Raw genomic sequence first — 51,870 nt, forward strand, 5'->3', positions numbered from 1 at the left:
AGCGCGCTGCGCAGGCCGCTTCCGACGCCGTCCGGACGACGTCCGACCAGATCACCGCGGTTGGGACGACGTCGGTCGCGGTCGCACCCGGGATGCCGGCGTCGGCGTACCGGCTGATCTCCGCGACGACGGCCTCGGTGCCGACCTCGCGTGCAGCACGGCTCGCCACGTCCGGCACGGCCGTCCGCAGCTCCGCGACCACGCGGTCGCGCGGAGCGTCCTCCAGCTGCGCGAGCGCGCCGATGCCCTTCCACGCGGCGTCCAGTTCGGCGCGCAGGCGCACGATGGCCGGGTGGTCGATCGAGTCGTTCATGATCCCCCAGTGCGGGCGGCGCATCGGGTCGCGCTGTCCGCTGCCGGAGCCTAGCAACGAAGCAAGCGGCGCTCACGTCCCTAGAACGTGGGACAGACCGTTCTGCTCTGTCCTGTGACGAGATTCAGCGAGTCGGACCCGGAGAACGGCCCTCCGCGCCGGTTCGATGCCACGATGGGTCCGAGGAGGTCCACTATGCGGCTGTTGGTGGTCGAGGACGACGACGAGATGCGTGCCCTGATGGAACGCGGACTCGCGGCCGAGGGGTACCGGGTCACGGCCGTCGAGAACGGTGTCGAGGCGCTCATCGCCCTCGGCGAGCAGGCGTTCGATCTGGCGGTCGTGGACGTGATGATGCCCGGCATGTCCGGCTTCGAGCTCGCGCGGCGGATCCGTGAGCGCGAGGACCCCGTGCGGATCCTGCTCGTGACCGCGCGTGACGCCGTCGACGACCGCGTGTTCGGGCTCGACGCCGGCGCGGACGACTACCTCACCAAGCCCTTCGCCTTCGCCGAGCTCACCGCCCGGCTGCGTGCGCTCGGCCGTCGCGAGTCCGCCGGGGCTCCCCGCACGATCGAGGTCGGGGACGTGTCGATCGACTCCGAGGCCCGCCGCATCTCGATCAAGGGGCAGCGCGTCGCCGTGAGCCCCACCGAGTTCGCCCTGCTCCGACTGCTCGCCCGCTCCGCCGGCAGTGTCGTCGACCGCCCGAAGATCCTCGAAGAGGTCTGGGACGGTTCGCAGCACGTCGACCCGAACGTGGTCGAGCAGTACATCTCGTACCTCCGCAAGAAGCTCACCGCGCACGAGGCCACCGTCGCCATCGCCACGGTCCGCGGTCGCGGGTACCGCCTGGATCTGCTCGGGGCGTGAACGGGGCCGACGACGCCCCACGATCGGGCCGCCGACGCGGCGGTCCAATCCGGCCGCTGCGTCTGCTGTCGCTGCGTGCCCGGATCACGATCGGCTCGACGGCGATCGCCGCGATCGTCATCCTGTTGCTCGTCCTGGTGATGCGGTTCCAGGTGGTGAGCGTCGTCGCGAGTGCGACGCGCACGCTGCTCGACGCCGACGCCGACCCCTACGTCGCCACGCTCGAGGTCGACAGCGACCCCGACCTGTCGCCGCCGGGCAACGCGCAGCTCGTCGCCGTCGTGTCCCCGTCCGGCGAGATCGTGCTGTCGACGATGCCCGACCGTGTCGAGCAGGCGCTCGGCAGTCTGCGGTCCACCCCTGCCGGTACCTCGATCATCACCGTCTCCGGCTCGGAGTACCGCGTCGTGGTGGAGCACCCCGTCAACGAGGCCGGCCGATGGACGGTCGTGGCCGCCCGCAACTCGCAGGCCGAGGCCATCGTCGTCGACGACCTCACGACGACCCTGTCGTTGACCGGCCTGGCGATCCTGCTCGCCTTCGGCGTGGCGTCCTGGGTGCTCGCGACCACCGCACTGAGGCCGGTGAACCGGATGCGCCGCGAGGCCGAACGGCTCTCCGTCGCCCCGGAGCGTGCCGAGCTGCCGGTAGGCCCCGCGCAGGACGAGCTGGCGTCCCTGGCGACCACGCTCAACGCCTTCCTCGCCCGGACCCGGCAGGCGACCGAGCGCGAACGCCAGATGGTGTCGGACGCCAGCCACGAGCTCCGGACACCCCTGGCGATCCTGACGACCCAGCTCGACCTCGCCTCGCTCGACGGGAACGACGCCGCCGCCCTCGCCGCCCACATCGAACGCGCCAAGCACAGCGTCGCGCGGTTGTCGCGGCTGGCGAACGACCTGCTCGCGCTGTCGCGGATCGAGGAGTCCGAGCGGCGTGAACAGGACGGCGACCGGCGACCCGAGACCGCGTGGTCGGACCTCGGCGACGAGGTGATGGCCGCGGTCGACCGTGTCCGGCTCATCGCCTCGGCGAAGGACGTCACGGTCGACTTCGACCTCGAGCCGCCCGTCGCCGTCGGCGGTTCCGGCCCGGGCATCGGCGGCGGCACCGTCGAACCGCGGTACCGGATCGACACCGGCGGGATGGCCCAGCTCGTCACGAACATCGCTGGCAACGCCGTGGCCGCACTCCCCCGTGGCGGCGGCATCTTCGTGTCCTGGCGGAGCACCGGCGGCGAAGGCGTCCTGCAGATCACCGACGACGGCCCCGGCGTGCCCGAGTCCTTCATCCCCGTGGCGTTCGACCGCTTCACGCGTCCGGACGAGGCCCGGACGTCCCGCCCGAACCCGGACCCGTCGACCGGGGTCGGCGCCCTGCCCGGCGGCTCCGGGCTGGGACTCGCGATCGTGCGTGCGGTGGCGGAACGGGCGGGAGGCACGGCGTCCCTCCGCAACGTGCCCGCCGGTGGACTCGAGGTCACGATCCGCCTGCCCGAGGTGCGCTGAGCACGACCGCTCACTGGAAGTCCCGCGAGCGGGTGCGGACGGACAGCGACAGGTGCTCGATGCGGTCCGCCACCAGGTTGACGACCCCGTCGGGTGAGCGCTCGAGGATGCCCCGGACGATCACCGCCGGGGACTCCCGCGCCACCCGGCGGAAGCGCCCCCAGACCCCGACGCTGCAGATGACGTTGACCAGCCCGGTCTCGTCCTCGACGTTCAGGAAGGTGATGCCGGAGGCCGTCGCCGGACGCTGCCGGTGCGTCACGATCCCGCCGACCTCGACCCGTCGTCCGGTCTCGGCGGTCGCGGTGTCCTGCACGCTGAGCACCCGGCGGGCGGCGAGGCGGTCGCGCACGTGCCGGACGGGGTGGTCGTCGGTCGTCATGCCCGTCGACCACATGTCGGCGATGAGCACGTCCCCGCTCGTCATCTGCCCGAAGAGCGGCGGCTGCACGAACACCTGCGTGTCCGGCAACTGGTCCGGGCGCTCGGCGGCCGCCTGGGCAGCCGACCACATCGCACCGCGGCGGTCGATGTCGAAGGGGGCGAAGGCATCGGCAGCGGCGAGTGCCTCGAGCTGCGGCGTGGTGAGCCCGACCCGTCGGGCCAGGTCCGACATGTCGCGGAAGGGGCCGTTCGCGTCCCGCTCCGCGACGATCTTCTCGGCGCTCTTCCGGCTGAGCGACGCGACCTCGGCGAGCCCGAGCCGCACGGCGAAGGCACCGTCGCGTCGGTGGCTCGCGGTGTCGTCGGGGAGCGCCTTGTCGAAGGGCAGCACCGGGGGCTGCTCGGTGGCCAGGCACGCGTCGTCACCGGCAGGGGCGTCCCCGTCCGGCAGCGGTTCGAGCGTGGCGTCGACCCCGGACCGCAGGATGTCCGGTCGCAGCACGCGGACGCCGTGCCGTCGGGCGTCGGCGACCAGGGTCTGCGGTGAGTAGAACCCCATCGGCTGCGCCCGGAGCAGGGCAGCCAGGAACGCCCCCGGGTAGTGCAGCCGCATCCACGCGCTCGCGTAGACGATGAGCGCGAAGCTGATCGAGTGGCTCTCCGCGAAGCCGAAGTTCGCGAAGGCCTGGATCTTCGCGTAGATGGCGTCGGCGTCCGCACCGTGGATGCCGTTGTCCGCCATCCCCGTGTAGAGCTTGTCGCGCAGCCGGTCGATCTTCTCGTGCCCGCGCTTCGACCCCATCGCCCGTCGCAGCAGGTCGGCGTCGTCACCGGAGCAGTTGCCGACCGCGATCGCCATCTGCATGAGCTGCTCCTGGAACAGCGGGACCCCGAGGGTGCGTTCGAGCACGGGTTCGAGCGCCGGGTGCATGTACGTGATCGGTTCCTCGCCCGTGCGCCGGCGGATGTAGGGGTGCACCGCGCCGCCCTGGATCGGCCCGGGTCGGACGAGTGCGACCTCGATCACCAGGTCGTAGAACCGCCGCGGGAGCAGTCGGGGCAGGGTGCCCATCTGCGCGCGGGACTCCACCTGGAACACCCCGATCGTGTCCGCGCGGCACAGCTGGTCGTAGACCCCCTGTTCTTCCTTCGGGATGGAGTGCATCTCCCAGCGCTCCCCGCAGTGCTCTGCCGCCAGGTCGAACGAGTACTGCAGGGCCGCGAGCATGCCGAGCCCGAGCATGTCGAACTTCACGAGCCCCATGTAGGCGCAGTCGTCCTTGTCCCACTGCAGCACGGTGCGGCCGTCCATCCGGGCGTGCTCGATCGGCACGACCTCGCCCACCGGGCGGTCGGTCAGCACCATGCCGCCGGAGTGGATGCCGAGGTGCCGCGGGAACCCGAGGACGTCGCTCGCGAGCCCGACGACCGCCGGCGGGATGTCGTGGTCCTGGCTCTCGGTCACCGAGCCCCACCGCTCGACCTGCTTCGACCAGGCGTCCTGCTGCCCGGGGCTGTGGCCGAGCGCCTTCGCCATGTCACGCACCGCACCCTTGGGCCGGTAGGTGATGACGTTCGCGACCTGGGCGGCGTTGTGCCGGCCGTACTTGGCGTACACGTACTGGATCACCTCTTCGCGGCGGTCCGAGTCGAAGTCGACGTCGATGTCGGGTTCCTCGTCGCGCATCGCCGACAGGAACCGCTCGAACGGCAATCCGTACCGGATCGAGTCCACCGCGGTGATCTCGAGCAGGTAGCAGACCGCCGAGTTCGCCGCCGAGCCACGCCCCTGGCAGAGGATGCCCCGACCGCGGGCGTACTGCACCATGTCGCGCACGATCAGGAAGTACCCCGGGAAGTTCTTCTCCTCGATCACGGACAGCTCCCGCTCGATGCGCTCCCGCTTGCGGGGGTCGACGCCGTCGGCGCTGCCGGGGTAGAACCGCCGGGCACCCGTCCACGTGAGCTCGCGGAGCCACGACATCGCGGTGTGTCCGTCCGGGACGTCGAGGTCGGGCAACCCGGGCTGCACGGTCTTCAGCCGGAACCCGAGCTCGTCGGCGAGTTCCACGGTCCGCTCGATCGCGCCGGGGTAGCGCCCGAACCGTCTGGCCATCTCGGCGCCGGAGCGCAGGTGGGCGGTGTCGGCGGCCGGCAGCCAGCCGTCGATCTCGTCGAGGCTGCGACGGGCACGCACCGCCGCGAGTGCGGTCGCCACCGGGAACCGGTCGGGGGTGGCGTAGTGCACGTTGCCGGTGGCGACCAGGGGCAGCGCGTGCTTCGCGGCGAGGGCGGCCAGGGCGTCGTTGCGGGCGCTGTCGAGCGGGTCGCCGTGGTCGAGCAGCTCCACGACGACGTTGCGGCTGCCGAACCGGTCGAGCAGCACCCGGAGCGCGGTCTCGGCGGCGGGCTCGCCACCCTGCTCGAGGGCCTGCCGAACGGAGCCCTTCCGGCACCCGGTGAGGACGCGCCAGTGCCCGTCCGCCCGCGCGGCGAGGTCGTCGAGGTCGTACTGCGGGCTGCCCTTCTCGGACCCGGCTGCCAGGTGTGCGCTCGTCACCGCGCCGGCGAGCCGGTGGTAGCCGTCCTGGCCGTCGGCGAGCAGGAGCAGGTGCGAGCCCTCGGGGTCGGGCACACCGTTCTGCGGTTCGGTCAGCCCCAGGGACAGCTCGGTGCCGAACACGGTGCCGACCTGCGGGTACGACTCGGCGACCTCGGCCATCCGGGCGGCCCCGTAGAAGCCGTCGTGGTCGGTGAGCGCGAGGGCGTGCAGTCGGAGCCGAGCAGCTTCTTCGAACAGGTGCTCGGGCTGACTGGCGCCGTCGAGGAAGCTGAAGGCCGAATGTGCGTGCAGTTCGGCGTACGGCACCACGGGCCCGCCGTCGGTGTCGAGCGGTGACGGGACGTACGGCTCGCGCTTCCGCGACCACGCGGGGCTGTCGCCGCCGTCGCCGTCGTGCGCCGTGCCCGGGCTCCGCTTGTCGGACAGCGCGCGCTCGAACTGCGACCACGGGATGGGTGGGTTGCTGTAGCCCATCAGGTCACGCTCCTGTCGGTGGTGGTCGGGGTCACGTCGCGATCGCCTCGGCCCACCAGCGGTGGTCCGCCAGCACCAGGTACCAGGCACGCCCCTCGGCGTCGACGAGCTGCAGCCGGTGCAGGCGTCGACCGCCGGACTCCCACCACCGGACGACGAGCGGCCACGGGCCCGCCCAGGCCGTCACGGCCGAGAAGCCGCCGCCCCGGTCGCCCTCGGCACGGAACCGTTCGGGTGCGCCGGACAGCACGCCGCGCTCGTCGACGTCGACGCTCGCACCACCGACGGCGACGACGTCGACCGGTCGGGGGCGCTCGAGCACGGTGGCAGGGGGCGGGCCGGGCAGCTTGCCGGGCCACGGACGGTCGCGCACGGTCGCCAGGGCTCGCTCACCGCCGGCGGGCGCGTCGCCCCACGGCACGAGCACCACGCGCTCGGACAGGGTGCGGCCCCCACCGATGCGCGGACTCACCACGCCGTCGTGGCCGACCATGCCCTGGATCCGGGCGAGGCCGTGGTGCACGCGCTCGTCCGGGCCGGAGCCCCACAGCCCGCGCTCGTGGTTCGCCATGTCGTCGACGGCGACCGGCTCGAGCACGACCGAGGTGACCGGCGCCTCGAGCCCGCTGGGGTCCACCCCGCCGGCGAGCTGCCACCGCACCCGGTCGACCACGTCGGCAGCGTCGAACCAGCGCGGGTGCGCCCAGGTCCGTTCGAGCAGGATGTCGCGCTCGTCGACGATCCCCACACGGATGGTCGTCGCCACGAGTCCCGCGGCCCGGAGTCGGTCGGCGAAGTCGTCGGCGGAACGCCGGAACGCGAACGCGATCTGGTCGGCACGGTCCAGCGGGGGTTCGAACGACGCCTCGACCCGGAGTTCCGGCGGGATCTCCCGCGCCGCGATCTCGCGGGGGTCGCGGCCCCCGGCCAATCGGTGCAGGAACGCCCCGGCCACGCCGAAGCGGTCCCGCACCTGTTCGTCGCCGAGTGCCGCGAAGTCGCCGAGCGTGGTGATGCCGAGCCGGTCGAGCACCGTCGTGAGGTCGGGGTCGCCGAGCACACCGAGCGGCAGGTGCGCGAGGAAGTCCGCCGATCCCCCGACGGGCACGAGCCGCACCCGTTCACCGGGGCGCACCGGACGGGCCCGGGCGGCCTGGTCCGCCGCGAACGGGGTGTCGGCCACCCCGGCCCGCACCGCGGGGGCGCCGTGGTCGGCCGCGATGCCGGCAAGGGTCGCCGCCGCCGCGCGCTCACCGCCGTAGTACCGGGCCGGGCCGCGGGCGCGGAGCGCGAGGGTGCCCGGCCGCAGCACCTCGACCCCGGGGACCGCAGCCTCGACCGCACGGATGACGGGCTCGAAGGCGCGGTGGTCGAGGGCGTCGTCGTAGGGCTGCACGAGGAGCTCGGGGCACCGTGCCTGGGCCTCACGCACGCGGAGCCCCCGCACGACACCCTGCTCACGCGCGGACGCGGAGCTCGCGAACACGAGCCCCTTGGCGGTCAGGGCGAGGGGCTGCTCCGGCGGGGTGCCACCGGCCCGAGCCGCCGCGATGACCGGCCAGTCCGGGCACCAGAGCACGATCGTCCGGGTCGGGAGTGGTTCGGGCAGTGCCGCCCCACGCGTGATCGCGTCGGTCCGGACGCGCCCGGCGGCGATCACGACGCCACCGCCACGGGCCGCAGCACGCGGGTGTCCCCGGAGCCCACCGTCGGCACCGGTGTGGCGGCCCGGACCGCACCGTCGGCCGCGGGCAGGAGCAGCTCGGCGGTCGCCGGACGCACCGCGCCGGCACGCCCGGTCGCGGTCACGGTGGCCCGGCGCTCCGTCAGGTGGCCGTGGCCCTGACCGATGCCGCTCCACGTCGAGGACGTGACCCGCAGCGTGACGTCCGCCCCGGGCCAGGAGCCGAGCGCGACGAGTGCGCCACCGCGCTGTCGCAGCCGAGCCGACAGCCGTGCCACGTCGCCCGGCACGACCCGGCCGAGCGGTCGGGTGAGGACGATCTGGGCGACGTCGGCCATCGCCGCCGTCACGGCGAGCCACTGGTCACCGGGATCGGGGACGAGCACGAGCCGTTCGAGGTCGATCCCCGCGGCGGCGGCGGCTTCGATCCCGAAGGACGGCACCCCGACGACCGCACACCACGCCCCGGCAGCCGAGGCCGCCTGCAGCATCGTGATCGCGAGCAGCACCGACTCGGGGACGGCGTAGGTGCCACCGACCCGGATCGCGCCGCCGGGCAGCAGGGGTTCGAGCGCCGGGGCCGTGGGGAGCCCGGCGGTGTCGACCCGGGTGGACTCCATGTCGGCCACCCGGGACCGCAGGGACGTGATGCGGTCGAGCGCAGCCCGGGCATCGCTCAGGTGGTCCGGTCCACGGCGCGCACCGCCACCGCCCGCACCGCTGCCACCGCGTGCAGCACCGCTCCGCCCGCCCCGGTCCGGGGTGGGCGACCGGAGTGTCGCCGCCGTCTGCATGCCCTCATATTCGAACATGTGTTCGATGATGTCAATCGCGTCCGACATCCGTGGACAGTCCTGATCGAACACGTGTTCGGATCAAGGCGTCAGCTCACCAGCTGGCGACCGACCCGACTCCGCCGAGCACCGACCGCGTCTTGGTCTCGACCTCGTCCGCCTCGTCCGCGGGCACCGACGACCAGGTCACCGCTCCCCCGGCTCCGAGGGTCCGGGAACGCACCGCACCCGACTCGTCGAGCACGGTCACGAGGCTACGGATCGCCACCGACAGGTCGACCGCCCCGCTCGCCGAGAAGTACCCGATCGCGCCCGAGTACACCCCGCGCGGCGCCCCCTCGAGCCGGTCCGCGATCGCCGTGGCACTGCTCTTCGGCGCCCCGGTCATCGACCCCGGCGGGAACGCCACGTGCACCACGTCGGCCCGCGACGTCCCCGGCGGCAGCACCGCCCCGATCGTCGAGACCAGCTGGTGCACGCTGGCGTACGTCTCGACGGCGCACAGCCGCTCGACGTGCACCGACCCCGGCACCGCGGTCCGCAGCAGGTCGTTCCGCAGCAGGTCGACGATCATCACGTTCTCGGCGCGATCCTTCGGGCTCGCCGCCAGGTCGTCCCGCGCGGCCGCGTCCGCCACCGCGTCGGCGAGCCGCCGCCGGGTGCCCTTGATCGGCTCCGCGAGCACCGCTCCGGCCGCGTCGATCCGCAGGAACCGCTCCGGTGACCGGCTCGCCACGCGCAGCGGGCCGAGCCGCAGGAACGCACCGAACGGGACGGGGTCGGACGCCCGCATCCGCAGGTACTCGCCCAGGTGCGGGTCCGCACCGGGGCCGCCACGGGCCTCCTGACCGACCGCGAAGGCGGTGGTGAGGCAGACCTGGAACGCGTTCCCCTCGCGGATCTCCGCGCGGCACACGTCGACCGCCCGCTCGTAGGCGGCACGCGTCACGCGTCCGGTCGCCGTGGACACCCCGGCCGGGAGGCCCGTGGCCGCGTCCACGACGCCGACCGACGTCGCGGGGGTGCGCATCTCTTCGAGCCACGAGCGGTTCCGCGCGCTGGCCGCCGGTTCCGCGTCGGCGACGAGCGCGAGCGCCCAGGCGCCACCGGTGTGGTCGACGACGACGGCTCGGTCGACGAACCGCAGGTCGGCGTCGGCGTGCCCGTCGGCGGTGCGGTCCGGGCCGCCGGACTCGCGGCCGAGCTCGTAGCCGAGGAACCCGACCCAGCCCAGCGCGAACCCGCACCCGACGACCGGCTCGGGCAGGCTGGGCGTGCGTCGGAGCAGGTCAGCCAGCACCGCGAAGGCCGGACGCTCCTCGGATCGGGCGGGCCCGAACCACTCCTGGGCGGGCGGGGCGACCGTCAGGTGCGCGCGACGGTCCTGGTGCCGGAACCGGGCGGCGAACGGCCCGTCCGTCCACGCCAGCACGGACCAGCGGGCCCGGGGCCGAGCCGTGGCGGGAGCACCGTCGGGCAGGCCGGAGTCGAGCCACACCAGGTCCCCGGCGACCTGCGCCGCCAGGGCCGCGAGGTCGGGGACCGGGTCGAGTCGGCGGACCTCGACGCGGACGCCGGGGTCGGGGGTGCTCAGATCGCGGCGATCGTCCATGCGGCGGCGTGCGAGGCACCGGGCGCGAGCACCACGAGGCCGCGGTCCTCGCCGTCGTTGAAGGCGTCCGGGGCGCACGTCATCGGCTCGACGGCGAGACCTGCGCGGTGGTACTCGGGGACCACGTGGTCGGCGGTGTGCACCTGGGCCCAGCCGCACTCCGGCCCGAAGGTCGCACGGACCCCGTGGCCGTCCGCCGCCGTGACCGCGATGGTGGCGAGGCCGGCGGCGTCACGGTCGAAGCCGGTGAAGGCGTGGTCGATGAACCGGTCGCCGATCAGCGTGGGCGTGCGCAGGTCGAACTCGTCGTGCACGGGGACCAGGTCGGTCGGGACGAGCCGGTCCGGCGTCACCTCGAGCACCTGGGCGGCGGGGAGCGTCAGGGTCCAGTCGTCGACGGTGCCGGCACCCGCGTCGAGGTAGGGGTGCGGGCCGGTCCCCCACGGCGCGTCCTCGGCGCCGGTGTTCGTCCCGGTGATCGTGGTGTGCAGCCCCTCGGCGTCGAGCCGGTATTCCACGGTGACCTCGACGCGGTACGGGTAGCCCTGCTGCGCCTGCACGGTCGTGGCGAGCACCACGCGGTCGTCCGCCTGCTCCTGCACGCGGAAGTCCGTCCACGCGACGAGTCCGTGCAGGGCGTGGTGCCGTGCGGGCTCGTTGAGGGCGAGCTCGTGGTCGACGCCGCCGAAGGAGTACTCGCCGTCGACGATCCGGTTCGGCCACGGGGCCAGGACGGCACCGCGGAAGACCGGGCGGACCTCGTCGGCGTCGAACGGGACGACCAGGTCTCGGCCCTCGTGCCGCAGGGTCCGCAGTGTCGCTCCGACGGTGGCGATGTCGGCCGTGTACCCGGCGGAGGCGATCGTCAGCGGGGACCCGGACAGCGGCGCGTCGTTGCTCATGCGCTCAGCGTATCGGGCCGCCGAGGCCTGACGGGCGCACGAAAAACCCCGCCGTTCCGAGGAACGACGGGGTTGAGGGTGGATCTGAGGGGACTCGAACCCCTGACCCCCTGCATGCCATGCAGGTGCGCTACCAGCTGCGCCACAGACCCAGATCGTGCTGCTTTCGTACCAACCGGTTCCCCGGAGGCACCATAGAAGCGTACACCATGCGAACGCCGGGCGACGAAATCGAAGCCGTCACCCGGGCGCGTCGCTGATCAGGCGGTGTGGTCCACCGGGAGCTCGAGCGGGATCGTCGGGCAGTCGGCCCAGAGACGCTCGAGCGAGTAGTACTGGCGGTCTTCGTCGTGGAAGACGTGCACGATGATCTCGCCGAAGTCGATGAGGACCCAGCGGCCCTCGGTACGGCCTTCGCGGCGGAGCGTCTTGGCACCGAGCTCGAGGAGGCGTTCTTCAACGGCATCGGCGATGGACTGCACGTTGCGCTCGTTCCGACCGGTTGCGAGCAGGAACACGTCCGTGAGCTGCAACGGCCCGGTCACGTCGAGAGCGACGAGGTCCTCGGCCTGCTTGGCGTCGGCCGCGAGTGCTGCGGCCTGCACGAGTTCCAGTGCGCGAGTGGAGGCGGTCACGGATTCCTTCCGGTCGTCGAACCGACGGACAGCCGGTTCGCTTGATGGGTCACGATCATAAGCCACCCCGCCGACAGCGGCCAGGCCAGGGTCGGCGGGGTGGTGGAGAACGGACGTCGGGGACGGCAGCGGTCAGCCGCCGAACGCGTGGGTGGTGAGCAGTGCGGTGATGATGACACCGGCCGCAGCCAGTCCGACCGCGCCGACCGTGACACCGAGGATCAGCGGCGTGCGCGACTCCTTCGGCTTGGCGGCGGCGAGCACGACCTGGCGGGTCGAGGTGTGGCTGGACACCGCGCGGCTGGCCCGGACCGGGCTGGCGTCGGTGTCGGGCTGCTCGTCCTGCTGCTCGAGCAGGCGGTCGACCTCGGCGCCGTCGATCGGCCGGTGCGACCCCGTCGACGACAGCGATGCCGGCAGGTCGATCGACCCCGTCAGGATCACCTCGCCCGTCGCGTTCAGGGCGCCGGTGGGGTCTGCCAGGGCCGAGTTCGGCAGGATGATCGCGTTCGTGTTCGTCACCGCGACGCGACGGGTGCCGGTCTCGGCGTCGTGCACCTCGGAGTCGTTCGAGTCGTGCGCCTGCTGGGACCAGTGGCCGGCGGGCGGCGCGAAGGCCGTGGTCACCGGCTTCGGCTCGGTCGGGCGCTGGAACGCGGCGGGGACCTTCGGAGCTTCGGTGGCGGGCTCGGGCAGCGGCACCTCGTTGGTGTCGTCGTCCTCGGCGTCGAGCGAGAGCGGGAACACCGCGGGGGTCGCTGCGGCGGTGTTCGTCGGGATCGGCACCGGCGTGACGGCGGGCTGCGACCCGGCAGCGGGAGCGGGTGCATCCTCGGACGGCTCGTCCGCCGGGGCGACGTCGGTCGTCTCGTCCGCAGGGGCGTCGTCCACCGGCGCATCCGACTCGGGGACGTCGGTCGCCGGCGTGTCGGAGTCGGTGACGTCGGCGGGCGGCGACCACGTCGACCGGTGGCGGCGGGGCTCCTCGGCGTGCGCGGCGGCTTCGTCGAGGGGCTCGAGCGCGTCCGGGGAGCCGTCGGCCTCGGTGGCCTGGGCGACCGCGGCCTGGTCGAGGACCGTCGGGGCAGCGGGCTGCTCGTCGTGCGTGGCCTCGGCGTCCGGAGCACTCTGCGGCCCGGCGGTGGGGTCGATCGTGTCCACCGACCCGAGGACGTCCTCGACGGTGCGGTCGGACGACTGGGGCGTGGGGTCCTGCAGCGGGACCGGCTGCACCGCCTGGCGCTCGGCGGCGCGGAGCTGCCGGATCTGCCGACGGGTGAGTCCACCGCTGCCGGGGACGATCTCGGTCGCGGAGGCAGGCGGGAACGGCGGCACACCGGCCGCGGGCGCCGACGCCGGGACGGACGAGGCAGACGCCGGAGCGGTCTGCGCCGACGCCGGCGCGGACGACTGGGCGGGGCCACCGGGGGCCGGGGCGACGTGCGACCCGGGACGGCGGGACTCAGGGGTCTCGGCGGCGGGTGCGGCGACGGTCGGGGGCGGCGTCGCGGGCTGCGAACCGGCCGCGGCGGCACGCTCCCGCTCGCGCGCCTGGCGCCGCGACAGGGGCGGCTGCGCGTCGGACGAACTCATGCAACGCTCCGATACAGATGGTGCTTGGAGATGTACTGGACGACACCGTCGGGAACCAAGTACCAGACGGGGAACCCCCGTCGAACCCGGTCACGGCAATCCGTCGAGGATATGGCCAGTGCAGGGACTTCGAGCAAGCTTACGTCCCGCTCGGGCAATCCGGTGAGGCTCAAGGCGTGTCCCGGACGCGTCACGGCCACGAAGTGCGCGAGGTCCCAGAGACCATCATGGTCTTTCCAGTCGACGATCTGCTGAACGGCATCTGCGCCCGAGATGAAGACGAGCTGGGCATCTGGTCGCTGTTCGTGCAGATCCCGCAGGGTGTCGACGGTGTACGTCGGCCCCGGGCGGTCGATGTCCACGCGGCTGACGGTGAACATCGGGTTCGACGCGGTGGCGATCACGGTCATCAGGTACCGGTGCTCGGCGTCGGTGACGTCGGACTTCATGTACGGCTGTCCGGTGGGGACGAAGACGACCTCGTCGAGGTCGAACGCCCGCGCCACCTCGGACGCCGCGACCAGGTGCCCGTGGTGGATGGGGTCGAACGTGCCACCCATCACGCCGATGCGTGGCCGTCCGGTGGTCTCGAGCATCGAGTGGTCGGTCAGATCTTGGTGTGGCCGAACTCGTCGACACCCGTCTCGTGGTGGCGGGTGGCCTCGAACTTCTGGGAGTGACGGTAGGCCACGTCACGGAAGCTCCAGGTCACGAAGCCGAGGAAGATGAAGAAGAGGGCGCCGACCATGGGGAACACGAACGCGGGCGCCCCGGAGGCGTGCTCAGCAGCTTCTGCGAGGAGGGTCATCGTTCGTGCTCCGTTCGGTCGGGGAAAGACGCCGTTCAGTCTAGCCGCGGATCTGCCCGGAGCCGCGCACGATCCACTTCGTGCTCGTCAGCTCCGGCAGGCCCATCGGACCGCGCGCGTGCAGCTTCTGCGTGGAGATGCCGACCTCGGCCCCGAAACCGAACTCGCCGCCGTCGGTGAACCGGGTCGACGCGTTCACCATCACGACCGCCGAGTCGACGGTCGCCAGGAACCGTTCGGCGGTGTCGACGTCGTTCGTGACGATCGACTCCGTGTGGTGCGTCGACCACCGTGCGATGTGCGCCATCGCCGCGTCGACGTCGGGCACGACGCGGATCGACAGGTCGAGGTCCATCGACTCGGTCGCCCAGTCGTCGTCGGTGGCACGGAGCACCCCGGGCACGATCGCCCGCGTGGCGTCGTCACCGCGCAGCGTCACACCGGACGCCCGCAACCGGTCGGCCAGCACCGGCAGGAGTCGTTCGGCCGCGGCCTCGTGCACCAGGAGGGTCTCGAGGGCGTTGCACACGCTCGGCCGCTGCACCTTGCTGTTCAGGACGATGTCGACCGCACGCTGCTCCGGCGCGGAGGCGTCGAGGAACACGTGCACGACGCCCGCACCGGTCTCGATGACGGGCACCTGCGACTCGGTGACGACGGTCTGGATGAGTGCGGCGCTCCCCCGCGGGATCAGCACGTCGACCAGGCCACGTGCGCGCATGAGCTCGGTGGCACCGGCGCGGCCGAACTCGTCGATGGTCTGCACCAGGTCGCGGGGCAGGCCGACCGACTCGACCGCGTCCTGGATCCGGGCGACGAGCACGGCGTTCGTGTGCCGGGCCGCCGATCCGCCACGGAGCACTACGGCGTTGCCCGACTTGAGCGCGAGCGAGGCGATGTCGACGGTGACGTTCGGGCGTGCCTCGTAGATCGCCCCGACGACACCGAACGGCACGCGCACCTGGGTGAGCTGGAGTCCGTTCGGCAGCTGCGACCCGCGCAGGTGCTCCCCCACGGGGTCGGTCAGCCCGACGACGTGCTCGACCGCGGCGGCGAGGGCTTCGATCCGGACGGGGTCGAGTCGCAGCCGGTCGAGCAGCCCGGACGAGAGTCCGCCGTCCTCGCCGGCGACGAGGTCGTCGTGGTTCGCGGCGACGATCTCGTCGGTCGCGGCACGCACCGCCGAGGCGATCGCACCGAGGGCCGCGTCCTTGACGGCGGTCGTCGCGGTCGCGAGCGCCGACGAGGCGGCCCGAGCGGCCACGAGCTTGTCGGTCAGGGTCGGGGCGGGCGCGATCGACGACATGGACCGATTGTAGGTCCGTCCCTCGGTTCGTGACGGGCGTTCCGGACACTCGCCGTGCCTCCGGGCCCGGTCCGCCCGACCACCGGTCACGACGCGTCGTCCCCGCCCGCCGAGCGGTCATAGATCGTCGCTCCGCGCCGACCGTATCGACGGTTCCCGACCACACGACCGCGCCCCGACGGTGAGTCGTGACCGCCTGGAGGCCCGCCACCGGCCTCCGGGACCCGCACCGGACCTCCAGGCGGTCGCGTCCACCCCGGCGGGTGGCCGCGTCGACCGGTCACGACACGTCGTCCCGCACCACGTGAGCGGTCGCAGACCGTCGCTCCGCGACGCCCGCACCGACGGTTCCCGACCACACGACCGCGCCCGACGGGGAGTCGTGACCGCCTGGAGGCCCGCCACCGGTCCCGGGACCCGCACCGGGCCTCCAGGCGGTCGCGTCCACCCCGTGGGTCGGTCACGACACGTCGTCCCGCACCACGCGAACGGTCGCAGGCCGTCGCTCCGCGCCGACCGCACCGACGGTTCCCGACCACACGACCGCGCCCCGACGGGGAGTCGTGACCGCCTGGAGGCCCGCCACCGGCCCCCGGGACCCGCACCGGACCTCCAGATGGTCGCGTCCACCCCGGCGGCTGGCCGCGTCGACCGGTCACGACACGTCGTCCCCCGCCCGCCGAGCGGTCACAGATCGTCGCTCCGCGACGCCCGCGCCGACGGTTCCCGACCACACGACCGCGCCCCGACGGGGAGTCGTGACCGCCTGGAGGCCCGCCACCGGCCCTCGGGAGCCGCACCGGACCTCCAGACGGTCGCGTCCACCCCGTCGGTCGGTCACGACACGTCGTCCCGCACCACGCGAGCGGTCACAGGCCGTCGCTCCGCGACGCCCGCGCCGACGGTTCCCGACCACACGACCGCGCCCCGACGGTGAGTCGTGACCACTCCGGGCGCAACCCGTCTCAGGGACGCGGCGCGGCGTGGAACCAGGTGCCGAGGTGTTCGCCCGCCAACGCGCGGTCGACCAGCGCCGTGTCGGTCACGAGCACCGCGGTGCCCGCCTCGGCCGCGAGCCGCGCGGCGGCGACCTTGGTCCCCGCTCCCCCGGTGCCGACGCCGGCGGTGCCGATCGAGCCGAAGGTGACCCCGGTCAGCTCGTCGCCGAACGGCACCTCGTCGATGCGGGTCGCGCCGGGCTGCTCCGGGGGCGCCGTGTAGAGCGCCTCGACGTCGGAGAGCAGCACGAGGGCGTCGGCCCCGAGCAGCCGGGCCACCAGGGCCGCGAGCCGGTCGTTGTCGCCGAAGCGGATCTCGTGCGTGGCGACGGTGTCGTTCTCGTTCACGATCGGGAGCACGCGCAGGGCGAGCAAGCGGTCGATGGCGCGCTGGGCGTTCACCCGGTGTGTGGGGTTCTGCAGGTCACCGGCAGTGAGCAGGATCTGCGCCGCGACGACGCCGTGCCGATCGAGTTCCTTCTGGTACCGGAACATCAGGACGTTCTGCCCGGTGGCCGCCGCAGCCTGCTGCGTGGCGAGGTCGTCCGGTCGGCCCTCGAGTCCGAGGAACGGGAAACCGGTCGCGATCGCGCCGGACGACACGAGCACGACCTCGGTCCCCCGACCGTAGGCGGCGGCCAGGGCGTCCACCAGGGGGCCGATCTGGCCGGCGGCGTCACCGCTGACCGAGGACGAGCCGACCTTGACCACGATCCGCCGCGCACGCGGGATGTCCTCGCGCCGGGTGACGGGTCCGAGGTCGGTGCGGGCGGTCGTGTCGGTCATGCCGTGGTCAGTCCTTCTGGTCGCTGGTCTCGACCTGCTCGCTGGTGCCGAGCTGGTCGCTGGTCACCACGTCGTCGTCCACCCAGAGCCCGGAGACGCGCTCCTGCTCGAGCTCGGCCCGGGCGGCCGCCTTGGCGTCCATCCGCTCGAAGTACTCCTCGCGCCGCTCGTTGCGGGTCGGACGCGAGGTCGCACCGATGCGGGCGTCGGTGCCACGGGCGCTCGTGATGAGCTCCGCGGTCGACGTGAGCGTGGGCTCCCAGTCGAACACCATGCCGCCGTCGCCACCGATGACGACGGTCGAGCCGGCGACGGCTCCGGCCTTGAACAGGCCGTCCTCGACGCCGAGCTTCGCGAGCCGGTCGGCCAGGTAGCCGATCGCCTCTTCGTTGGTGAAGTCGGTCTGCTGCACCCAGCGCTCCGGCTTGGCGCCGCGGACGCGGTAGAAGCGGTGCTCCTCGCCGCCCTCGGCGCGCACGGTGAACGGCTTCTCGTTGACCGAGCGGGGGCGGAGCACGATGCGCTCCGGCACGGGCTCGGCCGCACGGGCGGCGCGGGCCTGCTCGACGATGTCGGCCAGGGCGAAGGTCAGCTCACGGAGCCCCTTGCGGGACGCCGTGGAGATCGGGAAGACGCGGTAGCCGCGGCCCTCGAGCTCGGCGGTGACGAACTCGGCGAGCTCCTGCGCCTCGGGCACGTCGATCTTGTTCAGGGCGATGAGCTGCGGGCGCTCGAGCAGCGGCACCTGGCCCTCGGGGACCGGGTAGCGCTCGAGCTCGCCGAGGATGACGTCGAGGTCGCTGATCGGGTCGCGGCCCGGGTCGAGCGTGGCGCAGTCGATGACGTGGAGCAGCGCCTCGCACCGCTCGACGTGGCGCAGGAACTCGAGGCCCAGGCCCTTGCCCTCGGACGCGCCCTCGATCAGACCGGGGACGTCGGCGACGGTGAACCGGGTGTCACCGGACTCGACGACACCGAGGTTCGGGGTGAGGGTCGTGAACGGGTAGTCCGCGATCTTCGGCTTGGCGGCGGAGACGGCGGCGATGAGCGAGGACTTGCCGGCGCTCGGGAACCCGACGAGGGCGACGTCGGCGATGGTCTTCAGCTCGAGGCTGATGTCCCCCGCCCAGCCCTCGGTGCCGAGCAGCGCGAAGCCGGGGGCCTTGCGCTTCGTGGTGGAGAGCGCCGCGTTGCCGAGGCCGCCCTGTCCACCGGGGGCCACGACGACGCGCATGCCGGGCTCGGTGAGGTCGGCGATGACGTCGCCGGACTCGTCGTACACCACGGTGCCGACGGGCATCGGGAGCTCGAGGACCTCGCCGCTGACACCGCTGCGGTGGTCGCCCATGCCGGGCTGCCCGTTCTTCGACGAGCGGTGCGGGGAACGGTGGTAGCCGAGCAGCGTCGTCACCTGCGGGTCGGCCACGAGCACGATGTCGCCGCCGTCACCGCCGTTGCCGCCGTCGGGCCCGGCGAGGGGCTTGAACTTCTCACGGCGGACCGACACGCAGCCGTTGCCGCCGTGCCCCGCGCTGAGGTGCAGGGTCACGCGGTCGACGAAGGTCGCCATGGGTCCACTCCTGGTGTTTCGTTGTGCCGACGGGATCGTCGGCGGGAAAAGCGAAGGAGGGGCGGGCACTCGGCCCGCCCCTCCAGCTGCAGTCGTTCGAACGACTACGCGTTGACGATGTTGATGACCTTGCGGCCACCCTTGGTGCCGAACTCGACCGAACCGGACGAGAGGGCGAACAGCGTGTCGTCGCCACCGCGGCCGACGTTGGCGCCCGGGTGGAAGTGGGTCCCACGCTGACGGACGATGATCTCGCCGGCGTTGACGACCTCGCCACCGAAGCGCTTCACGCCGAGGCGCTGTGCGTTCGAGTCACGACCGTTGCGAGTGGAACTCGCACCCTTCTTGTGTGCCATGAGTTGACTCCCTTACGCGATCTTGGTGATCTTGACGCGGGTCAGCTCAGCGCGGAAACCCTGGCGCTTCTTGTACCCGGTCTTGTTCTTGAACTTCTGGATGATGACCTTGGGACCACGGAGGTCGTCGAGCACCTCGGCGGTGACGGTCACGTTCGCGAGCTCGGAAGCCGCCGACGTGATCTTGTCACCGTCCACGAGGAGCACGGGGGCGAGGTCGATGTTGCCCTTGTCGTCCGCCTTGGCACGGTCGATGGTCAGGATGGTGCCGACCTCGACCTTCTCCTGACGGCCGCCGGCGCGCACTACTGCGTAAACCACGTGGAAATCCTTACGTAACTCTGCTTGAGGGAAGTCTCGGGTGCCCACTTCTGCACGAGCGGCTCCCGGGAAGGCCGGGCCCGATCGGCGACGCAGGCAGAACGGCCCGCTGACACCAGGGACCGAGAATACTCGATCACCCTGGGTCCGGTCAAACGGCGACACCCGTACGATTGCACGGTGACCGTGTTGATCGACCCACCGACGTGGCCCGCCCACGACACACTGTGGTCGCACCTCGTCAGTGATGAATCCTACGCGGAACTCCACGCGTTCGCTGCGCGGGCCGGTGTGCCGCGCCGTGCGTTCGACCACGACCACTACGACGTCCCGCTCTCGCGGTACGACGAACTGGTGGCCGCGGGCGCCTCGGCGGTGACCGGTCGCGAGCTCGTGCTGCGGTTGATCCGCAGTGGGCTGCGCGTGGCGCAGCGGGACAAGCGCAGCCGCTGACAGCGCGTCAGGGCGGCCGGGAGGCCCGGTTCGGGTCCGCCCCGCGCGGCACCTCGCACGGCGCGCCGCCGGCTCGCAGGGCCGCGCGCACGGTGCGAGGTTCCGTACTCCGTGCGACGCGGAGACGGGCGCACCGAGTACGGAACCTCGCACGGGTCGGCGGGGGCCTCGCACCGTGCGAGGGGCCGCGGGCGGGCTCAGCGGGGCGCTGGACCGCCCCAGGGGTTCGCCGGGGGCTGCTGCTGGGGCTGCTGCTGGATCGTCGACGGCGGCACCGCGTCGGCGGGTCGGACGGTGCCCGGCATGCCCAGGGTCGTCGACGGGCCTCGTCCGCGGCGCGGTCGACCGAGCCAGAGCCAGGCCGCCGTGGCGGTCGCCAGGAGCATCACCGTGAACGGCAGACCGTTCTGCAGCGGCCGCGTGACCACGTCGATGACGAGCTGGGAGGCGCCGGCGGTGGTCGCTCCGAGCGACCCGGTGAAGACCCCGACGAGCATCAGGGCCACCGTGCCAGCGGCGCCGGCGAGGACCACGCGGAGCAGGAGCCTCGGCAGCGGACTGCGGCGGTCGATCGGCGTCAGGAACGCCAGGGCCAGGAACGCGCCGACGTAGTACGGGAACGGCGCCACGAAGACCCCGGTCGTGAAGCTGCCGAGCAGGCTCGTGCCGGCGCCGTAGTGCCGGAACGGACTGACCACGAGCGAGGTGCCGAGCAGCCCGAAGAGCCCGGACACGAACTCGACGAGCACCAGCGCCACCACGGCGATGAGCGCGCCGGCCGTGTTCGTCACCGAGGCTCCGGGCGCGAAGGCCCGACGCGGGTCTGCCGGGGCACGGGGCGGCCGCGGCGGGGCGTACGGCGCACCGGCACCGGGCTGACGCCCGTACTGCGGCACACCGCCCTGCTGCGGCGGCACGGGGCCACCGGGCTGCTGGGCACCCGGGCCGGGCGGTGCGGGCTGGGACCAGCCCGCACCGTAGTACCCACGCTGCTGCTGCGGGTCGCCCGGGTTCGTCACGTCAGTTCCCCAGGATCACTGCGCCGTCGGAGCCGTCGGCGTCGTCGGTCGGCTCCTCCGTCGGCGTGGCCGGAGCGCTGATGCTCGGCGACGAGACCCGGCGGGAACGCGAGCGCCCCTGTCCGGGCTGCTTCGGCTCCGGGAGCGCCTGGAGCACCGAGTCGAGCAGGGACTCGGCGTCCGGGGCGACCGCGCGGGGCTCGCGCTTGGGCGCCGCGGCGATCGGGATGTCCAGGATCGCGACGGTGTTGTCGGTCGGGGTCACGGTGGCGCTCGAGCTCACGCGACGGCGGGCCGGGGCCTTCGCCTTCGGTGCGGCAGCGGGCTCCGTGACGGCCGGAGCAGCGGCCTTCGGCGCGTGCGCCTCTGGCTCGACGACCACGGCGGGCTCGGCGGTTGCCGAGGACTCCGGTGCGTCCGACTGCTCGGCGGCCTCGGCCTGCGCGGCCGCCTGCTGGTCGCCGTTCTGCTGGTCTCCCCCGCGGCTTCCACGGCCACGACGACGACGCTTCGAACCGGTCGGCTGTTCGCCACCCGTGCTGTCCGTGCCGGTCGACGCGTCGGCCGACGACGGTGCCGTGGTCTCCGTCGCGGTCACGGCAGCCGCCGCTGCCTCTTGCTCGTCGTGCGACAGGGTCGAGGCGGCGATCCGCGACAGCGCGTTCTTCACGTCGTCCGTGATCTGGTGCGCCTGGCTGGACGCGCCGTGCGACGGCCCCGACGACCCCGACGAACCGGAGTTCCCGTTGCCGTTGCCGCCGTTCCCGCCGTTGCCGGACCGGCCGTTCTCGTTGCCGTTCCCGCCACGGCCCTTGCGGCGACCCTTGCTCGGGCCCGGGTCGGCGTTGTTGTCGTTGATCTTGGCGTTGACCTCGTCGAGGGACTCGCGCAGGCCGACACCGATCTTCTTGCGGGTCATCTGCACGAGGCCGAGCGAGGTGATCTCGGCGACCTGGTGCTTCGTCCGGTCGCGGCTCAGGCACTCCACCAGGCGGCGGAGCACGAGGTCGCGGTTCTCCTCGAGCACCATGTCGATGAAGTCGACGACGATGATGCCGCCGATGTCCCGCAGGCGGAGCTGCCGGACGATCTCCTCGGCGGCCTCGAGGTTGTTCTTCGTGACCGTCTCCTCGAGGTTGCCGCCGGAACCGACGAACTTGCCCGTGTTGACGTCGACGACCGTCATGGCCTCGGTGCGGTCGATGACGAGCGAACCACCGGAGGGCAGCCAGACCTTGCGGTCGAGCGCCTTGTCGATCTGCTCGTTGAGGCGGAACTCCTCGAAGGAGTCGGGGCCCTCGTACCGGACGACGCGGTCCTTGAGGTCCGGGGCGACGGCCGACAGGTACTCGTCGATGGTGCCGCCGGCGGCCTCGCCGTCGATGATCAGCTTCGTGAAGTCCTCGTTGAAGACGTCGCGGACGATCTTGATGAGCAGGTCGGGCTCGGAGTGCAGCATCACCGGGGCGTGGCCACCGGCGACCTTCTTCTGGATGGCCTCCCACTGGCTGGTCAGGCGCTGCACGTCGCGGGTGAGCTGCTCCTCGGTCGCACCCTCGGCAGCGGTGCGCACGATTACGCCCGCGTGCTCCGGCAGGACCTCCTTCAGGATCTTCTTCAGTCGGGCACGCTCGGTGTCCGGCAGCTTGCGCGAGATCCCGTTCATCGAGCCGTTCGGCACGTAGACCAGGTAGCGACCCGGCAGCGAGATCTGGCTGGTGAGGCGCGCACCCTTGTGGCCGACCGGGTCCTTGGTGACCTGCACGAGGACCTTGTCGCCCGGCTTGAGCGCTGCTTCGATGCGGCGACCGTGGTTGCCGGTCTCGACGGAGTTCCAGTCGACCTCACCGGCGTAGAGCACGGCGTTCCGGCCACGACCGATGTCGACGAACGCCGCCTCCATCGAGGGCAGGACGTTCTGCACCTTGCCGAGGTAGACGTTGCCGATGAGCGACACGTTCTCGGACTTGGTGATGTAGTGCTCGGCGAGGATGCCGTCCTCGAGCACGCCGATCTCGATCGTCGACGAGCTGGAGCGGACGATCATCTGGCGGTCGACGCTCTCGCGGCGGGCGAGGAACTCGTCCTCGCTGACCACCTGACGGCGGCGTCCGGCATCGCGGCCGTCACGACGGCGCTGCTTCTTCGCCTCGAGCCGGGTCGAGCCCTTGATGCGCTGCGGCTCGGTGATGAGCTCCGGCTCGCGGCGGCGCGGCTCCTGGTGGTCGCGCGGCTCGCGGGCCTCGCGGTCGGCGCTCGAACCACGGCGACGCGAGCGACGGCGCGAGCCGCCCTGGTCGTCGCGGTCGTCACGGTCGCGATCGCGGTCGCGGTCGAACCGATCCTCGCGGTCGTAGCGGTCGTCCTCGTCACGGTCGCGGTCGCGGTCACGATCGCGGTCGCGCTCGAACCGGGGCGCGCGCTGCGGCAGCTCCGGCAGCACCGGCGCGTGGAAGATCAGGCTGAGCGTGCTCGTGGCCTTCGGCACGAACGGCTCGTCAGCGGGTGCTGCGTCGTCGCTCGCCTCGGCCGTCGGTGCGGCATCGGCCGGACGGGAGGCGCGGTCCGCGTCCGCCCCGTCGGTCGCGGTCGCCGACTGGTCGCCCGTCACGACCGGCAGGTCACCGGTCAGCGTGCTCACGTCGTGCGGCTCGGCACCGCTGTCGGCGACGGCCTCGACCTCGACGGAGACCGCCCCGGTGTCGGTCGGCTCGACGGGCGACGCCGGCGAGGCCGGGGAGTCGGGCGAGTCCGGCGAATCGGGAGAGTCCGGCGAACCGGCCGACGCGACGCCGGCCGCGGGACGGGCGTCAGCGCCGCCCGTCAGCGCGAGGGTCTCGTCGGCGTGGGGTACCTGCTCGGCGCCCCCACGGGCCTCCTGGCCGGACGACCGGGCGCGGCGACCGCCGAACAGGCGGCTCCGGCGCTTCGGCGCGTTCTCGTCGTTGGTCGTGTTGTCGTTGTTCTGCTCCACCATGGACTGGTGCACTCCTCGGCCCCACTCGCACCCTTTCGGGTGGCGGGAATTCTGTGTCGTGGCGGGCGGCGTCGACGCCCCCGCGCTCGCTGTCTCGTGATCGGTCCGCGTCAACTTCTCGTTGCGTCCGCGCCCGTTCCGGTCCGGGCACCCGGCCCGGTCCGGCTCGGCGTCGGAGTGACGCTGCCCGACCACAGTGCGCTCTCACCGCACCTGATCGTCCGGGTTCGGCCCGGTGGGGCGTCACTCGGAAAGCTCTCTTCGGTGTGCGGTTGGCCGCACGACCTCCAGGCATTATCGCATGCCGCACCCGGAAAGCACCGGAACCCGCATGCGATGATGACCGCGTGACCGCGTCTGCCCCTGCCCCCCGTCGTCCGATCGCGATGGCGGTCTTCCTGCTCGTCACCGGGATCGTCGGCCTGTTCGGCTCGTTCCGGCTCGTCCTCGACGAGTTCACGAAGTACCAGAACCCGAAGGCCGTCCTGAGCTGTGACGTGAACCCGTTCATCAACTGCTCCGACGTGATGGCCAGCTGGCAGGGGCACCTGTTCGGGTTCCCGAACCCGCTGCTCGGCGTCATGGGGTTCGTCGCCCCGATCGCCGTCGCGGTGCTGCTGCTCGCCGGGTTCCGGAACGGTTCGCGCTGGTTCTGGATCGTCTTCAACGCCGGTGTCTTCCTGGCATGGGTGTTCGTGACCTGGCTGTTCACGCAGACCGTCTTCGTCATCGGTGCCCTGTGCCCGTGGTGCATGCTCGTCTGGTCGATGACCATCCCGATGTTCTGGGTGTTCACCATCTGGAACACGGCGCAGGGTCGCTTCGGCGCCGGGGCGCAGCGCGTCGGGCGGTCGCTCCTGCCCTTCAGCTGGGCGTTCGCGCTGGCGAACTACCTGGTCATCATCGTCACGATCATCATCAAGTTCCCCGCGGTGCTCACCAGCTTCTGAGCCGTCCCCGCTGCCCCTACGCTCGGGATCGATGAGCGAGCACGAGAGCAGCAGGGCACGCCGGGACGCCGCACGGGAACGTGCGCGAGCGGCGCGGGCCGCGGAGCAGTCTCGACGCCGGCGCCTCCGCACACTCGGCATCAGCGGGATCGTCGTCGGGAGCCTCGCGGTGGTCGCGGTCGTCGTCCTGGTGATCGCGAACTCCGTGCAGCCCGCCGGGCCGGGTCCGCGGAACACGGCGAGCGACGGCGTCCTGCTCACCGGGGTGCACGGCAGGATCGTGCCCGTCGAGACCCGGGCGGTGCCCGATGGTGGGACCCCGACGCCGACCGAGCAGGACGGCTCCAAGGCCGCGATCACGATCTACGCGGACTACATGTGCCCGTACTGCAACCAGTTCGAGACGGCCCAGATGCCCCGGATCCGACAGTGGGTCGAGGACGGCACCGCGACCCTCGAGCTGCATCCGCTCGGGCTGCTCGACCGCGTGTCGCTCGGATCGCGGTACTCCACCCGGTCGGCTGCGGCTGCCGCCTGTGTGGCGGACCACGACCCGGACGCGTTCCTGGCGTTCAACAGCTCGCTCTACGAACACCAGCCCTCGGAGAGCACGCGCGGACTCACGAACGACGAGCTGGCGTCCCTCGCGCGCCAGGCCGGGGCGACGGATCCGGCCGTGGCACCCTGCATCACCCGGCAGGACTTCGCCGGGTGGGTCGCCGACGCCACGAACCGGGCGATGAACGACCCGGTGCCGAACTCGTCGCTCGACGGGATCACGAGCACGCCGACGATCATCGTCGACGGCGAGCAGTACAACGCGGACGGCGCGGCGTCCCTCGCCGACGTCGACGCGTTCGCGGCCTTCGTCCGGAAGCACGGCAGGGCGTCCTAGCCGTGCGCACCGTCCCGCCGCGTCCTCGCGGCGCGACCGCCCGCCCGCCGCACGACGAACGGCCCCCGCTCCCGGATGGGAGCGAGGGCCGTCGGTCGTTCGGGGAGTGCTACTTCGCCGCGGCGTCGATCGCGGTGATGACGGTGCTCAGGTCGTCCAGGCGCTTGCCGTCGACGACGATCGTCGGCGTGCCGAAGCCCTGCGTGCCCGCGAGCGCCTCGTTCGTGGTGACGGCCTGCGTGGACTTCGTCACCCAACCCTTGAACTGCTCGGACGACAGGCACTCGGACAGGTCCGAACCGGTCGCGCCGCCCGCCTTGACGAGCTTCGCGATCTCGGAGTTCGTCAGGCCCTTGGTGCCCTCGGCCGGCTGGTTCTCGAAGAACTGCGTCTGCACGTCGAGGAACTTGTCCGGCGCGTAGTTCGCCACGCACATGGCGGCGTTCGCGGCACGGCTGGCGTAGCGGGAGCCCGCGTAGCTGCGGTCGAGGATCGACACCGGCTGGATCGCCAGGGTCGCGTCGCCCGACTTCACCTTGTCGAGGATCTGGTCGGAGTAGGCCGCCTCGAACTGCTTGCAGACCGGGCAGGCCCAGTCGACGTACTCGGTGACCGTCACGGCGCCGTCGCTGTTCGCCGTCGGGACCGGCGAGGCCGAGCCCGTCGGGGAGACGGCCGGCGTGGTCACCGGGGTGACCCTGCCGTCCTGGCCGGTGAACTGGATCGCGCCGGTGGCCATGTTCTTCGGCCCCGCTGCGGACACCACGGGCGCGTTGTTCACGTTCACCACGACGATCGCGATGATCGCGGCGATCGCCACGATGCCCAGACCGATGCCGCCCTGCAGGAACCACTTGTTGCGGCGCTTGCGGCGCTTCTCGGCGTCGGCGCGCTGGCGCGCGACCTCTCGGGCGTGCTGACGCCGCTCGTTCTTGGTGGGTCGGTCGTTGTTCGTCACGTCGTCCCCGCCGCTCAGGCGAACCAGAGCGCGAGCTCGCGCGCAGCCGACTCGGGGCTGTCCGAACCGTGGACCAGGTTCTGCTGCACCTTGAGGCCCCAGTCGCGGCCGAGGTCACCACGGATGGTGCCGGGCGCGGCGGAGGTCGGGTCGGTGGTGCCGGCGAGCGAGCGGAAGCCCGCGATCGCACCGTTGCCGGCGACGCGCACGGCGACGACGGGACCGGACTGCATGAACTCGACGAGCGGCTCGAAGAACGGCTTGCCCTGGTGCTCCTCGTAGTGCGCGTCGAGCAGGTCACGCGGTGCGGTGAGCATCTTCAGGTCGACGAGCTCGTAGCCCTTCGCCTCGATCCGGCGGAGGATCTCACCGGTCAGCTGGCGGGCGACGCCGTCGGGCTTGACGAGGACGAGGGTCTCTTCGAAGTCGGACACGCAGTACTCCCTGTGTTCGGGGTCGAATGTGGTGGTCAGTCCTCGCCCATGGCCGCTCGGCGCGCGGCGTTCTGACGGTCCAGTTGACCGCCCTTGACGAAGCAGAAGACCCACAGCGCCAGGAACACCACGGCGACCGCGAACATGAACGGTTCGATGAACCCGGTGGCGAGGATGGCCGCCTGCAGCAGCCACCCGAACCATACACCGGCCCGGTTGCCCGTCAGACGTGAGGCAGCTGCGAGGACGATGATCGCGCCGATGCCGCCGCCGAAGGCCGCGGCGGGCGGCAGCGTGCCCTTGCCGAAGACGACGAGCATGGGGAAGAAGAACATGATCGCCTCGAGCACCAGCGTGATCGAGAGCAGGCTCTCCTGCGCCCCGCGTTCGCGGCGCGGCTTCCGGGTGCGCGGTGCGCGGCCCGGCCGGGAGGCCCGTGGTGCGTCCGTCACTTCGCCTCGCCTTCGCGGTGCACGAGGTCCATGACCGCGCCCACCATCACGATGGAGCCCGCGACGAGCACGAGGGCGTCCTCGGCGTCCGCCTCGTCGGCCAGGCTGCGCGCTTCCTGCAGCGCGGACGCCAGGGACGGCTCGACGACGACGCGGTCCTCGCCGACCTCGTCGACGACGACACGGGCGAACTCGTCCGCGTCGAGCGCTCGCTCCCCCGGCGGCTGCGTCACGACGAACGTCGCGACGGTGTCCTTGAGCGCGCGGACGAACCCGCGGGCGTCCTTGTCGCCGAGGATCCCGACGACGCCGACGACGTGCTCGGAGGGGAACGCCACCGGCAGCGCCTCGGCCAGGGCCTTCGCACCGTGCGGGTTGTGCGCGGCGTCGACGACGACGGTCGGGTCGGTCGCGATGGGCTGCAGGCGACCGGGGCTGGTCGTGCCGGCGATGCCCTCGGACAGGACGTCCTCGTCGAGGGCCTGGGCCCCGCGGCCGAGGAACGACTCGACCGCCGCGATCGCCACGGCGGCGTTCTCGGCCTGGTGCCGGCCGAACAGCGGCAGGAACAGGTCGTCGTAGCGGCCGGCGATGCCCTGCACGGTGATGAGCTGTCCGCCCACGGCCGGGGTGACGTCGACGACGCTGAACCCGGTGCCCTCGACGGCCAGGGTGGACTCGGTGAGCTCGGCGGCGCGCTCGAGTTCGGCGAGGGCCTCGGGGACCTGCCGGCTCGACACCACGGAGGACGACGGCTTGACGATGCCCGACTTGGTGCGGGCGATCTCGGCCACGGTGGCACCGAGCTGCTTCGCGTGGTCGATGGCGATCGGCGTGAACACCGACACCTGGCTCTGCACGACGTTGGTGGAGTCCCACTCGCCGCCCATCCCGACCTCGATCACGGCGACGTCCACCGGTGCCTCGGCGAAGCACGCCAGGGCGAGCACGGTGAGCGCCTCGAAGAAGGTCAGCGGGAGTTCGCCCTTGTCGGCGAGCTCGCGGTCGGTGATCTCGAGCACCGGGGCGATGTCGTCCCAGTTCTCGACGAACCGGTCCGCCGCGATCGGCTGGCCGTCGACCACGATGCGTTCCCGGATCGACACCAGGTGCGGGCTCGTCATCAGGCCGGTGCGCAGACCGTGCGCCCGGACGATGCTCTCGATGGTGCGCGCGGTCGACGTCTTGCCGTTCGTGCCCGTCACGTGGATCACCGGGTACGCCAGGTGCGGGTCGCCGAGCAGCTCGACGGCGCGGCGGGTGGCGGTCAGCCGGCGCTCGGGGGCCTGTTCACCGATGCGGGCGTACAGGGCGGCCTCGACGCGGCGGACCTCGTCGTCGTCGCCGCCGTAGGGCACGGCGTCGGCCGGAGCATCTCCGGAGGGGCCGACCGGGATCCGGATGCCGTCCTCGTCACGACCGTCGAACTCGTCGTGTCCGACGAACTCCTCGTTCGCCTCGTGGCCGTCGTACTGGTCGTCGTCACTCATGCGCGTGCTACCTCCACGGATACCTTCGCACCGTCACCGACGTCGGTGGTGGTGTCGTCCGCCCCGAGGGGCTCGATCTCGACGCTCGTCGCCAGGGTCTCCCCCGCGATGAGCTCCTGGTGCGTGCGGACCGCGCCGTCGGCCGTGTCGTCCACCCGCAGGGTCAGGGCGATGCGGTCGCTGACGTCGAGGTCGGCGTCGCGGCGGGCCTGCTGGACGGCGCGGACGACGTCGCGGGCCAGCCCTTCGGCCTCGAGCTCGGGCGTGGTCACGGTGTCGAGCACGACGAAGCCGCCCTCGTCGAGGAACGCCACGGCCACCGAGGCGTCGGCCACCGTGAGGTCGAGCGAGTACTCGCCCTCGATGAGGTCGACGCCGCCGACGGTCACACCGGAGTCGGTCGCGGTCCAGTCGCCCTTCTTCGCGGCCGGGATCACCTGCTGCACCTGCTTGCCGATGCGGGGGCCGGCGACGCGGGCGTTCACGGTGAGCTTCCGCTCGATGCCGTACTGCGCCAGCGACTCCTCGGCCTGGGCCTCGAGCACCACGCGCTTGACGTTGAGCTCGTCGCGCAGGATGTCGGCGAACGGTTCGACCGCGGCCGGGTCCGGCACCACCAGGGTCAGGGTGGCGAGGGGCAGGCGGACGCGCTTGCCGGTGGCCTTGCGGAGCGCCAGGCCCTTCGAGGCGACGTCGCGCACACGGTCCATCGCGTCGACGAGGGCGTCGTCGGCGGGGAACTCGTCGGGGTCCGGGAAGTCCGTCAGGTGGACGCTGCGCCCGCCGGTCAGGCCCTTCCAGATCTCCTCGGTGACGAGCGGCGCGAGCGGGGCGGCGACCCGGGTCAGGGTCTCGAGCACGGTGTACAGCGTGTCGAACGCCGCACGGGTTTCGGCTCCCGCGTCCGCGTCCGCGTCGGCCCCGGTCCAGAACTTGTCGCGCGAGCGGCGAACGTACCAGTTCGTCAGCACGTCGGCGAAGTCGCGGACGGCCTGGGCCGCGAGCGGGGTGTCGAGCGCGTCGAGGTGCGTTCGGACGTCGGTGACGAGGACCCGGGTCTTCGCGAGCAGGTACCGGTCGAGCACGTCGGTCGAGTCGGTCCGGCGCTGGGCCCGGTACCCGTCGGGACCCGAGGCGTTCGCGTATAGGGTGAAGAAGTAGTACGTCGACCACAGCGGCAGCATGAACTCGCGGACGCCCTGGCGGATGCCCTCCTCGGTGACGACGAGGTTGCCGCCGCGGATCACCGACGAGGACATCAGGAACCAGCGCATGGCGTCGGCGCCGTCGCGATCGAAGACCTCGGAGACGTCCGGGTAGTTCCGGAGCGACTTCGACATCTTCTGGCCGTCCGAGCCGAGGACGATGCCATGGCTGATGACGTTCTGGAACGCCGGCCGGTCGAACAGCGCGGTGGAGAGCACGTGCATGACGTAGAACCAGCCGCGCGTCTGCCCGATGTACTCGACGATGAAGTCGGCCGGGCTGTGCGACTCGAACCACGCAGCGTTCTCGAACGGGTAGTGCACCTGGGCGTACGGCATCGAACCGGAGTCGAACCACACGTCGAACACGTCGGTGATCCGGCGCATCGTCGACCCGCCCGTGGGGTCGTCGGGATTCGGCCGCGTCAGGTCGTCGATGAACGGCCGGTGCAGGTCCACTTCGCCCTCGGCGTTCACCGGCAGGCGACCGAAGTCGCGCTCGATGTCGGCGAGCGAGCCGTACACGTCGGTGCGCGGGTACTCGGGGTCGTCGGACTGCCACACCGGGATCGGCGTGCCGAAGTAGCGGTTGCGCGAGACCGACCAGTCGATGGCGTTGCCCACCCACTTGCCGAACTGGCCGTCCTTGACGTTGTCCGGCACCCAGTTGATGTCCTGGTTGAGCTGGCCCATGCGGTCGCGGAGCTCGGTGACGCGGACGAACCACGACGAGACGGCCTTGTAGATGAGGGGCTTCCGGCACCGCCAGCAGTGCGGGTAGCTGTGCTCGTAGGACGCCTGGCGGAGCAGTCGCCCGGCGTCGCGGACGGCCTTCGTCAGCGGCTTGTTCGCGTCCGACCAGAGCATGCCTGCGACCTCGCCGAACTGCGACGTGAAGACGCCGCCCTCGTCGAGGGACAGCACCACGGGGATGCCGGCGGCGGCGCAGACCTCCTGGTCGTCGGCACCGTAGGCCGGGGCCTGGTGCACGATGCCGGTGCCCTCACCGGTCTCGACGTACTCGGCGACCAGTACTCGCCAAGCGTTCTCGTACCCTTCCTGGTCGGCCAGGTGGTCGAACAGACGCTCGTACTCGACGCCGTCGAGGTCGGCGCCCGTCAGGGTGCGCGCGACGGCGGCGAGCGCCTCGTCACCCGAGGCGTAGCCGAGCTCCTTCGCGTGCGCGGCCACGGTGTCCGAAGCCAGCAGGTAGGAGACGGAACCGGCGTCGGCACCGTCAGCCGCGCCTCCAGGCCCTGCCGGGACGACCGCGTACGCGATGTCCGGACCGACCGCGAGGGCGGCGTTCGTCGGGAGGGTCCAGGGGGTCGTCGTCCAGGCGAGCGCACGCACACCGGTCAGGTCGAGCGAGGAAGCGCGGTCACCGTGCAGCGGGAACGAGACGGTGACCGACTGGTCCTGGCGCATCTTGTAGACGTCGTCGTCCATGCGCAGCTCGTGGTTGGACAGCGGTGTCTGGTCGTTCCAGCAGTACGGCAGGACCCGGAAGCCCTCGTACGCCAGGCCCTTGTCCCAGAGCTGCTTCCACGCCCAGAGCACGCTCTCCATGAAGGTGACGTCGAGGGTCTTGTAGTCGTCCTCGAAGTCGACCCAGCGCGCCTGGCGGGTGACGTACTCCTGCCACTCGTCGGTGTACTGCAGCACGGACTTCTTGGCGGCGGCGTTGAAGACGTCGATGCCCATGGCGTCGATCTCGTGCTTCTCGGTGATGCCGAGCTGCCGCATCGCCTCGAGCTCCGCGGGCAGGCCGTGGGTGTCCCAGCCGAAGCGGCGGTGCACTTGCTTGCCGCGCATCGTCTGGTAGCGCGGGAAGACGTCCTTCGCGTACCCGGTCAGCAGGTGCCCGTAGTGCGGCAGGCCGTTGGCGAACGGCGGGCCGTCGTAGAAGGTCCACTCCGGGCAGCCCTGTCGCGCGTCGATGGACGCCTGGAACGTGTCGTCGCGCTTCCAGAAGGCGAGGATGCCCCGCTCGACGGCGGGGAAGCTCGGCGAGGGGACGACGCCATCGGCATCGGCGTTCAACGGGTACGGCACCGGGACTCCTTGTGGGTTCGCTCGATCTCCACGAGGACGAAAGCAGGTTCCGCGGTACCACCTCGTTTGCCGCCCAACGTGCGCTGTGCGACCACTCTGTGTCGGGGGTGGTGACGGTCCCGAACCCGCCCGGTTCTACTGACGGAGGCGCTGGTGCGCTCCGCGTTCTTCCGGAAGCTCCCCGGTGATGGCCGGATCGACGCTCTTGGAACACGACTTTACCGGACGGGAGCATGCTTGAGTGATGCCCGCAGAAGAACGTCCCGAGTCACTCGTCACCGTCCTGATCGCGTTCGGGGCGAACCTGCTCGTCGCGATCGCGAAGACGATCGCCTCGCTCGTCTCGGGATCGGCCTCGATGGTGGCCGAGGCAGCGCACTCCTGGGCGGACACCGGCAACGAGGTGTTCCTGCTCGTCGCGGAACGACGGGGCGGCAAGAAGCGGGACACCGCGCACCCGCTCGGGTACGGACGCGAGACGTACATCTGGTCGATGTTCGCCGCGTTCGGCCTGTTCACGGCCGGTGCGATCGTGTCGATCTACCACGGCATCTCGGAGTTCGGGGACACCGGGCCGGCCGAGGACGTCGTGCTCAACTACGTCGTGCTCGGGGTCGCGTTCCTGCTCGAGGGCACGAGCTTCCTGCAGGCGTACCGGCAGGCGCACGGTGCCGCGACCAAGCGCAAGGTCCCGGTGCTGCGGCACGTGCTGCAGTCGTCGAACCCGACGCTCCGTGCGGTGTTCGCCGAGGACGCGGCGGCGCTGATCGGCCTGGTCGTGGCGTTCCTCGGGGTGTTCCTGCACCAGGTCACCGGGCTGGCGGTGTTCGACGCGCTCGGCTCCATCGCGATCGGTGTGCTGCTCGGGATCGTCGCGATCGTGCTGATCGACCGCAATCGCCGGTTCCTGCTCGGTCAGAGCACGTCCCCCGAACTCGAGAACGCGGTGCTCGTCGAGCTGCTGGGCCGGTCGCAGGTGGAGCGGGTCACCTACCTGCACCTGGAGTTCGTGGGGCCGTCGCGGGTGTACCTCGTCGCGGCCGTCGACCTGACGGGCAACGAGACCGAGGAGCACGTGGCGGTGCGGTTGCGCGACGTGGAGAAGTCGCTCGAGGACAGCCCGTACATCGAGGAGGCCGTCCTCACCCTGAGCTACCCGGGCGACGAGTCGCTGGTGCCGACCGACGGCGACGTGCCCGAGGTGGTCCGGGACGGCACGGCTTCGGACGTCGCGTCCGGTGGGGCGGGGACCCTGCGCACGGAGTGAGCGTCAGCGGGTGTGCGGGCGTGCGGGCGTGCGGGCGGGTGTCGGGCGGGTGTCGCGGGACGCCGGCGTGTCCGTCCGACGCCGCCACGAGCTCGAGACGCCGCCGGATCCGGCGGCGTCTCGCCGTCGAGGCGGCGTCCCGCGAAGACGACGGCGTGTTCTGTGGGCGACCGACCGGCGGACGGGAGGCGCGGTGCCAGACCGCCACGAGCCTCCAGACCGACGGTCGGTCACGACCACCGCCCCGGGCACGACCGCAGGACGACGGCGTCAGCGGGCGTCGAGGCCCGCGACCACCGGGGTGAGCGCCGCCGCGACGTACTCGACGAGCGCACGGCGGCCGACCCCGTCGGTGACCCACACCCCGAACGCCGCGGCGGCGGCACCGAGCATCGCGCCGGACACCGTCTGCGGCCAGAGCGAGCGCGGCTGCTCCCCCGTGCGGCCCGCGACGAAGGCGGCGACGGCCTCGTGCTGCGCCGTCACCCGGACCGCGACGCCCGCCACCAGTTCGGGCCCGATGCCCATCACCTCGGCCTGCGCGACGGCCCACGGCACCCGCTCGGGGTCGTGGGCACGGGCTGCGGCGAGGAGCGCCTGCTCGACGGCCCGGACGACGCTCGGCTCGGTCGACGCGGCGAGGTACCCGGGCAGCCCGGCGACGGCGGCGTCGAGTTCGAGCCACATCACGTCGGCCTTCGCCGGGAAGTAGTTGAAGAACGTCGCGCGGCTGACCCCGGCGCGGGCGGCGATCTGGTCGACCGTGGTGCGTCCGTACCCCTGCTCGAGGAAGAGCTCGGCGGCGGCGTCCGCGAGCACCTCGGCGCTCGAGCGTCGGGGGCGGCCACCGCGGCGGATCGGTTCGTCCATGGGCCCCAGTAAACCGCTAGACTCGGTCAGCCATGATCTTGGACTCAGTACAGAAAACCCTCACCGCCGTCGCGGGCGCCTCGGCGGTCCTGCTCGTCCTGGCTGCCTGCAGCGGACCGGGCACGAGCACCGGGAGCAGCACCCCGGTCGCGGGCGGCACGCTCACCTACGCCTCCGGCGACGCCGAACCGACCTGCCTCGACCCGCACGTCGGCGGCAACTACCCGCAGGCGCTCCTGGCGACGCAGTACATCGAGGAGCTCGTCGGGCTCGAGGACGGCAAGCCCACGCCGGAACTCGCGACGAAGTGGACCACGAGCGACGACGGGAAGACCCTGGCGTTCACCCTGCGCGACGACGTCTCCTTCACCGACGGCACCCCGTTCGACGCCGCCGCGGTCGTGGCGAACATCGAGCACGTGCAGGACCCGGCCACCGCCTCGAGCACCGGCTACCTGGCGCTGCAGTCCATCACGAAGGCGACCGCCACCGACGAGCACACCGTCACGCTGACGCTGAGCCGGCCGGACAGCGCGCTGCTCGAGTCCTTCTCGCAGCCCTGGGTGGGCATGGAGTCCCCGAAGGCGCTCGAGCGCGAGCAGGCGACGAACTGCGAGTCCCCCGTCGGCACCGGCCCGTTCCGGGTCACCGGCTGGAAGCACGGCGACCGCGTCACCCTGACGAAGAACACCGACTACTGGGGCGCGACGAAGCCGCGCCTGTCCGGCATCACGTGGCGGTTCCTGCCGGACTCGACCTCGCGCTACGCCGCGCTGCAGTCCGGCCAGGTCGACGTGATCGACAACGCCCAGCCCGACCAGCTCAAGGCCGCGTCGGCGAAGGGCGCGATCCGCGACCTCGACGCCCCGCGCCCCGGCGCCTCGAACCGGCTCGAGCTGAACTCCGGTCACGGGGTGTTCCGCGACGAGGCGGTGCGCCAGGCCTTCATCGCCGGAGCGGAAATCGACCCCGGCCTGCAGTCGCTGTTCCTCGGCACCGCGAAGCGCTCGTACTCGGTGCTCTCGAGCGCCGAGCCGCTCGCGTACTCGGAGAAGAGCCGGTTCGACTACTCCCCCACCAAGGCGAAGCAGCTCCTCGACGACGCCGGGTGGAAGGTCGGGTCGGACGGCATCCGCGAGAAGGACGGCCAGCAGCTCACCGTGACGTTCCCCGTCTCGACGAACCAGTCGGTGCCAGCCGAGCGCAGCCTGTTCCAGCAGATCCAGGCGTCCGAGAAGGCCGTCGGGTTCAAGGTCGTCCTCGACGAACTCGACCTGTCCAGCTGGTACGCCGCCCTCGCCGCGAACGAGTACGACGTCGTCAGCGCCCCGTACACGAAGGTCGGCCCCGACGTCCTGCGCATCCTGTACGACAGCGCGAGCATCGAACCGGCACCGTCCGGCTACTTCGCGAACCTGGCCCAGCTCGACGACCCCGCCGTCGACCGGCTGCTCGAGCAGGCCGCCCGCACCTCGGACGCCGACGAGCGCGCCGACCTGTACGAGCAGGCCCAGAAGGCGATCCTGGCGAGCGACACCGTGCTCCCCCTGTACGACCAGCAGAACCACTTCCTGGTGCGCTCGGCCGTGCACGGCATCCGGACCACCCCGGTCTCGACGCCCTGGTTCGGCACCGCCTGGATCGACCGCTGACCCGGATGCGATGGGTCTGGTGGGCCGTCCGGCGGCTCGCCGGGGGCATCGGCGTGCTCTGGGCCGTCGCGACGATCGTCTTCGTCGCGATCCGGCTCATCCCCGGTGACCCGGCGCTCGCGATCCTCGGCGGACCGGGCTCGCAGGCCTCGGCCGAGGCCGTCGCCCAGGTCCGCCACGAGTACGGCCTCGACCAGCCGGTCCTGGTGCAGTACGCGGTGTTCCTCGGACGCCTGGCGACCGGCCAGCTCGGGGACTCGTACGCCTTCCGCACCCCGGTCGCGACGCTCCTCGCCCAGCAGCTGCCCGTCACGCTGACGCTCGCGGTCGCCGGCCTCGTCGTCGCCTGGGTGCTGGCGATCGTCGCCGCGTGGGCCTCGACGCAGCGCGGCCGGATCGCCGCCGGGCTCACCAGCGCCCTGAGCGTCACCGCGAGCGTGATGCCGCACTTCTGGCTCGGCAGCGTGCTCATCGTGGTGTTCGCCACGTCCCTGGGGTGGGTGCCGGCGGTCAGTGACGGCACCGCTCGCGGCTGGGTGCTCCCGGTGCTGACCGTGGCCGTGCCGGTCGCCGGGTACCTGGCCGAGACCGTGCGCGACGGCGTGGTCGACGCGCAGCGTTCGGCCTTCGCACTCGCCGCCCGGGGCCGGGGCGAGACCCGCCTCGGACTGTTCGGGCGGCACCTGCTCCGGCACGCGGCCCTGCCCGGGATCGCGCTGTCCGCGTGGGCCTTCGGGTCGCTCGTCTCCGGAGCCGTGGTCGTCGAGTCCGTGTTCGCCCTGCCCGGCATCGGCCGAGCCCTGGTCACCGCCGTCACCCAGCGGGACATGCCGCTCGTCGCCGGCATCGCGATGGTGTCGGCGGCCGCGTACGTCGTCGTGCTGGCCGTGGCCGACCTGGTCGAGCGTGCCGTCGACCCGCGCAGCACCGCACGGAACGCGGCCCTGCGCCCCGGTGGCGCGCGACGCCGTGGACCCGGCCGTCCGGCGGGCGCGCGGTGAGCGGGATCGCCGACCCGGGCCTCCAGACCGGAGTGCCCGGCCACCAGACCGCCGCCGGCACCGAGCGCGTCCGTGGGGGGACGCTCGGCGCCGGCGGCATCGCCGCGGGGGTGGTCGTCCTGGTCGCCGTCGTGGCGGCGGCGTGGCCCGCCCTGCTCGGCGGCGGGGACCCGCTCGCGGTGCACCCCGCAGACGCCCTGGCTGCGCCCAGCGGCGCGCACCCGTTCGGCACCGACGAGTCCGGACGCGACGTCCTGGCACGGGTGGTCGCGGGGACCCGGGCATCGCTCGTCGTCGGCGTCGCCGCGACCCTGATCGGCGGCGGCGTGGGCGTCCTGCTCGGCGTCGTCGCCGGACTCGGTACCGGGGCCGGACGACCCGGACGCCTGCTCGACGCCGTCATCGGCCGCGTCACCGAGGTCGCGTTCGCCCTGCCGCTGCTGCTCGTCGCCCTGGTCGTCATCGCCGTGACCGGTCCGGGTCCGGTGCCGGCGGTGCTCGCGGTCGGGTTCGCGACCGCTCCCGGCTACGCCCGGATCGTGCGCGGCCTGGTCCGGGCCGCCCGGAGTTCGCAGGTGGTCGAGACGGCGGTGCTGCTCGGCCGCTCCCCCGCCCGCACCGTGGTCCGGCACGTGCTGCCGACGGCGCTCTGGCCCGTCGTCGCCGTCGCCACGCTCGGGGTCGGGCAGGCGGTCGTGTGGGCCTCGGCGCTGAGCTACCTCGGGGTGGGCACGCCCCCGCCCGCGCCGGAGTGGGGCGCGATGCTCGCCGACGGTCGCACGTACCTGCAGACCGCGCCGTGGATGAGCACCTTCCCCGGACTCGCGATCGTGGTGCTCGCGACCGCCGTCACCGTGCTCGGCCGGGCGATCCGACGGACCGGGGCCGCGCGGTGAGCGCCGTCCTCGACGTCCGCGGGCTCACCGTCGCCATCGGCGGCACTCCGATCGTGCACGGTGTCGACCTGCGCGTCGACGCCGGCGAGTGCGTCGCCCTGGTCGGGGCGTCCGGTTCCGGCAAGACCGTCACCGCCCGAGCCGTGCTCGGCCTGTCCGCGCCCGGCGCCGCCGTGCACGCCGACGTGTTCGCGGTCGACGGCGTCGACGTCGGCGGGTACACGGACCGGCGGTGGCGCCGGCTGCGGGGATCGCGGGTCGGCTACGTCGGCCAGGAGGCCCTGGGCGCGTTGGACCCGCTGCGCCCCGTCGGGCGCGAGGTCGCCGACAGCCTCCGCCTGCACACCGAGATGCGTGCGGCCGAGCGCGTGGACGCCGTGCGCGACGCCCTGGCCGCGGTGGGCCTCGACCCGGACATCGCGACCGACCGCCGGCTCGCCGGAACGCTGTCGGGCGGGATGCGACAGCGGGCCCTCATCGCCGCGGCGACCGTCGGGTCCCCCGCGCTGCTGGTCGCCGACGAACCGACGACGGCGCTCGACGCCGGGGTCGCCGTCACCGTGATGGAACAGCTGCGGGCGGCGCAGACCCGGGGTGCCGGCCTGCTCGTCATCACGCACGACCTGGGGCTCGTCGCGGGGTGGGCCGACCGGGTCGCCGTCGTGCACGAGGGCCGCATCGTCGAGCAGGGAGCGGTCGCCGAGGTCTTCGCGGCCCCGACGCACCCCGCGACCCGGGCGCTGGTGCGCGCGGCCGGTGCTGCCGCGTCGCCCGCTGCTGCGTCGCCCGCTGCCGCGGCGCCCGCTGCTGCGTCGCGCGCTGCCGTTCGGTGCGAGGTTCCGGATGCCGTGCGAGGCGTCGAGGCTCGCACGGGAGCCGGATCCTCGCACGGTTCGGAACCGACCTCGCACGGTGCGAGGGAAGTGCTCGCCGCGCAGGGGCTCTCGCGGGAGTACGACGGGATGCTCGCGGTTGACGACGTGTCGTTCGGGCTCGTGCGCGGTCGGGTGCTCGGGGTGATCGGCGCCTCGGGCTCGGGCAAGACGACGCTCGCGCGGATGCTCCTCGGGCTCGAGACGCCCGACGCCGGCACGGTCACGCTCGACGACGACCCCTGGGTCCCGCTGCCCGAGCGCGAGCGACGCCCCCGACGGCACCGGGTCGCGGCCGTCGTGCAGGACCCGGGCGCGACGTTCGACGAACGGTGGAGCGTGGAGCGGGTCCTCGCCGACGCGTTCTCGCGCGGTGACGAACGGCGGGCACGCGGTGCGCTTGGCGAACGGGTCGACGCGGCACTGCGGCAGGTCGACCTCGACCCCGTGCTGCGGTCCCGCTCCCCCCGCACCCTGTCCGGCGGGCAACGACAGCGGCTCGCGATCGCCCGTGCGCTGGCGACCGACCCCGAGGTGATCGTGCTCGACGAGCCGGTGACCGCCCTCGACGCGACCGTGCAGGACGCCGTGCTTCGGCTGCTCGAACGGCTCCGCGACGAGACCGGGGTGGCGATGGTGTTCGTGTCGCACGACCTGCGGGCGGTCCGGCGGATGGCGGACGACGTGCTCGTGGTGCACCGCGGCGCGGTCGTCGAGCACGGCCCCGCCGCCGAGGTCTTCGCGCGCCCGGCGCACCCCGTGACCGCGCGGCTGCTGCACGCCGCGGAGCGGCTGGCAGCGGGCCCCGCCGCGGGGACCGCAGCCGGCCTCACGGGCTGAGCGACACTCCACGCGCGCTCGCACCCGTGGACTGTCGCTGCGCGCGTGACGTCACCGACGGCCCTGGAACGGCCAGGAGGCCCGGGGCGCGTTCCGAGACGGAACGTGCCCCGGGCCTCCTGGCCGGGTTGCCGCGAGGCGGCCCCGTGGTCAGGAACCGGAGGGTTCCTTCTGTGCAGCGTCGGCCGAGATGATCGGGATCTCGCTCGTCGAGAAGTCCTTCGCCCAGTCGGACTGTGCGAGCTCCGACGTCGGGTCGTTGTAGTCCTCGATGACGCCGGCGATCTCGTCCTCGGAGCCGACCGTCGGGCCGGAGCCCATGAGCGGGCTCGCGGCGGTCTCCTTGGTGAAGTACACCGCGACCAGGCCGATCACGGCGGCGAGCATCAGGTAGAACGCGGGGATGTCCTCGGCCCAGCCGTACCCGGCGTCCTTCGCGGCGTTGATGAGCGCGGCGGTCGCGAGCGGGGTGGTCCCGCCGAAGAGCGACACCGACACGTTGAACGCGATCGCCAGGGCGCCGTAGCGGATGATCGTCGGGAACAGCGCGGGCAGCGTCGACGGCATGGTCGAGGTGAACGTGACCAGCACGACGCCGAGGATCAGCAGGCCGGCGAAGACGCCGACGCCGGTGCCGGTCTGGACCAGCTTGAGGGCCGGCCAGGACAGCAGGATGAAGCCGATGCAGCCGGCGGCGAGCACCGGACGGCGCCCGAACTTGTCGGACAGTCGGCCGCCGAAGGTGATGACGACCATCATGAGCAGCATCACGATGACGATGAGGATCAGGCCGAACGTGGCGTTCTGGCCGAGGTTCTGCTCCAGGTAGGTCGGCATGTACGACAGCAGCATGTAGTCGGTCACGTTGAAGACCAGGACCAGGCCGATGCAGATGATGAGCGAGCGCCAGTTCTCGGCGAAGAGCTTGAGGAACGGGGTCTTCTGGCCCTCGCGCTCGGCGGCCTGCTCCTGCTGCTTCTGGAACGCCGGGGTCTCCTCGAGCTTGAGGCGCAGGTAGAGGCCGATCAGGCCGAGGGGGCCCGCGACGATGAACGGGATTCGCCAGCCCCAGCTGAGCAGGGCGTCCTCGGACAGGCCGAACTGCAGGCCCGTGACGATCGAGGCACCGAGCACGTAGCCGGCGAGGGTGCCGAACTCGAGCCACGAGCCCATGAAGCCACGGCGCTTGTCGGGCGAGTACTCGGCGATGAAGGTCGCGGCGCCGCCGTACTCACCACCGGTCGAGAAGCCCTGCACGAAGCGGGCGACGAGCAGCAGGACCGGGGCCCAGAAGCCGATCGTGTCGTACGACGGGATCAGGCCGATCATGAGCGTGCCGGCGGCCATCAGGATCATCGTCAGCGCGAGGACCTTCTGGCGGCCGATCTTGTCGCCGATCGGGCCGAACACGGCACCGCCGATCGGGCGCACGATGAACGCGGCGGCGAAGAAGCCGAACGTGGCGACGATGTTCGCGGCCGGGTCGCCCTGCGGCAGGAACACCTGCGAGATGGTGACCGTCAGGTACGCGAAGATGCCGAAGTCGAACCACTCCATCGCGTTGCCGAGCGCGGCAGCCGCGACGGCACGCTTGAGCAGCGACTCCTCGACGACGGTGACGTCGTCCTTCGTCAGATCGCGACGAGCGCGCTTCGCGGCGCCCTTCGTGCGCAACGGCCGATCGCCGTGCGGGTGGGGTGCGTTGTTCGGTGCCAAGTCGTTCCTCCGGGGTGCGGTGCTTCCTTCGGGCGTCCGGCGGACGGCGACGTTGCAGCTCCTGCGAACCCTGCGCTCGCCGGACAAACCCAGGAAGACTAGCAGGCTCCGGGCGTGTCCGACAGTTCGGTGTGCTAGACGCTGCTCGGTGATGGCTGCGTCCGACCGCTCGTCCGACCGCTCGTCCGACCGCTCGTCCGACCGCTCGTCCGACTGCATGCGCGTGCGCGGCCGCTACGATTGGGGCACCGCGCGTCAGGCGCGGAACACTCAGGCACCTCATCACGGACTCGGTGCCGCACACACGTACGGAAGGCACACCCATGACCAAGCCCATGCCCGAGAAGCCGAGCGTCGACGGACTGGAGCAGGTCTGGGGGCCCGTCTGGGAACAGGACGGCACCTACCGCTTCGACCGCGACGCCGCCGGTCACCGCGACGCCGTCTGGTCGATCGACACCCCGCCGCCCACCGCCTCCGGCTCGCTGCACATCGGGCATGTGTTCTCGTACACGCACACCGACCTCAAGGCCCGGTTCGAGCGCATGCGCGGCAAGCACGTGTTCTACCCGATGGGCTGGGACGACAACGGTCTGCCCACCGAGCGCCGTGTGCAGAACTACTACGGCGTCCGCTGCGACCCGACCCTGCCGTACGACCCCGAGTTCACGCCGCCGTTCGAGGGCGGGGACGGCAAGTCCTCGAAGGCCGCCGACCAGCTGCCGGTGTCGCGCCGCAACTTCATCGAGCTGTGCGAGCGCCTGACCGTGCAGGACGAGCAGCAGTTCGAGGAGCTCTTCCGCACGCTCGGCCTGTCGGTCGACTGGACCCAGTCGTACCGCACCATCGACGACACCTCGCGGGCCAGTGCCCAGCGCGCGTTCCTGCGCAACCTCGAGCGCGGCGAGGCCTACCAGGCCGACGCCCCGACCCTGTGGGACGTCACGTTCCGCACCGCGGTCGCGCAGGCCGAGCTCGAGGACAAGGAGATGCCCGGCGCGTACCACGGCATCGCCTTCCACCGCACCGACGGCGGCGACGACGTCGTCATCCAGACCACCCGCCCCGAGCTCCTGCCCGCCTGCGTCGCCCTGGTGGCCCACCCGGACGACGAGCGGTTCCAGGACCTCTTCGGCACCACGGTCCGCTCCCCCCTGTTCGACGTCGAGGTCCCGGTGCTCGCACACCACCTGGCGCAGAAGGACAAGGGCGCCGGCATCGCGATGGTCTGCACCTTCGGTGACACCACCGACGTCGTGTGGTGGCGCGAGCTGCAGCTGCCGAACCGCGCGATCATCGGCTTCGACGGCCGCGTGCGTTCCGACGAGCCCGCCTGGATCGAGTCGGCGACGGGCAAGGAGCTCTACGCCGAGATGGCCGGCAAGACCGTGTTCTCGGCCAAGAAGGTCGTCGTCGACGCCCTGACCGAGTCCGGCGAGCTGATCGGTGACGTCAAGACCATCCAGCACCCGGTGAAGTTCTTCGAGAAGGGCGACAAGCCCCTCGAGATCGTGTCGACCCGTCAGTGGTACATCGTCAACGGTGCGCGCGACGAGCAGCTGAAGAGCACGCTCCGCCAGCGCGGCGAGGAGATCGCGTTCCACCCGGACTTCATGCGCGTCCGCTACGACAACTGGGTCGGTGGCCTGTCCGGCGACTGGCTCATCTCGCGCCAGCGCTTCTTCGGCGTGCCGCTGCCCGTCTGGTACCCGCTCGACGCCGACGGCAACCCCGTGTTCGACCAGCCGATCGTGCCGACCGAGGCACAGCTGCCCGTCGACCCGGCCTCCGAGCCCGCCCCCGGCTTCACCGAGGACCAGCGCGGCGTGCCCGGCGGGTTCCAGGGCGAACTCGACGTCATGGACACCTGGGCCACCTCGTCGCTGACCCCGCAGCTCGCGGGCAAGTGGGAGACCGACCCGGCGCTCTACGACCTGGTGTACCCGTACGACGTCCGCCCGCAGGCGCAGGACATCATCCGCACCTGGCTGTTCACGACCGTGCTCCGCAGCCAGCTCGAAGCCGACGTGGTGCCGTGGAAGCACGCCTCCATCTCCGGCTTCATCGTCGACCCCGACCGCAAGAAGATGTCGAAGTCGAAGGGCAACGTCGTCACGCCGCTGTCGATCCTCGAGCAGCACGGCGCCGACGCGGTCCGCTACTGGGCGGCCTCGTCCAAGCTCGGCACCGACGCGGCGTTCGACCCGCAGAACCCGAAGCAGATCAAGGTCGGCCGTCGTCTGGCGATCAAGGTGCTCAACGCGGCGAAGTTCGTCTACGGCTTCCCGCTGCCCGAGGGTGCCACGAGCGTCACCGAGGCCCTCGACGTCGACATGCTCGCCGAGCTCGGTGCCGTCGTCGAACAGGCCACCGCGGCGTTCGACGGGTTCGACCACGCCCGTGCCCTCGAGATCACCGAGCGCTTCTTCTGGACGTTCTGCGACGACTACCTCGAACTCGTGAAGGAGCGTGCGTACGGCACCGCGTCCGACGCGACGCACGAGACGCAGGCGAGCGCGGTCCTGGCGCTGCGCGGCGCGATCGACGTGCTGCTCCGACTGCTGGCACCGTTCCTCCCGTACGCGACGGAAGAGGTGTGGGCCTGGACCCACGACACCAGCGTGCACCGGGCCTCCTGGCCGACCGCGGCCGACCTGCCGACCGACGCGGCCCCCACCGGGCTGCTCGCGGCCGTCGGGCAGGCGCTCATCGGGATCCGCGGGGCGAAGACGGCGGCGAAGGCCTCGCAGAAGACGCCCGTGACGCGTGCCGTCGTCGCGGCGCCCGCCGAGACGCGGGTGCTCATCGAGCGCGCGGCGGTCGACCTGGCGGCCGTCGGCCGCATCGAGAACCTGTCGTTCGTCGACGGCGACGAGCTCGCCGTCACCGAGATCGAGCTCGCGGAGCAGCAGGCGTAACGTCGGCTCTCCGGGCCGGGTCGCATCGGCGACCCGGCCCGTCAACCACCGGATCGGAGGCACGGATGCAGTTGGGCACACGCTGGAACGTGGGTGGGGAGCCGCCTGCGCGACTGCCCGAGACCATGGTCGTCGCCGTGCGCGGGGTCGAGGACGAGCTCGCGGCGGAGTCCGTCGACACGGCGACGTGGGGCTGGACCCTGACCTTCCTGGAGGGCAAGCCGATCGTCGAGCTCGACGACGGCACCTCGATCCACCTCGACGCGCTCGGGCACGCCCAGGTGACGAACCCCGACGACGCGGGCGAAGAGGACTAGCGCGCGGCGCGGTTCGCGGCGCGCGCTGCGCGGTTCGCTTGGAGTGCAGGAATGGTCGGGTCCCCGGTGGGGACCCGACCATTTCTGCTCACGATGCGGGCGCCCCCACCGGGGAGCGCCCGCGTGATCGCCGAGGGATCAGGACTCGGCGAGCCAGGTGCCGAGGACCTCGTTCACCTCGGCGGTGTGCGTGGTGAGCAGGCCGTGCGGGGCGCCCTCGATCTCGACGTACTTCGCCGCGGGCAGTGCCTGGGTGAAGCGTCGGCCGGTGGCCTCGATGGGAAGGATGTTGTCCGACGTGCCGTGCACGATCAGGGCAGGGACGGTGACCTTCGGGATGTCCTGGCGGAAGTCGGTCGGCCAGGTCAGGGGTGCGGCCGCGGACGCGATGGAGCCGGAGCCGGCCGCGATGTTCCAGGCGTTGCGGACCTGCTCCTCGGAGATGCGGGTGCCGAGGTTCTCCGACAGGTTGAAGAAGTCCTGGTAGAAGTTCGTGAAGTACGCGTAGCGGTCCTTCGCCACGTCGGCGGCGATGCCCTCGAAGAACGACATCGGGCCGGCGCCGTCGGGGTTGTCGTCGGTGATGGCGAGGAACGGCTCGAGCGAGGCGAGGAACGCGACCTTCGCGATCCGGTCCTCACCGTGGCGGCCGATGTAGCGGGCGATCTCACCGGTGCCCATCGAGAAGCCGACGAGGATCACGTCGCGCAGGTCGAGGGTCTCGAGGACCGTGTGCAGGTCGTCGGCGAAGGTGTCGTAGTCGTAGCCGGTGGACGGCTGCGAGGACTGGCCGAAGCCGCGGCGGTCGTACGTGATGACGCGGTAGCCGGCCTCGAGGAGCATCGGGACCTGCCCCTCCCACGAGTTGCCGTCGAGGGGGAAGCCGTGGATCAGCACGATCGGCTGCCCCTGGCCCTTGTCCTCGTAGTGGAGTTCGATGTCGACGCTGTTCTCGGTTCCGACGGTGATGGCACCCATGATCGTTCCTTCCCTGAGTATCGCGGAGAACGATCGTTCTCCGCCGATGTGGACTACAGTAGAGAACGCCCGTTCCCGGCGCAAGTCGAGAGCGGTGAACACTCAGGGAACGGGGTACACACATGGCCACCAGCACCGTCGAGCCGGACGTCCGAGCACACATCGTCGAGGTCGCGGACCAGCTGTTCTACACGCGAGGGATCCAGTCCGTGGGGATGGACGAGATCCGCACGGGCGCAGGGGTCTCCCTCAAGAAGCTGTACGCGGCGTTCCCCGGCAAGGAGCAGCTCATCGCCGCGGTGCTCGCCGGCCGCCACGACATGTGGGAGCAGGGTGTGCACGGCGCGGTCGAGGCTGCGACCAGCCCGCGCGACAAGCTCCTGGCGGTCTACGACTTCCTCGAGTCGTGGTTCGGCGACGACACGTTCCGCGGCTGCGGGTTCATCAACGCGTTCGGCGAGCTCGGCGCGACCTCGCCCGCGGTCGCCGAGATCGCGCGCGAGCACAAGGACTCGTTCCAGCAGTTCGTGCAGCGACTCACCGCTGAGGTCGTCGCCGACCCCGAGCACGCCGAGGAACTCGCCGCACAGCTCGCACTGCTCGCCGAGGGCGCGCAGACCACCGCGGCCATCGCCGGCACCACGGCGCCGGCCGCGCACGCGCGCCGTGCCGCGGTCACACTGATCGACGCCGCGATGCGCTGACACGCGACGCGGGGCGGTCGGGAGGCCCGTGGCGGCGGCGCCACGGGCCTCCCGTCCGTCCGCTGGTCGCGCCTGGCGCGGGTGCGCTCGCCGGGCCGTTTCGGGCGTACCTGGTCGTTCCGGGCGTACCGGGTCGGTTCTTTCGACCAGGTACGCCCGATTCCGCTTCCCAGTCCGGGTGTCATGGGAAGGAACGGACTCCAGCACCCGTGCATAGGGTGGGCAGATGGCAACCCCGTTCGACGTCCCGAGCACCCTCCCCTACGCCCTGCCGCCCTTCGGCGACGTGCGACTCGAGCACTACCGACCGGCATTCGAGGCCGGCATGGCCGAGCAGCGCGCCGAGGTCGAGGCCATCGCCACCGACCCGCACGCCCCGACGGTCGAGAACACCCTGGTCGCACTCGAGCGATCCGGGCAGCTGCTGACCCGCGTCAGCCACGTGTTCTTCACGCTGTCGTCGGCCGACTCGACCCCGGAGCTGCACGACCTCGAGGCCGAGGTCTCCCCGCTCCTCGCCGCCCACCGCGACGCGATCACGCTCGACTCCCGCCTGTACGCCCGCGTACAGGAGGTCCTCGACGGTGCCGAGGCCGCCGGGCTGACCGGTGAGGCGCTGCGCCTGGTCGAGCGGACCCACGCCGAGATGACCTTGGCGGGCGCCGGCCTCGACGACGCGGGCAAGGAGCGTCTGACCGCGATCAACCAGGAGCTCTCGACCCTCACGACGACCTTCGAGCGGAACCTGCTCGAGGACACCAACGAGTCCGCCGTGCACGTGACGAACGAGGACGAGCTCGAGGGGCTCGACGACGGGGCGAAGTCCGCCGCGGCCGCCGCTGCCGCGGACCGAGGCTTGGACGGCTGGCTCATCACGCTGCCGCTCTACACCGGACACCCGTGGCTGTCGTCACTGGCGAACCGTGACCTGCGCGAGCGGATCATGCGCGCCTCGCTCGCCCGCGGTCGTCGCGGCAACGAGTACGACAACCGCGACGTGCTGCTCCGCATCGTCCGGCTCCGCGCCGAGCGCGCCGAGCTGCTCGGGTTCCCGAACCACGCCGCCGTGGTCACCGCCGACGAGACGGCGAAGACCCCCGAGGCCGTCGACGGGCTGCTGTCCTCGCTCGTCGGCGCCGCGGCACGGAACGCTGACGACGAGCGCGCGGTCCGGTCGCGCACGGTCGGGTTCGACATCGAGTCGTGGGACTGGGCGTACGCCACCGAGATCCTGCGAGGCGAGCAGTTCGCCGCGGACAGCACCGCGCTCCGCCCGTACTTCGAGGCCGACCGGGTCCTGCACGACGGGGTCTTCCACGCCGCCGGCGCCCTGTACGGTCTGACGTTCACCGAGCGACCGGACCTGCACGGCTACAACGACGAGGTCCGGGTCTTCGAGGTCACCGGCGACGACGACGAACCCGTCGGGCTGTACCTGCTCGACCTCTACACGCGTGACGGCAAGCGTGGCGGTGCGTGGATGAACCCGGTCGTCGAGCAGTCCGAGCTGCTCGGCACCCTGCCCGTCGTGGTCAACAACCTCAACGTCGCGAAGCCGTCCGCCGGATCCCCCACCCTGCTCATCCAGGACGAGGTCGAGACGCTCTTCCACGAGTTCGGCCACGCCCTGCACGGCCTCATCGCCCGCACCACCTACCCGCGGTTCTCCGGCACGAACGTCGAACGGGACTTCGTCGAGTTCCCGAGCCAGGTGAACGAGATGTGGCTGTCGTGGCCGTCCGTGCTGGCGAACTACGCGAAGCACCACGAGACCGGAGCACCCCTGCCGCCCGAGCTCGTCCTGGGGCTCAGCGAGTCCGAGGGGTTCAACGAGGGCTTCGGCACGACCGAGTACCTCGCCGCAGCACTGCTCGACCAGGCGTGGCACCGGCTCTCGGCAGCCGAAGCCGCAGCGGTGACGTCCGTCGAGGACTTCGAGCGTTCGGCGTTGGAGTCCGCCGGCATCGCCGTCGAGGCCGTGCCGCCGCGCTACTCGTCGACGTACTTCGCGCACACGTTCTCGGGCGGGTACGACGCCGGGTACTACGGGTACATCTGGTCCGAGGTGCTCGACGCCGACACCGTGGAGTGGTTCCGCGACAACGGCGGGCTGGACCGTGCGGCTGGTCGACGCTTCGCGGAACGCCTGCTCGGGGTCGGCGGGGCGAAGGACCCGCTCGAGGCGTACCGGGACTTCCGCGGCCGCGACGCCGAGGTCGGCCCGCTGCTGCGGCGCCGCGGGCTGGAGTAGGCGCGGCGGCGCCACCGCGGCCGCAGGCGCCGGCCGGGGGCCGGGGGCCGCGGCGGCGCGGGCACCGTACGCACAACCAAAGTCACCCCGAACCGCGCAACCGCGTTGTTCGGGGTGACTTTGGTTGTGCGCAGCGCTCCCGCGCCGGATCGCGCGACAACGCGCCTACGAAGACGGGCCCGCGCGGGTCCGCGCCACACGGCACCGCACGAACGACGAAGGCCCGCACCGATCACGGTGCGGGCCTTCGTGCTGAAGACGACGAAGCGGACTACGCCGACTTCTCGACGCGCTTGGCCCGGGGCCGCGGCACGATCGTCGGCGCCGCGTTCTCGAGCACGGACTCGCGGGTGATCACCACGCGGGCGACGTCGTCGTCGGACGGGACGTCGAACATCACCGGGCCGAGGACCTCTTCGAGGATCGCCCGGAGCCCGCGGGCGCCGGTCTGGCGCAGCACGGCGAGGTCCGCGATGGCCTCGAGCGCACCCTGGTCGAACTCGAGCTCGACGCCGTCGATCTGGAACATCCGCTGGTACTGCTTGACCAGCGCGTTCTTCGGCTCGGTCAGGATCTGCATGAGCGCTGCCTGGTCGAGCTGCGACACCGTGGTGACGACGGGCAGACGACCGATGAACTCGGGGATCAGACCGAACTTGTGCAGGTCTTCCGGCAGTACCTCGGAGTACAGGTCCTGGTGGTCGGTCGCGCTGTGCAGGGGTGCTCCGAAGCCGATCCCGCGCTTGCCGACGCGCGAGGACACGATGTCCTCGAGCCCGGCGAACGCACCCGCCACGATGAACAGCACGTTCGTCGTGTCGATCTGGATGAACTCCTGGTGCGGGTGCTTGCGGCCGCCCTGCGGCGGGACCGAGGCGACCGTGCCCTCGAGGATCTTGAGCAGCGCCTGCTGCACGCCTTCGCCCGAGACGTCGCGGGTGATCGACGGGTTCTCGGCCTTGCGGGCGATCTTGTCGACCTCGTCGATGTAGATGATGCCGGTCTCGGCGCGCTTCACGTCGTAGTCGGCGGCCTGGATGAGCTTGAGGAGGATGTTCTCGACGTCTTCGCCGACGTAGCCGGCCTCGGTCAGGGCGGTGGCGTCCGCGACGGCGAACGGCACGTTGAGGCGCTTGGCCAGCGTCTGCGCCAGGTACGTCTTGCCGCAGCCGGTCGGACCGATGAGCAGGATGTTCGACTTGGCGATCTCGATGTCGTCGCGGTCTTCGGCGGCGGTGATCTGCCCCTGCGCCCGGATGCGCTTGTAGTGGTTGTAGACGGCCACGGCGAGGGCGCGCTTCGCCGGGTCCTGCCCGATGACGTACTCCTGCAGGAAGTCGAAGATCTCCCGCGGCTTGGGCAGTTCGAAGTCCCCGCTCGAGGTGTCCTCGCCGGCTTCGGCCAGACGTTCCTCGATGATCTCGTTGCAGAGCTCGACGCACTCGTCGCAGATGTAGACGCCCGGTCCGGCGATGAGCTGCTGGACCTGCTTCTGGCTCTTGCCGCAGAACGAGCACTTGAGGAGATCGCCGCTCTCTCCGATGCGTGCCATTCCCGTGCCTCCCTGATTGGACATGCCGGCCGCGCTGTCGCACCACCGCTGGTGCACCGCTGCTGGTGGGCACCTCGTCGTGGACACGAGCCTAACCGCAACCGGTGACACCGACCGCGATGCCCCTCCGGAATCCGCCCGCGCGTTCGCCCAGGGCGTGCGAGCCTGCTACGGTGATCCGGACTTCTCTACATCTTGTAGAACAGCAGGTGCAGAACCACCCCGGAAGGAACCCCATGCAGAAGCGTCTCGCCGCCGGCGGCGCCGTCACCCTCGGTGTCGCAGCCGTCATCGTCCTCGGCAGCGCCACGGCGGCCAGCGCACACGTCTCCGCCACGGCCACGTCGACCGCAGCGAACTCGTACACCACGGCGACCTTCTCGGTCCCGCACGGCTGCGACGGCTCCCCCACGACGAAGATCCAGTTCCAGGTGCCGGAGTCCGTCATCGAGGTCACGCCCACCGTGAACCCGAACTGGACGATCACGAAGGCGACCGAGCCCTACACCGACCCGTCGGCGTCGGCATCGGACGAGGACCACGCCGAGACGGCCGCCGAGCGCGTCACCAGCGTCACGTACACCGCGAAGGCCCCCCTGCCCGCCGACGAGCGCGACACCTTCGCGCTCTCGTTCTCGCTGCCGGACGGCAAGGCCGGTGACCTGGTCGAGTTCCCCGCGATCCAGACCTGCGAGAAGGGCAGCGTCGAGTGGAACCAGGAGCAGAAGGCCGGCGAAGCCGAGCCCGAGCACCCGGCCCCCTCGATCACGCTGACCGCCGCCGAGGCGACGGACGACGACGGTGACCCCATCGCCGCGACCCCGTCGGCCGAGGCCGCCGGCACGACCGCGTCGAGCGACCCCGACCTGGTCGGCCGCTTCCTCGGCCTCGGCGGCCTGGTGCTCGGCGCCGTCGCCCTGGTCGTCGCCGTCGCCGGCACGCGTCGTCGGAGCTCCGCCAAGTGACACAGCGCGGCTCGCGTCGGCCCCGGCCTCGGTCCTCTGCCTGGAGGCTCGTGGCCGGGACCGCTGCGGCCGTCGCGATCGCCGGTGGCGCGGTCCTCGGGCTCGCCGGTCCGGCCAGCGCGCACAACTACCTGATCTCGTCCGACCCGGAGGTCGGCGGCACCCTGACCGAGCTGCCGAAGACGTTCGACATCACGACGAACGACAGGCTGCTCGACATCGGCGACTCGGGGTCGGGCTTCGCGTTCCGCATCGTCGGCCCCGACGGCAGGTACTACGAGGACGGCTGCGTCGACGTCGAGGGGCCGTCGATGACCACGACCGCCGCACTCGGCGACTCGGGCAAGTACACCGTCGAGTGGCAGATCGTCTCCGCCGACGGGCACACCGTCTCCGACGAGTACCCCTTCACCTGGAAGGCGCCGTCGGGCTTCACCCCGGCCTCGGGTGCGGCGAAGCCCCCGACCTGCGCCACCGCTGGTGACGACGACGCCGGCTCGGACACCACCACCGGCACCGCCTCGGGGTCGAGCGACTCGGCGGCGTCCGACGCGATCTGGATCGGCGCCGGTGGCGTCGTGCTGGTCGGCGTGGTCGTCGCGGTGCTGCTGCTCCTGCGCCGCAAGCCGGCCCCGGAGTCCGACGACACCGAGGACTGACCACCGCGCAACGACGAAGGCCCCGCACCGATCGGTGCGGGGCC

42 protein-coding genes and 1 tRNA gene are annotated in these 51,870 nt (G+C 71.9%); 16 read left to right on the top strand and 27 right to left on the bottom strand.

Going from position 1 to position 51,870, the window contains the following annotated elements; genetic code table 11:
- The coding region (locus BIU89_RS18400) for a hypothetical protein (RefSeq protein ID WP_110864838.1) at positions 1-313 on the bottom strand (313 nt) is incomplete at its 3' end.
- Between the two features lie 195 nt (positions 314-508).
- Between BIU89_RS18400 and BIU89_RS05290 the strand changes: the two genes are divergently transcribed.
- Together BIU89_RS05290 and BIU89_RS05295 are read left to right on the top strand one after the other, a co-directional pair.
- The gene (locus BIU89_RS05290; protein ID WP_017885962.1) at positions 509-1,186 is read left to right on the top strand and encodes a response regulator transcription factor; all 678 of its coding nucleotides are present in this window, start codon (positions 509-511) and stop codon (positions 1,184-1,186) included.
- Positions 1,183-2,694, top strand: a complete 1,512-nt coding sequence (locus tag BIU89_RS05295; RefSeq protein WP_083404177.1) for a sensor histidine kinase — start codon at positions 1,183-1,185, stop codon at positions 2,692-2,694. The genes BIU89_RS05290 and BIU89_RS05295 overlap by 4 nt, the downstream gene beginning before the upstream one ends.
- A gap of 10 nt (positions 2,695-2,704) precedes the next feature.
- Here the strand turns inward: BIU89_RS05295 and BIU89_RS05300 are convergent, their stop codons facing one another.
- The 15 genes from BIU89_RS05300 to rplU all read right to left on the bottom strand — a co-directional run bounded on the left by BIU89_RS05300 (position 2,705) and on the right by rplU (position 19,480).
- Positions 2,705-6,115, bottom strand: a complete 3,411-nt coding sequence (locus BIU89_RS05300; protein ID WP_071245024.1) for an error-prone DNA polymerase — start codon at positions 6,113-6,115, stop codon at positions 2,705-2,707.
- A 31-nt stretch (positions 6,116-6,146) separates the two neighbouring features.
- Positions 6,147-7,775, bottom strand: coding sequence for a DNA polymerase Y family protein (locus tag BIU89_RS05305; protein WP_083404186.1), 1,629 nt, complete (start codon positions 7,773-7,775; stop codon positions 6,147-6,149).
- The gene (locus tag BIU89_RS05310; RefSeq protein WP_254791499.1) at positions 7,772-8,611 is read right to left on the bottom strand and encodes a hypothetical protein; all 840 of its coding nucleotides are present in this window, start codon (positions 8,609-8,611) and stop codon (positions 7,772-7,774) included. Before BIU89_RS05310 ends, BIU89_RS05305 begins: the two co-directional genes overlap by 4 nt.
- Positions 8,612-8,687: 76 nt before the next feature.
- Positions 8,688-10,205, bottom strand: a complete 1,518-nt coding sequence (locus BIU89_RS05315) for an anthranilate synthase component I family protein (protein ID WP_071245025.1) — start codon at positions 10,203-10,205, stop codon at positions 8,688-8,690.
- Positions 10,184-11,107 carry an aldose 1-epimerase family protein gene (locus BIU89_RS05320; RefSeq protein ID WP_071245026.1) on the bottom strand — a complete coding sequence of 308 codons (924 nt, stop codon included), beginning with the start codon at positions 11,105-11,107 and terminating at the stop codon, positions 10,184-10,186. Before BIU89_RS05320 ends, BIU89_RS05315 begins: the two co-directional genes overlap by 22 nt.
- A gap of 79 nt (positions 11,108-11,186) precedes the next feature.
- Positions 11,187-11,259, bottom strand: a tRNA-Ala gene (locus tag BIU89_RS05325).
- Positions 11,260-11,367: 108 nt separating this feature from the next.
- Positions 11,368-11,742: a ribosome silencing factor gene (gene rsfS, locus BIU89_RS05330; RefSeq protein ID WP_027464721.1), complete on the bottom strand. Its 375-nt coding sequence runs from the start codon at positions 11,740-11,742 to the stop codon at positions 11,368-11,370.
- A gap of 132 nt (positions 11,743-11,874) precedes the next feature.
- Positions 11,875-13,335, bottom strand: coding sequence for a hypothetical protein (locus tag BIU89_RS05335; protein ID WP_071245027.1), 1,461 nt, complete (start codon positions 13,333-13,335; stop codon positions 11,875-11,877).
- Complete coding sequence (gene nadD / locus BIU89_RS05340) at positions 13,332-13,931, bottom strand: nicotinate-nucleotide adenylyltransferase (RefSeq protein ID WP_027464719.1); 600 nt, start codon at positions 13,929-13,931, stop codon at positions 13,332-13,334. Before nadD ends, BIU89_RS05335 begins: the two co-directional genes overlap by 4 nt.
- An 11-nt stretch (positions 13,932-13,942) precedes the next feature.
- The gene (locus BIU89_RS05345) at positions 13,943-14,143 is read right to left on the bottom strand and encodes a hypothetical protein (RefSeq protein ID WP_035807661.1); all 201 of its coding nucleotides are present in this window, start codon (positions 14,141-14,143) and stop codon (positions 13,943-13,945) included.
- Between the two features lie 40 nt (positions 14,144-14,183).
- A complete protein-coding gene (locus BIU89_RS05350; protein WP_071245028.1) occupies positions 14,184-15,449 on the bottom strand; it encodes a glutamate-5-semialdehyde dehydrogenase in 1,266 nt (421 codons plus the stop codon).
- A gap of 965 nt (positions 15,450-16,414) precedes the next feature.
- The gene (gene proB / locus BIU89_RS05355) at positions 16,415-17,233 is read right to left on the bottom strand and encodes a glutamate 5-kinase (RefSeq protein WP_083404179.1); all 819 of its coding nucleotides are present in this window, start codon (positions 17,231-17,233) and stop codon (positions 16,415-16,417) included.
- A gap of 7 nt (positions 17,234-17,240) precedes the next feature.
- On the bottom strand, positions 17,241-18,803 hold the full coding sequence (obgE, locus tag BIU89_RS05360) for a GTPase ObgE (protein ID WP_071245029.1): 1,563 nt from the start codon (positions 18,801-18,803) through the stop codon (positions 17,241-17,243).
- A 104-nt stretch (positions 18,804-18,907) separates the two neighbouring features.
- Complete coding sequence (gene rpmA / locus BIU89_RS05365; RefSeq protein WP_017885976.1) at positions 18,908-19,159, bottom strand: 50S ribosomal protein L27; 252 nt, start codon at positions 19,157-19,159, stop codon at positions 18,908-18,910.
- 12 nt (positions 19,160-19,171) lie between these two features.
- Positions 19,172-19,480: a 50S ribosomal protein L21 gene (rplU, locus tag BIU89_RS05370; protein WP_027464715.1), complete on the bottom strand. Its 309-nt coding sequence runs from the start codon at positions 19,478-19,480 to the stop codon at positions 19,172-19,174.
- 180 nt (positions 19,481-19,660) lie between these two features.
- Here rplU and BIU89_RS05375 point away from each other — a divergent pair, with 180 nt between their 5' ends.
- Positions 19,661-19,933, top strand: coding sequence for a DUF4031 domain-containing protein (locus tag BIU89_RS05375; RefSeq protein WP_027464714.1), 273 nt, complete (start codon positions 19,661-19,663; stop codon positions 19,931-19,933).
- A gap of 197 nt (positions 19,934-20,130) precedes the next feature.
- Here BIU89_RS05375 and BIU89_RS05380 read toward each other — a convergent pair whose 3' ends face one another.
- Positions 20,131-20,952 (bottom strand): hypothetical protein, encoded by an 822-nt coding sequence (locus BIU89_RS05380; protein ID WP_071245030.1) that lies wholly within the window; start codon positions 20,950-20,952, stop codon positions 20,131-20,133.
- Between the two features lies 1 nt (position 20,953).
- Positions 20,954-23,929, bottom strand: coding sequence for an Rne/Rng family ribonuclease (locus tag BIU89_RS05385; RefSeq protein WP_071245031.1), 2,976 nt, complete (start codon positions 23,927-23,929; stop codon positions 20,954-20,956).
- A 347-nt stretch (positions 23,930-24,276) separates the two neighbouring features.
- On the opposite strand from BIU89_RS05385, the gene BIU89_RS05390 reads away from it, so the two are divergent.
- Together BIU89_RS05390 and BIU89_RS05395 are read left to right on the top strand one after the other, a co-directional pair.
- On the top strand, positions 24,277-24,879 hold the full coding sequence (locus BIU89_RS05390; protein WP_071245032.1) for a vitamin K epoxide reductase family protein: 603 nt from the start codon (positions 24,277-24,279) through the stop codon (positions 24,877-24,879).
- 31 nt (positions 24,880-24,910) lie between these two features.
- Positions 24,911-25,774 carry a DsbA family protein gene (locus BIU89_RS05395; protein WP_071245033.1) on the top strand — a complete coding sequence of 288 codons (864 nt, stop codon included), beginning with the start codon at positions 24,911-24,913 and terminating at the stop codon, positions 25,772-25,774.
- Positions 25,775-25,883: 109 nt separating this feature from the next.
- Here the strand turns inward: BIU89_RS05395 and BIU89_RS05400 are convergent, their stop codons facing one another.
- The 5 genes from BIU89_RS05400 to ileS are packed head-to-tail and all read right to left on the bottom strand — an operon-like array spanning position 25,884 to position 32,368.
- Positions 25,884-26,732, bottom strand: coding sequence for a DsbA family protein (locus BIU89_RS05400; RefSeq protein WP_071245034.1), 849 nt, complete (start codon positions 26,730-26,732; stop codon positions 25,884-25,886).
- Positions 26,733-26,746: 14 nt separating this feature from the next.
- Positions 26,747-27,166: a nucleoside-diphosphate kinase gene (gene ndk / locus BIU89_RS05405; protein WP_017885984.1), complete on the bottom strand. Its 420-nt coding sequence runs from the start codon at positions 27,164-27,166 to the stop codon at positions 26,747-26,749.
- 35 nt (positions 27,167-27,201) lie between these two features.
- Entirely contained in the window at positions 27,202-27,618 is a 417-nt protein-coding gene (locus BIU89_RS05410; protein WP_051596525.1) for a DUF4233 domain-containing protein, read from the bottom strand.
- Complete coding sequence (locus tag BIU89_RS05415) at positions 27,615-29,108, bottom strand: bifunctional folylpolyglutamate synthase/dihydrofolate synthase (protein WP_175474971.1); 1,494 nt, start codon at positions 29,106-29,108, stop codon at positions 27,615-27,617. Before BIU89_RS05415 ends, BIU89_RS05410 begins: the two co-directional genes overlap by 4 nt.
- Positions 29,105-32,368 (bottom strand): isoleucine--tRNA ligase, encoded by a 3,264-nt coding sequence (gene ileS, locus BIU89_RS05420; RefSeq protein WP_071245035.1) that lies wholly within the window; start codon positions 32,366-32,368, stop codon positions 29,105-29,107. Before ileS ends, BIU89_RS05415 begins: the two co-directional genes overlap by 4 nt.
- A gap of 244 nt (positions 32,369-32,612) precedes the next feature.
- Between ileS and BIU89_RS05425 the strand changes: the two genes are divergently transcribed.
- Positions 32,613-33,635, top strand: coding sequence for a cation diffusion facilitator family transporter (locus tag BIU89_RS05425; protein ID WP_071245036.1), 1,023 nt, complete (start codon positions 32,613-32,615; stop codon positions 33,633-33,635).
- Between the two features lie 270 nt (positions 33,636-33,905).
- Here the strand turns inward: BIU89_RS05425 and BIU89_RS05430 are convergent, their stop codons facing one another.
- Entirely contained in the window at positions 33,906-34,505 is a 600-nt protein-coding gene (locus tag BIU89_RS05430) for an acyl-CoA-like ligand-binding transcription factor (protein ID WP_027464707.1), read from the bottom strand.
- 32 nt (positions 34,506-34,537) lie between these two features.
- Here BIU89_RS05430 and BIU89_RS05435 point away from each other — a divergent pair, with 32 nt between their 5' ends.
- From BIU89_RS05435 to BIU89_RS05450, 4 genes are read left to right on the top strand one after another with little or no spacing between them, the layout of a single operon-like run.
- Complete coding sequence (locus BIU89_RS05435; RefSeq protein ID WP_071245037.1) at positions 34,538-36,157, top strand: ABC transporter substrate-binding protein; 1,620 nt, start codon at positions 34,538-34,540, stop codon at positions 36,155-36,157.
- A gap of 5 nt (positions 36,158-36,162) precedes the next feature.
- Positions 36,163-37,158 carry an ABC transporter permease gene (locus tag BIU89_RS05440; RefSeq protein ID WP_071245038.1) on the top strand — a complete coding sequence of 332 codons (996 nt, stop codon included), beginning with the start codon at positions 36,163-36,165 and terminating at the stop codon, positions 37,156-37,158.
- Positions 37,155-38,054, top strand: a complete 900-nt coding sequence (locus BIU89_RS05445; protein ID WP_083404182.1) for an ABC transporter permease — start codon at positions 37,155-37,157, stop codon at positions 38,052-38,054. The genes BIU89_RS05440 and BIU89_RS05445 overlap by 4 nt, the downstream gene beginning before the upstream one ends.
- Positions 38,051-39,766: an ATP-binding cassette domain-containing protein gene (locus tag BIU89_RS05450; protein ID WP_071245039.1), complete on the top strand. Its 1,716-nt coding sequence runs from the start codon at positions 38,051-38,053 to the stop codon at positions 39,764-39,766. Before BIU89_RS05445 ends, BIU89_RS05450 begins: the two co-directional genes overlap by 4 nt.
- Positions 39,767-39,916: 150 nt before the next feature.
- Here the strand turns inward: BIU89_RS05450 and proP are convergent, their stop codons facing one another.
- The gene (gene proP / locus BIU89_RS05455; RefSeq protein WP_228513609.1) at positions 39,917-41,482 is read right to left on the bottom strand and encodes a glycine betaine/L-proline transporter ProP; all 1,566 of its coding nucleotides are present in this window, start codon (positions 41,480-41,482) and stop codon (positions 39,917-39,919) included.
- A gap of 323 nt (positions 41,483-41,805) precedes the next feature.
- On the opposite strand from proP, the gene valS reads away from it, so the two are divergent.
- Together valS and BIU89_RS05465 are read left to right on the top strand one after the other, a co-directional pair.
- Entirely contained in the window at positions 41,806-44,400 is a 2,595-nt protein-coding gene (valS, locus tag BIU89_RS05460) for a valine--tRNA ligase (protein ID WP_071245040.1), read from the top strand.
- A gap of 65 nt (positions 44,401-44,465) precedes the next feature.
- Positions 44,466-44,717: a hypothetical protein gene (locus tag BIU89_RS05465; RefSeq protein ID WP_027464702.1), complete on the top strand. Its 252-nt coding sequence runs from the start codon at positions 44,466-44,468 to the stop codon at positions 44,715-44,717.
- Between the two features lie 138 nt (positions 44,718-44,855).
- Here BIU89_RS05465 and BIU89_RS05470 read toward each other — a convergent pair whose 3' ends face one another.
- A complete protein-coding gene (locus BIU89_RS05470) occupies positions 44,856-45,695 on the bottom strand; it encodes an alpha/beta fold hydrolase (protein WP_071245041.1) in 840 nt (279 codons plus the stop codon).
- Positions 45,696-45,817: 122 nt separating this feature from the next.
- On the opposite strand from BIU89_RS05470, the gene BIU89_RS05475 reads away from it, so the two are divergent.
- Complete coding sequence (locus BIU89_RS05475; protein ID WP_071245042.1) at positions 45,818-46,399, top strand: TetR/AcrR family transcriptional regulator; 582 nt, start codon at positions 45,818-45,820, stop codon at positions 46,397-46,399.
- Between the two features lie 226 nt (positions 46,400-46,625).
- Positions 46,626-48,650 carry a M3 family metallopeptidase gene (locus BIU89_RS05480; RefSeq protein WP_071245043.1) on the top strand — a complete coding sequence of 675 codons (2,025 nt, stop codon included), beginning with the start codon at positions 46,626-46,628 and terminating at the stop codon, positions 48,648-48,650.
- 271 nt (positions 48,651-48,921) lie between these two features.
- On the opposite strand, the gene clpX is transcribed toward BIU89_RS05480, so the two are convergent.
- Positions 48,922-50,202 (bottom strand): ATP-dependent Clp protease ATP-binding subunit ClpX, encoded by a 1,281-nt coding sequence (gene clpX / locus BIU89_RS05485; RefSeq protein WP_017886000.1) that lies wholly within the window; start codon positions 50,200-50,202, stop codon positions 48,922-48,924.
- Positions 50,203-50,438: 236 nt separating this feature from the next.
- On the opposite strand from clpX, the gene BIU89_RS05490 reads away from it, so the two are divergent.
- Both BIU89_RS05490 and BIU89_RS05495 read left to right on the top strand, forming a co-directional pair.
- Entirely contained in the window at positions 50,439-51,167 is a 729-nt protein-coding gene (locus BIU89_RS05490) for a YcnI family copper-binding membrane protein (RefSeq protein ID WP_071245044.1), read from the top strand.
- A gap of 50 nt (positions 51,168-51,217) precedes the next feature.
- On the top strand, positions 51,218-51,826 hold the full coding sequence (locus BIU89_RS05495) for a copper resistance CopC family protein (RefSeq protein WP_173035602.1): 609 nt from the start codon (positions 51,218-51,220) through the stop codon (positions 51,824-51,826).
- Positions 51,827-51,870 lie beyond the last annotated feature (44 nt).

This window comes from Curtobacterium sp. MCBA15_005, assembly GCF_001864855.1.
Lineage (GTDB): Bacteria > Actinomycetota > Actinomycetes > Actinomycetales > Microbacteriaceae > Curtobacterium > Curtobacterium flaccumfaciens.

Excerpts from the sequence above, each read along its gene's own strand:
- BIU89_RS05315 (WP_071245025.1), bottom strand. The coding sequence starts at position 10,205 with ATGGACGATCGCCGCGATCTGAGCACCCCCGACCCCGGCGTCCGCGTC.
- proB (WP_083404179.1), bottom strand. The coding sequence starts at position 17,233 with ATGACCGACACGACCGCCCGCACCGACCTCGGACCCGTCACCCGGCGC.
- BIU89_RS05480 (WP_071245043.1), top strand. The coding sequence starts at position 46,626 with ATGGCAACCCCGTTCGACGTCCCGAGCACCCTCCCCTACGCCCTGCCG.
- BIU89_RS05425 (WP_071245036.1), top strand. The coding sequence starts at position 32,613 with ATGCCCGCAGAAGAACGTCCCGAGTCACTCGTCACCGTCCTGATCGCG.
- BIU89_RS05440 (WP_071245038.1), top strand. The coding sequence starts at position 36,163 with ATGCGATGGGTCTGGTGGGCCGTCCGGCGGCTCGCCGGGGGCATCGGC.
- obgE (WP_071245029.1), bottom strand. The coding sequence starts at position 18,803 with ATGGCGACCTTCGTCGACCGCGTGACCCTGCACCTCAGCGCGGGGCAC.
- BIU89_RS05465 (WP_027464702.1), top strand. The coding sequence starts at position 44,466 with ATGCAGTTGGGCACACGCTGGAACGTGGGTGGGGAGCCGCCTGCGCGA.
- BIU89_RS05335 (WP_071245027.1), bottom strand. The coding sequence starts at position 13,335 with ATGAGTTCGTCCGACGCGCAGCCGCCCCTGTCGCGGCGCCAGGCGCGC.
- BIU89_RS05430 (WP_027464707.1), bottom strand. The coding sequence starts at position 34,505 with ATGGACGAACCGATCCGCCGCGGTGGCCGCCCCCGACGCTCGAGCGCC.
- BIU89_RS05320 (WP_071245026.1), bottom strand. The coding sequence starts at position 11,107 with ATGAGCAACGACGCGCCGCTGTCCGGGTCCCCGCTGACGATCGCCTCC.
- BIU89_RS05290 (WP_017885962.1), top strand. The coding sequence starts at position 509 with ATGCGGCTGTTGGTGGTCGAGGACGACGACGAGATGCGTGCCCTGATG.
- BIU89_RS05300 (WP_071245024.1), bottom strand. The coding sequence starts at position 6,115 with ATGGGCTACAGCAACCCACCCATCCCGTGGTCGCAGTTCGAGCGCGCG.
- rpmA (WP_017885976.1), bottom strand. The coding sequence starts at position 19,159 with ATGGCACACAAGAAGGGTGCGAGTTCCACTCGCAACGGTCGTGACTCG.
- clpX (WP_017886000.1), bottom strand. The coding sequence starts at position 50,202 with ATGGCACGCATCGGAGAGAGCGGCGATCTCCTCAAGTGCTCGTTCTGC.
- BIU89_RS05395 (WP_071245033.1), top strand. The coding sequence starts at position 24,911 with ATGAGCGAGCACGAGAGCAGCAGGGCACGCCGGGACGCCGCACGGGAA.
- BIU89_RS05350 (WP_071245028.1), bottom strand. The coding sequence starts at position 15,449 with ATGTCGTCGATCGCGCCCGCCCCGACCCTGACCGACAAGCTCGTGGCC.
- BIU89_RS05345 (WP_035807661.1), bottom strand. The coding sequence starts at position 14,143 with ATGACCCTCCTCGCAGAAGCTGCTGAGCACGCCTCCGGGGCGCCCGCG.
- nadD (WP_027464719.1), bottom strand. The coding sequence starts at position 13,931 with ATGCTCGAGACCACCGGACGGCCACGCATCGGCGTGATGGGTGGCACG.
- BIU89_RS05490 (WP_071245044.1), top strand. The coding sequence starts at position 50,439 with ATGCAGAAGCGTCTCGCCGCCGGCGGCGCCGTCACCCTCGGTGTCGCA.
- BIU89_RS05415 (WP_175474971.1), bottom strand. The coding sequence starts at position 29,108 with ATGAGTGACGACGACCAGTACGACGGCCACGAGGCGAACGAGGAGTTC.
- BIU89_RS05310 (WP_254791499.1), bottom strand. The coding sequence starts at position 8,611 with ATGTTCGAATATGAGGGCATGCAGACGGCGGCGACACTCCGGTCGCCC.
- valS (WP_071245040.1), top strand. The coding sequence starts at position 41,806 with ATGACCAAGCCCATGCCCGAGAAGCCGAGCGTCGACGGACTGGAGCAG.
- BIU89_RS05470 (WP_071245041.1), bottom strand. The coding sequence starts at position 45,695 with ATGGGTGCCATCACCGTCGGAACCGAGAACAGCGTCGACATCGAACTC.
- BIU89_RS05385 (WP_071245031.1), bottom strand. The coding sequence starts at position 23,929 with ATGGTGGAGCAGAACAACGACAACACGACCAACGACGAGAACGCGCCG.
- BIU89_RS05475 (WP_071245042.1), top strand. The coding sequence starts at position 45,818 with ATGGCCACCAGCACCGTCGAGCCGGACGTCCGAGCACACATCGTCGAG.
- BIU89_RS05435 (WP_071245037.1), top strand. The coding sequence starts at position 34,538 with ATGATCTTGGACTCAGTACAGAAAACCCTCACCGCCGTCGCGGGCGCC.